45 protein-coding genes and 2 pseudogenes are annotated in these 42,254 nt (G+C 27.4%); 37 read left to right on the forward strand and 10 right to left on the reverse strand.

The genetic code is table 11. The features are described from left to right. Positions 1-138 precede the first annotated feature (138 nt). From EGD97_RS10260 to EGD97_RS10340, 16 genes are all read left to right on the forward strand, one after another. Positions 139-531, forward strand: a complete 393-nt coding sequence (locus tag EGD97_RS10260) for a hypothetical protein (protein ID WP_078682542.1) — start codon at positions 139-141, stop codon at positions 529-531. 350 nt (positions 532-881) lie between these two features. After that, positions 882-1,007, forward strand: coding sequence for a hypothetical protein (locus tag EGD97_RS12700; protein WP_265936972.1), 126 nt, complete (start codon positions 882-884; stop codon positions 1,005-1,007). A 148-nt stretch (positions 1,008-1,155) separates the two neighbouring features. Continuing rightward, on the forward strand, positions 1,156-1,434 hold the full coding sequence (locus EGD97_RS10265) for a hypothetical protein (protein ID WP_078682543.1): 279 nt from the start codon (positions 1,156-1,158) through the stop codon (positions 1,432-1,434). Between the two features lie 37 nt (positions 1,435-1,471). Further along, positions 1,472-2,143, forward strand: a complete 672-nt coding sequence (locus EGD97_RS10270; RefSeq protein ID WP_127837277.1) for a hypothetical protein — start codon at positions 1,472-1,474, stop codon at positions 2,141-2,143. A 380-nt stretch (positions 2,144-2,523) separates the two neighbouring features. Continuing rightward, positions 2,524-2,913 (forward strand): hypothetical protein, encoded by a 390-nt coding sequence (locus tag EGD97_RS10275; protein WP_127837278.1) that lies wholly within the window; start codon positions 2,524-2,526, stop codon positions 2,911-2,913. 29 nt (positions 2,914-2,942) lie between these two features. Beyond that, a complete protein-coding gene (locus EGD97_RS10280) occupies positions 2,943-3,236 on the forward strand; it encodes a hypothetical protein (RefSeq protein ID WP_127837279.1) in 294 nt (97 codons plus the stop codon). A 1,177-nt stretch (positions 3,237-4,413) separates the two neighbouring features. Further along, complete coding sequence (locus tag EGD97_RS10295) at positions 4,414-5,202, forward strand: hypothetical protein (protein ID WP_127837280.1); 789 nt, start codon at positions 4,414-4,416, stop codon at positions 5,200-5,202. Then, positions 5,186-5,677, forward strand: a complete 492-nt coding sequence (locus EGD97_RS10300; RefSeq protein ID WP_127837281.1) for a hypothetical protein — start codon at positions 5,186-5,188, stop codon at positions 5,675-5,677. Before EGD97_RS10295 ends, EGD97_RS10300 begins: the two co-directional genes overlap by 17 nt. Before the next feature lie 281 nt (positions 5,678-5,958). Next, a complete protein-coding gene (locus EGD97_RS10305; RefSeq protein ID WP_078682548.1) occupies positions 5,959-6,321 on the forward strand; it encodes a VOC family protein in 363 nt (120 codons plus the stop codon). Between the two features lie 170 nt (positions 6,322-6,491). Then, complete coding sequence (locus EGD97_RS10310) at positions 6,492-6,926, forward strand: DUF2975 domain-containing protein (RefSeq protein WP_164850203.1); 435 nt, start codon at positions 6,492-6,494, stop codon at positions 6,924-6,926. 253 nt (positions 6,927-7,179) lie between these two features. Then, positions 7,180-7,614 (forward strand): MarR family winged helix-turn-helix transcriptional regulator, encoded by a 435-nt coding sequence (locus EGD97_RS10315; RefSeq protein ID WP_078682550.1) that lies wholly within the window; start codon positions 7,180-7,182, stop codon positions 7,612-7,614. A gap of 172 nt (positions 7,615-7,786) precedes the next feature. Continuing rightward, a complete protein-coding gene (locus tag EGD97_RS10320; protein WP_078682551.1) occupies positions 7,787-8,323 on the forward strand; it encodes a glutathione peroxidase in 537 nt (178 codons plus the stop codon). Between the two features lie 385 nt (positions 8,324-8,708). Continuing rightward, complete coding sequence (locus EGD97_RS10325; RefSeq protein WP_078682552.1) at positions 8,709-9,311, forward strand: FMN-dependent NADH-azoreductase; 603 nt, start codon at positions 8,709-8,711, stop codon at positions 9,309-9,311. A gap of 425 nt (positions 9,312-9,736) precedes the next feature. Continuing rightward, positions 9,737-10,069 (forward strand): PadR family transcriptional regulator, encoded by a 333-nt coding sequence (locus EGD97_RS10330; protein WP_078682553.1) that lies wholly within the window; start codon positions 9,737-9,739, stop codon positions 10,067-10,069. Beyond that, positions 10,062-10,733 carry a DUF1129 domain-containing protein gene (locus EGD97_RS10335; RefSeq protein ID WP_078682554.1) on the forward strand — a complete coding sequence of 224 codons (672 nt, stop codon included), beginning with the start codon at positions 10,062-10,064 and terminating at the stop codon, positions 10,731-10,733. Before EGD97_RS10330 ends, EGD97_RS10335 begins: the two co-directional genes overlap by 8 nt. A gap of 233 nt (positions 10,734-10,966) precedes the next feature. Then, entirely contained in the window at positions 10,967-11,617 is a 651-nt protein-coding gene (locus EGD97_RS10340) for a hypothetical protein (RefSeq protein ID WP_180376982.1), read from the forward strand. A gap of 516 nt (positions 11,618-12,133) precedes the next feature. On the opposite strand, the pseudogene EGD97_RS12810 reads toward EGD97_RS10340, so the two are convergent. The 5 genes and pseudogenes from EGD97_RS12810 to EGD97_RS12705 all read right to left on the reverse strand — a co-directional run. Next, positions 12,134-12,202, reverse strand: a pseudogene (locus EGD97_RS12810) (DUF6512 family protein); the annotation flags it as partial. Between the two features lie 64 nt (positions 12,203-12,266). Beyond that, a protein-coding gene (locus EGD97_RS10345) for an IS3 family transposase (protein WP_127837282.1) occupies positions 12,267-13,441 on the reverse strand; the annotation gives its coding sequence in 2 pieces (ribosomal slippage) (positions 12,267-13,174 and positions 13,174-13,441; 1,176 coding nt in all). A gap of 10 nt (positions 13,442-13,451) precedes the next feature. After that, positions 13,452-13,991 carry a DUF6512 family protein gene (locus EGD97_RS10350; protein ID WP_127837283.1) on the reverse strand — a complete coding sequence of 180 codons (540 nt, stop codon included), beginning with the start codon at positions 13,989-13,991 and terminating at the stop codon, positions 13,452-13,454. 235 nt (positions 13,992-14,226) lie between these two features. Beyond that, a complete protein-coding gene (locus tag EGD97_RS10355) occupies positions 14,227-14,871 on the reverse strand; it encodes a YczE/YyaS/YitT family protein (protein ID WP_078682556.1) in 645 nt (214 codons plus the stop codon). A gap of 134 nt (positions 14,872-15,005) precedes the next feature. Next, complete coding sequence (locus tag EGD97_RS12705; protein WP_143327688.1) at positions 15,006-15,107, reverse strand: iron-containing alcohol dehydrogenase; 102 nt, start codon at positions 15,105-15,107, stop codon at positions 15,006-15,008. 198 nt (positions 15,108-15,305) lie between these two features. On the opposite strand from EGD97_RS12705, the gene EGD97_RS10360 reads away from it, so the two are divergent. From EGD97_RS10360 to EGD97_RS10370, 3 genes and pseudogenes are all read left to right on the forward strand, one after another. After that, the gene (locus EGD97_RS10360) at positions 15,306-15,467 is read left to right on the forward strand and encodes a helix-turn-helix domain-containing protein (RefSeq protein WP_228202012.1); all 162 of its coding nucleotides are present in this window, start codon (positions 15,306-15,308) and stop codon (positions 15,465-15,467) included. 24 nt (positions 15,468-15,491) lie between these two features. Then, positions 15,492-16,191: pseudogene (gene deoC / locus EGD97_RS10365) on the forward strand (deoxyribose-phosphate aldolase). Positions 16,192-16,294: 103 nt separating this feature from the next. Then, the gene (locus tag EGD97_RS10370; protein ID WP_127837293.1) at positions 16,295-16,852 is read left to right on the forward strand and encodes a GNAT family N-acetyltransferase; all 558 of its coding nucleotides are present in this window, start codon (positions 16,295-16,297) and stop codon (positions 16,850-16,852) included. A 121-nt stretch (positions 16,853-16,973) separates the two neighbouring features. On the opposite strand, the gene EGD97_RS10375 is transcribed toward EGD97_RS10370, so the two are convergent. After that, the gene (locus EGD97_RS10375) at positions 16,974-18,410 is read right to left on the reverse strand and encodes an MFS transporter (protein ID WP_127837284.1); all 1,437 of its coding nucleotides are present in this window, start codon (positions 18,408-18,410) and stop codon (positions 16,974-16,976) included. Between the two features lie 172 nt (positions 18,411-18,582). Here EGD97_RS10375 and EGD97_RS10380 point away from each other — a divergent pair, with 172 nt between their 5' ends. Further along, on the forward strand, positions 18,583-19,971 hold the full coding sequence (locus EGD97_RS10380) for an MATE family efflux transporter (RefSeq protein ID WP_078682580.1): 1,389 nt from the start codon (positions 18,583-18,585) through the stop codon (positions 19,969-19,971). 222 nt (positions 19,972-20,193) lie between these two features. On the opposite strand, the gene EGD97_RS10385 is transcribed toward EGD97_RS10380, so the two are convergent. The 3 genes from EGD97_RS10385 to motA form a co-directional block, all read right to left on the reverse strand. Next, positions 20,194-20,700, reverse strand: coding sequence for a flavin reductase (locus EGD97_RS10385; protein ID WP_078682584.1), 507 nt, complete (start codon positions 20,698-20,700; stop codon positions 20,194-20,196). Between the two features lie 92 nt (positions 20,701-20,792). Continuing rightward, entirely contained in the window at positions 20,793-21,536 is a 744-nt protein-coding gene (locus tag EGD97_RS10390; RefSeq protein WP_078682585.1) for an OmpA/MotB family protein, read from the reverse strand. 12 nt (positions 21,537-21,548) lie between these two features. Further along, on the reverse strand, positions 21,549-22,340 hold the full coding sequence (motA, locus tag EGD97_RS10395) for a flagellar motor stator protein MotA (RefSeq protein ID WP_078682586.1): 792 nt from the start codon (positions 22,338-22,340) through the stop codon (positions 21,549-21,551). 339 nt (positions 22,341-22,679) lie between these two features. On the opposite strand from motA, the gene EGD97_RS10400 reads away from it, so the two are divergent. From EGD97_RS10400 to EGD97_RS10425, 6 genes are all read left to right on the forward strand, one after another. Continuing rightward, complete coding sequence (locus EGD97_RS10400; protein WP_127837285.1) at positions 22,680-23,513, forward strand: AIM24 family protein; 834 nt, start codon at positions 22,680-22,682, stop codon at positions 23,511-23,513. Positions 23,514-23,693: 180 nt separating this feature from the next. Continuing rightward, positions 23,694-24,389, forward strand: a complete 696-nt coding sequence (locus EGD97_RS10405) for a M48 family metallopeptidase (RefSeq protein ID WP_127837286.1) — start codon at positions 23,694-23,696, stop codon at positions 24,387-24,389. A 374-nt stretch (positions 24,390-24,763) separates the two neighbouring features. Continuing rightward, positions 24,764-26,002 (forward strand): ABC transporter substrate-binding protein, encoded by a 1,239-nt coding sequence (locus tag EGD97_RS10410; RefSeq protein ID WP_180376987.1) that lies wholly within the window; start codon positions 24,764-24,766, stop codon positions 26,000-26,002. 44 nt (positions 26,003-26,046) lie between these two features. Continuing rightward, positions 26,047-26,751, forward strand: coding sequence for a GTP-binding protein (locus EGD97_RS10415; protein WP_078682590.1), 705 nt, complete (start codon positions 26,047-26,049; stop codon positions 26,749-26,751). Next, positions 26,741-27,763, forward strand: coding sequence for an ATP-binding cassette domain-containing protein (locus EGD97_RS10420; RefSeq protein ID WP_078682591.1), 1,023 nt, complete (start codon positions 26,741-26,743; stop codon positions 27,761-27,763). Before EGD97_RS10415 ends, EGD97_RS10420 begins: the two co-directional genes overlap by 11 nt. 31 nt (positions 27,764-27,794) lie before the next feature. Continuing rightward, a complete protein-coding gene (locus EGD97_RS10425; protein ID WP_078682592.1) occupies positions 27,795-28,040 on the forward strand; it encodes a hypothetical protein in 246 nt (81 codons plus the stop codon). Positions 28,041-28,267: 227 nt separating this feature from the next. Here EGD97_RS10425 and EGD97_RS10430 read toward each other — a convergent pair whose 3' ends face one another. Continuing rightward, the gene (locus tag EGD97_RS10430; RefSeq protein ID WP_127837287.1) at positions 28,268-29,314 is read right to left on the reverse strand and encodes a LacI family DNA-binding transcriptional regulator; all 1,047 of its coding nucleotides are present in this window, start codon (positions 29,312-29,314) and stop codon (positions 28,268-28,270) included. A 445-nt stretch (positions 29,315-29,759) separates the two neighbouring features. On the opposite strand from EGD97_RS10430, the gene EGD97_RS10435 reads away from it, so the two are divergent. The 11 genes from EGD97_RS10435 to EGD97_RS10485 form a co-directional block, all read left to right on the forward strand. Next, complete coding sequence (locus EGD97_RS10435; RefSeq protein WP_127837288.1) at positions 29,760-31,064, forward strand: sugar ABC transporter substrate-binding protein; 1,305 nt, start codon at positions 29,760-29,762, stop codon at positions 31,062-31,064. A gap of 63 nt (positions 31,065-31,127) precedes the next feature. Next, a complete protein-coding gene (locus EGD97_RS10440; protein ID WP_228202013.1) occupies positions 31,128-32,030 on the forward strand; it encodes a carbohydrate ABC transporter permease in 903 nt (300 codons plus the stop codon). Position 32,031: 1 nt separating this feature from the next. Beyond that, positions 32,032-32,874 carry a carbohydrate ABC transporter permease gene (locus EGD97_RS10445; protein ID WP_127837289.1) on the forward strand — a complete coding sequence of 281 codons (843 nt, stop codon included), beginning with the start codon at positions 32,032-32,034 and terminating at the stop codon, positions 32,872-32,874. Between the two features lie 13 nt (positions 32,875-32,887). After that, entirely contained in the window at positions 32,888-34,345 is a 1,458-nt protein-coding gene (locus EGD97_RS10450) for a glycoside hydrolase family 32 protein (RefSeq protein ID WP_127837290.1), read from the forward strand. Positions 34,346-34,690: 345 nt separating this feature from the next. After that, a complete protein-coding gene (locus EGD97_RS10455) occupies positions 34,691-35,611 on the forward strand; it encodes an ArsR/SmtB family transcription factor (protein WP_078682597.1) in 921 nt (306 codons plus the stop codon). Positions 35,612-36,039: 428 nt separating this feature from the next. After that, positions 36,040-37,317, forward strand: coding sequence for an ABC transporter substrate-binding protein (locus EGD97_RS10460; RefSeq protein WP_078682598.1), 1,278 nt, complete (start codon positions 36,040-36,042; stop codon positions 37,315-37,317). Positions 37,318-37,408: 91 nt separating this feature from the next. Further along, positions 37,409-38,305: a carbohydrate ABC transporter permease gene (locus EGD97_RS10465; RefSeq protein ID WP_078682599.1), complete on the forward strand. Its 897-nt coding sequence runs from the start codon at positions 37,409-37,411 to the stop codon at positions 38,303-38,305. 5 nt (positions 38,306-38,310) lie between these two features. Then, complete coding sequence (locus tag EGD97_RS10470; RefSeq protein ID WP_078682600.1) at positions 38,311-39,141, forward strand: carbohydrate ABC transporter permease; 831 nt, start codon at positions 38,311-38,313, stop codon at positions 39,139-39,141. A 15-nt stretch (positions 39,142-39,156) separates the two neighbouring features. Next, positions 39,157-40,908: a glycoside hydrolase family 2 protein gene (locus tag EGD97_RS10475; protein WP_078682601.1), complete on the forward strand. Its 1,752-nt coding sequence runs from the start codon at positions 39,157-39,159 to the stop codon at positions 40,906-40,908. 12 nt (positions 40,909-40,920) lie between these two features. Continuing rightward, entirely contained in the window at positions 40,921-41,844 is a 924-nt protein-coding gene (locus EGD97_RS10480; RefSeq protein ID WP_127837291.1) for a glycoside hydrolase family 43 protein, read from the forward strand. 313 nt (positions 41,845-42,157) lie between these two features. Then, positions 42,158-42,254: transaldolase family protein (locus EGD97_RS10485; protein ID WP_323052679.1), on the forward strand; the 97-nt coding region annotated here is incomplete at its 3' end.

Raw genomic sequence — 42,254 nt, forward strand, 5'->3', positions numbered from 1 at the left:
TGAAAAGATAACTTATATGAAATATTTTATGGAACAAATAGGAATTAAGTTTAATTAACCAGCAATTAAAGGCAACTGCAGATGTCTTTAATATATACATTTATGTAAAAAAATGATAAAATTAGAGGAGAATAAAAAATGAGTGCATTTGTATTAAACAGAAAGTATGAACTTCAATTACCAGAGAGCTTTGTGGACATTGACAGAGAAGAGATGGAGTATGTTGATGGGGGCGGAGCAAATTATGGATGGTATGGAGATATTACATTCAGAATAGCTAGAAGTGTAATAAATGCAGTAGTTGGAGTTGGAGCTACAGCAGCTGCTACAGCTGCTTTGGCATCTGCTGGAATTACTGGTGGATTATCAACGGTTGTAGTGCCAGGTTTAGCAGGTATTTTAGGAGCAGTTGCATCAAATGGGTTACTTAAACAAGACTATTATTATGTAAATATGAGATTTTATTTAGCAGATTATTGGACGTTAAGAGCAATTTCTGGATTTGATAATCAAATAACTCTAGCGATGTAAAAAAATATGAAAATGAAGATATTTTATAAAAGTGTTTTACTATTCTTTATAGGAATAGGTATATGTTTTATTTTAAGTAGATTTTTAAGTAGTAATATAGCATTAATTTCAACAATAATTATTATTAGTGTTACAGGAAGTAAATTTATAAAAAGAACTTAATGATTATCTCACAGAAAGATTATCTACGTTCCTAATATCTGCAAGTTCTTAGGGGAAGTTCTAAAAATTACTAAGAGTTATTTGAGTAAAATAATACTTAGATAGCTCTTTTTCTATTTGTACATCCAGTAAAGATGGACAATGCTTACTGGTGGAAGTAAAGTCTGGGTAATTGCCAAGAATCCACCATGCGTAGAGCTTTACAAGCAGCAGCAGTTTTTGTCTGGAGCCCAAAAGGTATAGCAATGATTACTGCCATAGCATTTAGTACTGTTGCAATAGCAGGGCCGATTATTGCAGTTAGAAGAAGGTAATCAACAGGTTAAATTTGTAAAAATATAGAATGCTATTTTAGAAGCAAGATGTGTAATTATAGTAACGTTCTAAAATAGTATTCAAATTAATAAATTCCTAAATACGAAAATGCTATCTTAAGTAAGATGGTGGAGGGGGGAATTCAATATGATATATAATTTACTATTTTTAATAGTAGGATTTTGTATATTAGAATATATTTTACAGAACAAAAAAAATGCAGAAAAAGTAATGAACATTTGTAATATAAAAAGTAAAAGAGATGCAAAGTTTTTTTTTGTGGTTGGAGTAACTATAACTGTTTTACTAGTTAAAATTTGCCTTGAATTAACTAAAGAAAGTAATATAGTTGGATTATTAGGAATATTTGTTGGAATTAGCATTAGTGCTGTAACTAAAAGAATTATAGATATAATAAAAGACTAGATAACTGGATATAAAATTCGGGGAAGAGTGATAAGCCATGTATATTTTGTTTTTTGCTTTAACTGTAATAACAATGTTAATATTACAGTTATATGGTAGTAAGAAGAAATATATAATTAATAATTATGAAGTAGTTATCAATTATATAAAAGAAATGTGCTATGAATATAAAATTGATGTACCTAAGATTGAAAAAGGAAATAATTTTTCTTTTAATCCTATAAAAAATATTGTCTATATTAAAAAAGAAGTTAGCAATAACTTAGAATACTTTACTGCAGCACTACATGAAGCTGGTCATTATATAGTATACAATAATAATAGTTATTTTTTAAATAAAATAACGAAGGCAACTTTACCTATACTTATGGCTAATAGAATAGTAGTGATCCCAGCATATGTCACAGCAATGTTATTAACGGCGTTAGAAATTTTTGATCCTACGACTAGAGTAAGTATAATACTTTTTAAAAAAATCTTTATGTGTGTATTCATAATAGCGTCAATAATAAGATTAACCGTAGGCATATACAATGAAGTTAAGGCTGATTATTACGTATTAAAGTTTTTAGGTAAAAGACATAACGAAGTAAATATAATAAATGTAAAGACATTAATGTCTTTAGCACTGGTAAGTCAATTATTGAACTCGTTAACTTGGATATTTATGATTATATATATATATAAAGTACTTTTTGGAGTTATTTAGCGTAGTTTTAATAAAGAAGTTTAATTAACTTCTGAATCTCCATTCGCACAGACTACTAGGGGAGATTAGTAAATTAATAAGTTTAATTTTCATACTTTCAGGAATCTTATTATACCAAGGCATAAGATTCTCTAAACTTTTGCTATCGTATATATCTCTCTTTTATATTATAATACAAATCTTTCCTTTACTAATGAAAGAAAACAGCTTGAAATAAAAAACCAAATTAGAAACACAAAAACAAGTTATTTCTAAATCTACTGATGAGTACAAGCTCTATGCACAAAGGCGGCATCCTTTGATGCTTTTAATATATACATTTAAAAAATTTATTTAAAATCTTATATGTAAAAAATGATAAAATTAGAAGAGAATAAAAAATGAGTGAATTTGTATTAAACAGAAAGTATGAACTTCAATTACCAGACAGTTTTGTGGACATTGACAGAGATGAAATGGAGTATGTTGATGGGGGATGGTCATTTACTAGAAAATTCTCAACGAAAGCTGGAATTAATGCATTATATAAAGCTGGAGCTGGGTATAGTGTAGCAACATTAATATTAGCTTTTGGGGTAGTTATAACAGGTGCTACAGGAATAGGAGCAGTAGCATTTGGGTTAGTGGGTGCATATAGTGGAGCATTAGCATGGAAATGTTTGGATAGCGCTACGGAAGCTACATATTATTATAATAGATATGGAAGTTATTATCTAACTGTTGCAGGAATTGGACCTTTGGTTACAGGAGTAAGAGTTGATCAACTTTAAATTAGAATTAGTTAGAAGGAGATTAGTAAATGAAAGAAGAAATTTTATTTAAACTTATTATTGGACCATTGTTTATAGGTATAATTGCTATTTTGTTAATTATATTAAGTTTGAAGAAAAGAAAACAAGGTAATCAATGGAATAAAACAATAAATAAAGTTGATTATGGTAGAGTTTATTGTCAAATAGTATTTTCTACTTTTGTAGCAATGATTATTTTATGTGACAATATTTATGAATTTTTATTATTTCAAGGGTCTTTAATATTTGCAGCAGTGTTAATTAGTAAAGACATCAATGGCAAGAGAGAGATAAAAGAGTAAAATAATCATAATTTATTACAAAAAACATTTTAAATTAGCTTATAAAATAAATAAAAAAGCTTTTAATCATAATTGATAAGATTATGATTAAAAGCTTTTAGCTATGGGTAGAAAAAACAAAACCTTCGATGTAAAATTAGTAGTAGGTTTGCTAACTACAACTAAAGATACAAAGACTAGCTAGTTAAAGTCAATACTTTGGTATTTTCAAGAAACATCTTTTGATGAGCTTGAGGTGAACGAAGCTCGTATTATTTTTGTTCTCTTAGTATTGCAAAAATATAGTTTATAGAGATTTTAGCTGATGCAGAGCTGGTAGAGGATTTTGATGTGGATATGTTTTTTAGGATAGTAGAGAAAATGACAGTATTTGATGGAGAAAAGATAATAGTTAGTTTGCTTGATGGGACGGAGATTGAGGTTGTAATTTAATAAAGGAATTTGAGAGGGTGGAGCAATTTTATACAGATGTTTCATTTTAAATAAAGACATGGTATTAAATAACTTCTTGTCATTTTGTGTCGTAAAATTTTACCAAAGAAATTATTGACAATTTTTTAACGGGGGGTAAAATTACAAAATTATATAGACAAGTTGTCTATATAATTTTGTAATTTGATGGTTACAGGTTAGAATATATTGATAATTATAAAAAGATTTACATAATGTTTTTTATTTTAATTCTTGTGTACAAGTTATGTGTAAAATATATTGATTGTGCAAAAATGTGTTACATTGTAAGTATAATACTAAAAAGGTAAAAATATACATTAAAATCTTTAAGGTCAGTAAATTAGGTAAAATTTTCACATTTCATGACAATAAAGGTTCTGAAAAGAGCATAGCGTGAAAACGCATTAGGATTGTATTTTAGAAGGCACCGTATCTGGTAATGTAGATATATCAAGATTATCAAGGATTTTTGTATAAAAATTGATAAGCTTTTGAGAAGTAAAAAGTTAAATCATGTTAAAGATTTCTTGATTTTGGTACATAGACATTTCTTTCTTTTGTTTTTATATTATTTGTGTTGATATAGTATAATTGGACAAAAATGTGAGGATATCCTATTAAATATATTTGAGTGATAAAAAAATAGCCATGACGAGCTAGTAATATCAAGACATTAGAGTTATACTCAAGGCTATACTAATTTTATTATGGAAGGTAATGTGAAATGATTAAAATCAAAAAATTAGTTGCAGCAATAACATGTATTACAATGCTGTGCTTTGTTACAAACGTTCAGGCTAAAGCTGAGAGTATCCTAGAAAAAACTGTATTCGTAGATGGGATTGAATACTCAATATATGTTGAAGATAGCACTAATAATGTAATTGTTGAAACTGTCGGTTTAGAAAAAAATTCTGAAATGATAATTACACCAGAGGGAGATGCTAGAGCTACTATATTTGATGAAAATTCTGAAGTTAAAGAGTATGACTTGGAAATTAATGAATTGACTGAAGAAGATGTTGAGGTAGTAGTTAAAGATAACGGTAATGTTGTTGAAGAATTTACATCTTCTGAAGATTTGCAAGCTGATAAATATGTTGGACAATCTGTTATAGTTGTAGGAGGTACAATAGTAGTTGGTTCATTATTAACTGCGTTGCTTTATGCATCTCTTGCATTAGTTATTGCTGGCGTGACTTGTTATGCAATTGATGCTATAATTCATGTCGTAAGAAATACTAATTTTTATTATAAAGCGTATAGAAGATTAAATACTGTATTTGTTAACCCTATATCTATTCCTTATTCACAAGCTGTTAATAGAATTAAAGCTGGGGCTGATGTATATACTTATTTTAGTACACCAGCAAGGAATATTGTAGTAGCTACTGGTTTAGGTGTAACTCCATCTGAAAACCATAGGAAGTGGTATAGTATAGGAACATTTTTTGATCACTATCATACAGAAAACAGAAATGGGGCGCATTCTTTCTATGGACTACCAAAATAGAACTCTAATATGTGAAAGTTTTAAACAACTAAATTATCAAACAAAACATTTGGATAGAATACTTTTAAAAGCTATCAATAAAGCAGATACTGTATATGCATTTAGAAGCTACACTCATATTTTAGAAAAAAACAATTTAATTAAATGGTTAGATTCAATTGAATTAGATAAGTATAGTGAATTGAGCATTAACTTCGTTTCACGTAATAGGGTGAATAAAATAACTGCAGAGGGTAAAGAGAAGATTTATTGCTTAAATCTTGATGAACAAAATAAAAGTAAATTTCTAGAGTTATTTAAAGTATCTATCCGGGATTTTAAAAATATCCTTAGTTCACAATCGTTAAAAAATCCATTATATATTGATGATCCTTTATATGATCAATATGATTTTGTTTTTGTTTATCAAGATAATGTCGTATTATGGACTGATATCCATCCATTTTTATTCTTTTTAAATGAGAGGATGATTTAATGAAAAGCAAATCAGTAATTCTAGGAATGATTATTTTATTAGTTGGATAGGTTACAATTAATTAGACAATAAATATTTGATCATGATATAATATAAAAAATAGGAAAATTTATCATGGTAGAAAACAATAAAAATATATAAAAACAGGATATTTACATACTAAAAATAGTCTATGACATTAATTTAAGCCATTTGAGATACTTTATATATTGGAATAATGATTATGCTATTAGTCTACAGCATGACTTTAAAATATTTGATAATGAAAAGGAGATTATATTATGCATTTTAGACAATTAACTTTGATGGTTGAAAAACTTGAAGAATCTATTGAATTTTACCAAACTATTATTGAATTGACTATTTCTCGTCGTATAAAAATGGAAAATGGAGGAGAAGTAGTATTTTTAACAAACGGAGAAGGAGAAACAGAAATTGAATTAGTTTGCATGCCGCAAATGCAAAAGTTTGAAGGAAAAGGTTTATCAATTTGTTTTGAAACAGAAGATTTAGATAAGAAGCATGAAATAATACAGTCAAAAGGACTAAACCCTTCTGAAATAAGAACACCGGATGCTAAAAGCCGTTATTTTTGGGTATATGATCCTAATGGAATATCTATACAGCTGAGACAAAAACTTTAATATAATATACGGATTGCAAAGAGCGTTACAAAGAAGATATTGATACATATGGTTGCAATATGATCCGATTGAAAGGTATGAGCAATTGGATAAATCTATTTTAAATGCTGCACAAAAGTATTTTATATAAAAATTTAAATATGAATTATTTGAAAGGAAGCGTAATTAATATGAATAAAATTTCATCAATAATTTTGCGTATAATAATAATTCTTTCCTCTATTGTAGGGGTAATAGTGAGTATATTCGCCTTGCCTACCTTTGGAACAGCTATAGCAAAGAACTTTCCTGAATACGCTTTTTTACAATATCCTATAATCTTTGGCTTATACTTGGCAGCTATTTGTTTTTTCTTTGCATTGTTCCAATTTTGGCTTTTGTTGAATGGCATTGATCAGGGTGGCATACTTTTGGCAAAAAGGCTTAAAGCAATAAGATTTAGTGCAATCATGTTCAGTATATTGTATGTTTTTTGTGCTATGCCGATTATTTTTTTGGCGGCAGATGCAGATGACGCTCCAGGATTAATCTTTTTTGGAATGTATTTAGATTTGTTTCCCATAGGTATAGCAGCGATTGCAGATATTTTAGAAAAAAAGTGCTAGATAGGCTACAATAAATATTTATTAATTAATCTTTTTAATAGAGATATAGAAGGATATGTAAATATCATACTAGGGCTACAAATCTTCTGTACGAAGCTTTTTAGATCTAACATAAATTTAACTAAGATAAATGTAATTCTGTTAACTATATTAAAAATAAATCTTGACAATCATAAATATATGTACTAAACTAAATTTAACATTTAATTTAATTCAATTAAATTTGTATAAATCATTGATGGAGAATGTGTATATGGGTAAATATGATAAAATTAAACTAGAAAATCAACTTTGCTTTTCATTATATGCTTTATCCAGGGAAGTAATAAAATTATATAAACCAATATTAGATAAATATAATCTCACATATACGCAATATATAACTATGTTGGTTTTATGGGAAGAAGAAAAAATAATATTTAAGGAATTAGGTAAAAGACTGCATTTAGACTCAGGAACTCTTACACCTGTGGTTAAAAAATTGGAAGCTATGGGTTTAGTTATAAAATATAGAAATGTAGAAGATGATAGAGTAGTTACTGTTGAATTAACTGAAAAGGGAAAACTGCTAAAAGAGGATATTCTTGAAGTTCCAGAAAAAATGTATTGTAAATTAAAGGGCAATGATAAAAAAATTATTGATTTAAAAAAGCAGCTTGATGAATTAATGCAGTTAATAGAAGAATAAAGTTAAATTATATATAAAATTTAGCTTTATTTTTTAAAATAATTAATTTAACAAAATTAAATTTTAATAAATTAAAGGAGATGAAATATGAAAATTTAATAGATAAATTATACAAAGAGTATAAAAAGTTAATATGATATATAAAAATATTTATAAAAAAGGAGATATTAATATGATATATGATTATAAAGTTAAGGATATAGATGGAAATGAAGTTTCATTGAGCAAATATAAAGGTAAAGTGCTTTTAATAGTTAATACTGCTACAGGATGTGGATTTACACCTCAATATGAGGGACTTCAAAAACTTTATGCTAAATATAAAGATCAAGGATTTGAAATATTAGATTTTCCAAGCAATCAATTCTTTGAGCAGGCTCCTGGTGATAATAAAGAAATTTCACAATTTTGCAAAATAAACTTTGGAACAACTTTCCAGACATTTGCTAAAATTGATGTAAATGGAGAAAATGCATCTGATTTATTTAAATTTCTAAAGGCACAAGCACCAAAGGCAGAGGAAGATGCAGCATCAGAAGGATTATATAAAAAATTAGAAGGATATGGCTTTAGTACGTCTGGTGATGATATTAAATGGAATTTTACAAAATTTCTTGTAGATAGAAATGGAAAAGTTATTGCTAGGTTTGCACCAACATATGAACCAGAAAAACTAGATGAAATTATTAAAGAATTACTTCAAAAATAATTATATATGGAAAATACTTTGGGTTTATCAATTAAAATTATGGTTATAATTAATAGTAAATACTGTAGATTTTAACTATTATATTTTTATTGAAAAGATCTATTTTTTAAAAGGTGTTTATGAAATAAGGATAGCTTAAAATAAATTAAACATTAAATATTTGTTTTATTAAATAATAAATAAAAAGATATAATTTATAAAATCATATCTCTATTTTATGTATGGTATGGAAGTCTATTATCATGATAGCATAGAAAAATAATTTTATATAGTTATAAAATGGGAGTATTTGTTAATAATAAGTTGAGTATTAAAAATGAGAATAGTTTATAGAACAAAGCTAATATTATAAAGTGAATAAATACGAACTGAGGAGGATTAAAGTATGAGTAAAGTATTATATATAAAAGCAAATGTAAAACCTGAAGGAGAATCAAGAACATTTAAGATTTCAAATAGCTTCATAGAGGAATATAAGAAAAATAATCCCAATGATGAGATTATTACCTTAGATTTATACAAGGAAAATATAGATTTTTTAAAAATAGAAGATTTAGGAGCAGTATTTGGTCCTAAATCTGAAGAAAGCAAGAAACATCCTATTTTAAAATATGCTTATCAATTTGCTGAGGCTGATAAATATATAGTTGCAGCGCCAATGTGGAATTTAGGCAGTCCTGCAATATTAAAGGCTTATATAGATTATGTTGCTGTTACAGGAATAACATTTAAATATACTGAAAATGGACCGGTTGGTCTTTGTACAGGAAAGAAAGCTGTTCATATTGTCTCAAGGGGTGGAGAATATTCAGGAGAAGGAGAAGCATTTGAAATGGGAGATAGGTATTTAAAAACTATTTTTGGTTTCTTTGGTATAACTGACATTACTACAATAGCAGCAGATAAGTTAGATGTTATTGGTGAAAATGTAGAAGAAATTATTGAAAATGCAATTAAGAAAGCTCAAACACTCGCAAGAGAGTTTTAATAATTAACATCCCTACCTGTGCTTTATTAGTAACTGGCTGTGTTATCAAAGTAAATAAAAACTAAAAGTATATTAGCTCAGCATATACAAATAACAATTAGATAAAAAGCTATTAATTAAAAGGTACAAAAATTAAGTGAGTACAATGAAGTGGTTTTAAGCTTATTTTAGAGCAGGAAATCATAGAATGTACTGGATGGATTGTTTTATAATGAATAAATTTAAAGCTGATTTCTACAAATAGGAATCAGCTATTTATTTTTTGTCCAAAGTATCATTATAAAATACCATCTTATTAATAGATGGTCACAAAATCAATTTATTTCAAGAATAATATTTAAGGAAAATATGGTTGACAAAAACACTATATTGTAATACAATATAGTAAACATTGCATTGCAATATACTAGAGAGGAGATTTTATTATGATTCCTTCACAAATGTTGAAAGGTGTTTTAGAAGGGTGTATTCTAGAAATAATTCGAAAACGAGAGACGTATGCATATGAAATTTCAAAACAGTTAGAGAAATATGGATTTGGTATGATATCTGAAGGAACGATATATCCTATTATTTTGCGATTGCAGAAAAATGAGCTTATAAAAGCTACTTTACAAGATTCTAATAGTGGGCCAAAACGTAAATATTATAACTTAACCGAAAAAGGTATTTCTATGCTAAATCAGTTTAAAGATAATTGGCAAGAACTAGATTATGCGGTTAATCAATTATTAATGGGGAGTGAAGATAATGAATAAACAAGTAAAGGAATTATTTAAAAAAAATAACAGTAGGGAAAAGGAAATTTTTGATAATAATAAAGAAATTTATACAAATATGATTGTTTATTTACGGGGTTCTGATTTAACAGAATATAATCAAGAAGTTGTAAGAGAAGATATTATTGAACTAATTATAGATGGTCAGCAACGAGGTGATGATATTCAAAAAGTTATGGGAGGTAGATACAAGGAAATTTGTGACGAAATTATCGAAGCTATGCCTAAAAAGACTAAAAAAGATAAAATCATTGAATTTGTAGATATTTTTCTTAATGCATTATGGATTTTAGGTGCTATAGCTTTAATTAAAACCTTAGCAAGTAGTCTTATTTTAAAAGAAACTGAGTTTAAATTTATTTTAACAGTCGGTGATATTGTAAATATATTTGTTATTATTTTAGTAGCAAATGCGATTGTATTGTTTATTACTAAAAAAGCATTTGATACAAATGATGCAAATAAACATAACAAAATTATTTCTTTTTTGAGAATATGGTTTATTGCTACAGTTATTTTTACTGTAATAATAATGAGTAGTATATATCTTAGAACCACTTTACTGAGTATTCCTATATGGTTAGCAGCAATAATAGTTTTATTCCTTTTTATTATTGAAAAAATGATAAATGTAAGAATTTGACTATTATAAAAATCAGTATTTTCTACAAAATATAGTTATTAGAGAAAGATAATGATACTAATAAAATAAATATTGGAATTATTTATAAGTGATATTATTTTTAATAATAGGCTAACATATACAGATATAATGAATGATTTGGGGATTAGAAAATCTTACTGATAAATCAGAAAATAATCAAAAAAACTTGTAGTATAATATATTACAATAGATGTATAGGGGGATGAGAATAGATGATAAATATTATAAAAATTAATGGTATTTCCAATTGCTATCCAGAAGAAATTGAAGGAACAAATGAATGGTATTGTTGTAGCGAAAGTAAAGTATCATTTTGTGATTTATATGAAGCAGAGGAAATGGTTAATAAAGGTAAGGTTTTTCCAGGGATAAATTGTCACTTAATTCATTTTCCTGATGGAAAAGTATATTCACCATTTAAAATGCAAGAAAATGTATATATAGAGAAACCCATATGGAATAATGGAGAATTAGATTTTTTAGTTGTTAATTTTAATACAAGATTGCTTAATATTCTAAAATATATACCAGAAAAGCAAAAATTAGAAATGCTTACTGAATTATCATTATCAGAAGTAAAAGATTGTTACAATTTAAAGCTTGAAATAATGCCACTTACACTTGGAAGAAGTGGGAATGATGGTTTTTATGAAATTATTTGGCCAGAAAAAAAGAATATTGCAATTGGAGATACAGAGACAGTATTATTTCGAGATGGAGATAAATTATATTTATCTGAATGGTATGAAGATCCGGAGTATAATGAAAATGTAATAGTTAGAGATATTCGAACTGGAGAAATAATAGAAAAATACGAAGGATATTTATGTAGATTACCTAATAATGTGTACTGGAAAATTTAATATAATTTACAGATTATTTAGTTTAGTAAGATGCTATATGTGAGAGTTACATATGGGATAGTAAATTAAGCATGACTATTTACCATAAAATGGATAGATCATCTTTAGTAATACAGCAAAAAATATTAAAGAGTTAATCAACCAAGAGATTAGACATAAGCAATATGGAATGTAGTGCAAAAAAAAAAAAAATAGGTTTTAAAGTTGAAGATGTGGATAAAACAAAGTTTAGGAGAAGAAGGTTTATATTTTAAACTAGATCCATTTCATAAAGTCAGGGTGTATTAAGGTCAGTACAATATAAGAAAGAAGTTAATAAGCTAATAAAAATGTTAAATTACAAAATAAAAGTATATGAAAATAAATTTTAAAATGTATTATAATGGATAATTTTTTGCAAAAGAAAAGTGCCCACTACAACTTGACACAATCTTAATGGGTAATGGACACTCAGTTATAATGATTTAATTTAATCATTTTTACCGACTATTTTTTACTAAAAAATATATCATGTTTTCATATTCCATACTGACCTGTTATACTATCTCTAAAAAGTGGTATATGTGGTGGATTGCGCTTTCCCCAATAAAATAGACAACTAAAACTCGTATTTTCTAACTTTTTCGTAGATTATCGTTATATTTCATTTTTATGCAGCTTTTGCTCTTTCTTTGGCATTGTTATAATATTCTTCTGGAGTTAGATAATCATTGGATGCATGAATTCTTTGTCTGTTGTAAAATATTTCTATATACTCAAACACAGCTGAACGAGCTTCCTCACGAGTTTTGAAATGTTTTTCATAGAGCCATTCACATTTCATTTTACCCCAAAAAGATTCTATAGGAGCATTGTCCCAACAGTTTCCCTTACGGGACATACTGCAAACAAAACCATACTTTTTTATTAAATTTTGGTAATCGATTGAGCAATACTGAGAGCCTCTATCCGAGTGCAAAATTACACCTGATGGTCTTCCAGCTCGTTGATACGCATCATTTAGAGCGTTAATAACTAGTTCTTTTGTCATTCTTTCGCTCATGGATAAACCTATGATTTTTTGTCCACATAAATCCATAATTGCAGCAACATACAGCCAGCCCTCATCTGTCCACAGGTATGTTATATCGCTTACCATCTTTTCATTTGGCTTATCCACAGTGAAGTCTCTATTTAGAATATTTTCAGCTACAGGAAGCTTATGATTAGAATTAGTTGTTGCTTTAAACTTTTTTGAAACCTTTGATTTTATCCCATTTTCACTCATTATACGCTCTATACGCTTATGATTTACCGGAGGGTTCTTTCCATCATTCAAAGCCTTCCTAATTTTAATAGAACCATAGACTTTACCACTCTTGTTGTGGATAATTTTGATTTTCTCTAATAGTATTTTATTTTCCTTAGATCTAGTACTCTCAGGTCTTTTATCCCATGCATAGTAACTGCTTCTTGAAACACAGAGAACCTCGCATAGCTTCGCTATTCGGAATTGACGGCGATTAGCCTTGATAAATTCAAACCTTTTTACTTTAGGTTCTTCGCGAAGTAGGCTGCCGCTTTTTTTAATATTTCATTTTCCTCTTTAAGTTCTCTAATTTCCTTTTCAAGTTTTTTTAACTTTTCATCTTCAGGCTTAAGGTGTCCACTACCAGGAAAAGATGTTTCAGGTGCTTGTTTATACTGCTTAATCCATCCATGCAATGTGGTTGGTTTTACTCCTAAATCTGATGCTATTTTAAGAACTGATTCTCCTGAACTTTCAACTCTTTTTACTGCTTCAATTTTAAATTCCTTACTGTATTGTTTTTTCAAATTAATCATTCCCTTCACTTTAAGTATACACGAGTTTCTCGTGTCTATCAAAGTGGGTAAGGGTTAGATAAAGTGTAAATATCATAAAAACTAATATTAAAAATATAAAAATACATATAGTAATATATATATTTATTTCTTTTGAATATTTATAAAAATGGAATGCTAATAATTGTCCAAATAATACTGCTAAAAATAATATACTAATATCAACTGCTAATATTTCTATTCCAAATGCTTCAGTATAAAAATAATACAGTAAAGGAATTGTTATTAATGCTGTTAATACAGCTACTAAAGCACTAGTAAACCATTTATTTTTATCAATATTATATTTTTTACATTTTATAAAATAATAAAAGCTCCACCAACAAATTATAGGCAAAAGTACCAGTTTTAAATGTTCCCAAACGCTTTCATTAACTGCAGCAATAAGACCAACTATTATATTTTTACCACTTAAATCATATAAAAAGTGCATAAATGTTCCAATTAAAAAAATAGCAGGAACACCTTTTATAATCCATTTTTCATATGGTGTCATTGTTTTATATCTCATAAGTCCCTCCAATATAATAATTTATGTAACATATTTTATATTATATGTAAAATCAACTTAATTATTAATATTTTTGTAAGTTTTAAATTGCAATATTAAATTTAACACCATCATAAAAATCACTCATAATTAAGTTAAAGAATTATGAGTTATTTTGAAATTTAACATATCTAAATTTTTTCTATTCTTTCAATATACATTGTTTTAGGAATTACTAATATTTATCTATTATTTTTTAAGCATAATCAGTTAAATTATATTTTTTGAATATTGGTTTCAATAGTTTCATAAATATGCCCATTATAGGTCCAAAAATAAGCATACCTATTAATGTCCCTTCTCTAATTGCTAAAGGAACATCAAATATGAGCGCTAAAATAATAGAAATAATGATGCATAAAATGTCTACTACTTGTCTAAAAACATGGAATTTAAATCCTAATTTATTAGATATAGCCATACAAGCACCTTCCAATGCAAAGGTTACCACATCTAATAACATAATTACAGCTACTGTAAATGCATTAATAACATAACCTAATATCAAGATTGTCACCCTTACAAAATAGTTTGATAAATCAATTCCACCTAATATATCATAGAAAAAGAGATTTATTGTGCATCCAATAATAAAACAAAGAACAATTTGTAAAGCATGCTTAATTTTAAAATCTTTTTTTAATATTATCAACTCAATAAAAATACATATAAAATTAAATATCATTCCTACTGTACCAACTTGAATTCCATTAATTGAACTTCCTGTTAGAGCTAATGCATCCCAAGCACCTACACCAATAGCTGCTTTAAGTGTTAAAGAAGCTCCAAATGATACTGTTATAATCATTAAACAACATACTAAAATTCTTTTTATTTTCATTTTATCCCCCTTAAATTTAACATCATCTATATTTATACTATATAAACTACAATAATTAAAAGAAAATTTAATCAATAGTATTGATGCCTTTTTTTATTTGTATAAAGCTAATTTGATATAATATATTATTTTTACTATTTATAAGCACATTTAAAATATTTTTTAATACCAATATGTACTAATTGATTTTCATTAAAATAAATTTTTAATGGGATGTCATAAATAAAATTGTTCATTTTTTATCCTCCATTATTTAATATTTTTCATATTTCATAGTTTAGGGTTGATATCTCTTATATATAAAATATATATATATTATGCTGTAAAAAAATAAAATTACAAATGCTTATATTGTATCATACTCTATGCTTTTTGTTTATAGATTATCTTGATATAATAAAAATAATGGAGGCGTTACTATATATATTTATATTTTGAAATATTTTCTTGAAGCTGCACATGAAGAAAGCATAACAAAAGCAGCTAAAGTTTTGCATACTACTCAGCTGAATTTTTCAAGGCAGCTTATAGAACTTTACTCATTTGATAAAGTGATTTGTAGTAGATTGAGAAATTCTGCAATCTACCACAGTTAGTTAAAATGTAAGGAGGAATTTAGAATGAAATTAACAGTAACAGAATTAGCAAAGATGATTGATCAAACTTTATTAAAGCCGTATATATCAAACGATGATTTAAGAAAACATTGCAAGCAGGCAGCAGAATATAATTTTAAAACAGTAGCAATCAACAATGCAACGGTCCCATTTTGCAAAAAAATTTTAGAGGGAACTGGAATACTTTGTGATGCTGCAGTCAGTTTCCCTCTAGGGCAGTGCACTATAGAAACAAAAATATTTGAGACTAAGGATGTAATTGATAAAGGTGCTGATGAAGTAGATTATGTGATAAATATTGTTGAAGTAAAAAATAAAAATTGGACATATATTGAAGAAGAGATGAGTAAAATCGTAGAAGTATGTAGCGAAAGAGGTGTAGTTTCCAAAGTTATTTTTGAAAATTGTTATTTAACTGAAGAAGAAAAAAGAAAACTTTGTGAGATTGCTTTAAAAGTAAAACCTACATTTATTAAAACATCAACAGGATTTGGAACTGGTGGTGCAACCATAGAGGATGTAAAATTAATGAAAGAATGTGTTGGAGATACAATTAAAATTAAAGCAGCAGGTGGAATCAGAACAATAGAAGATGCTTTGGCAATGATAGATGATAGATGCTGGCGCAAGTAGAATTGGAACAAGTCAAGGAGTTCAGATTATTGAACAATATAAAGAAAAATTGAAGAACAATAGTATTTAATGTTATATTTTAAATAAATAAGAAGTGGAATTAATATTTTTAATGAACTAAAGTACAGTAATGTAAAGTATGGATTTTATTAACAAGATAGGGTGTGTGTAGAATGAATCATTTAGGCACAAAGGAGTTAGAAACTAATAGACTGAAATTACGTAGGTTTGAATTGTCTGATGCAGAAGCAATATTTAAAAACTGGACCAGTGATTCTGAAGTAACGAAATATTTAACGTGGCCTTCACATAAAGATGTAAGTGTATCAGAATCTATATTAAAGGAATGGGTTGCACAATATGAGCATGATACCTTCTATCAATGGGCGATTGTATTAAAATCAAATGGAAATGAACCAATTGGAAGTATAAGTGTTGTTAAGATAGATGAACGTATCAATATGGTTCATATTGGTTATTGCATTGGCGAAAAATGGTGGAATCAAGGAATAACTTCGGAAGCACTTGCTGCTTTAATTCGTTTCTTTTTTAAAGAAGTTAAAGTAAATCGCATTGAATCTAGGCATGATACAAGAAATCCTAATTCAGGAAAGGTCATGAAAAAATGTGGATTAATTTATGAAGGGACTATAAAACAAGGAGATTGGAATAACCAAGGTATCTGTGATTATTCAATGTATGGGCTTGTTGCAGAAGATTACAAAGAATAATAATGCAAAAGGATTAATAATATATCTAAATATATATCCTTATTGGATAAATTTATTATAAATTAGGCTTGTCAACAGGGAACTTTAAAACCCTGTTTTTTCTTGCCTAGTTATTCATATTTTAAGAATTTTTGTTGTGTTCTCTGTCTTTTGAACCATATAATCTATAAGCAGTTAAAATAGCTCCACATGCACAAATTATTGCTGCAGATGCATAAACCCACTTCATTCCATACATAAAAACATCTTCTCGCCCGTTTATAAAGCTGGAAACATGATATCCCATTTTTCTACTCATCATACTATATAAAAGAGTTGTTGAAAGAGATACTCCTACTGTCATACCAAGGTTTCTTACTAATCCATTTATGCTTCCTGCTATACCAAGCTTATTTTTAGGTACTGTCGACATTACTAATGAATTGTTTGGAGATTGAAACATTCCATTGCCTAAAGTAGTTACTCCAATAAATACTACTAGCAATACAATGCTTGAATATTGATTTAATGTAACCATTAAAGATAATCCTATACTTGTTAAAGAAAGGCCAAAAAAGGTTAATATTTCTGATCCTATTTTATCTGATAGATATCCACTCAATGGTGCTACTATAGCAAGTATTACTGGTGAAAACATCATTACCAATCCAGTATATGATGGTGAAAGTTTAATTACATCCTGTAGATAAAAAGGTAATATTATATTTGATGTGCTTATAGCTATAAAAGATAAAAATGCACAAAATACGCTTAAAGAAAATAATTTATTTTGGAAAAGTTCCAAATGCAATAATGGTTCTTTAATATTTTTTTCTAAGATAATAAATAGTATAAAAGTTATAATTGATAAAATGAAACCTAAAATAATTAATATGTTATTATAGCCTACTTCTTGTCCTTGAACAATAGAGCCAAATAATGAAATAACTGAAAGAGCAAACAATATTGCTCCCTTTATATCTAAGGATTCATTTGAATTTTTTGAAGATTTAGGTAAATTTTTTATTGCTAGAATGAAAGCTAATATTCCTATTGGAACATTAATTAAAAATATATACTCCCAGCTGAATTTATCAGCTATAAATCCTCCTAATGATGGCCCAACCATAGCTCCTAAAGCTACAAAAGTTCCATTTAATCCTAAAGCTCTTCCTCTTTCATTCGCAGGGAATACATGGGTAATTATTCCTTGATTTGTTGCCATTGTTGCTGCAGCTCCAATTGCTTGAATAACTCTAGATATTGCAAGCATTATTAAAGAATGAGATAATCCACAAAGCATAGATCCTAAGGTAAATACAACTATACCAAATTTAAATATACGTGTTTTTCCTTTTATATCTCCTAATCTTCCAAAAACTAATATTGTTCCTACAATAGTTATTAAATAGCTGGTTACTACCCATCCTATCTGAGCCATGCTTACAGACAAATCTTTAGACATTACAGGCAAAGCAACATTTACTATGTTACTGTCTAAAACTGACATGAAAGTCAAAAGCATAACTGTGGCTAGAATTGTCCACCTATTTTTATATGTGTCTTTTTTCTTCTGCATATCTACGTCTCCTTATTTTTTGTAATAAAATTATTATAAATTATATGATAAAATTTTTCAATTGATTTTTATTTAACCAAATAATTATAAATTTGACAAGCTATTGTATTTAATATAAACTAAACTTGGGTTATATTTAAACCGTTTAATTTTATAAATAAGGAGGGGTTATATGGCAAAATTTAAAGAAATGTTTGCGCCCAGAGATATGACAGAAGGAAAACCTTGGAAACGAATTGTTGAATTTGCTATACCAATGCTTATTGGAAATATAGCACAACAATTTTATAATACTGCTGACTCTATTATTGTAGGAAAATACGTGGGTGATAACGCACTTGCTGCTGTTGGAAGTGCATCTCCTATATTAAATCTTTTACTTGTACTATTTGTTGGAATATCTACAGGTGCAGGTATTATGGTAGCTCAATATTTTGGAGCTAAGGATAGAAAAAAGCTTTCTCATACCATTGGAATATGTATATCTCTTACTGCTATTGCATCAATTATTATCATGATTATAGGTCCTATTGTTACGAGACCTCTTCTTTCATTTCTAAATACACCAAGTACCATTATTAATTGGTGTGCAGATTATCTTATCATTTATTTTATTGGTATTGCAGGATTTGCTTATTACAATATTTTATCTGGTGTTTTGCGAGGGCTTGGAGACTCTATATCAGCACTTGTATTTTTACTTATATCCACAGTATTAAATGTAGGACTTGATATTTGGTTCGTTGCAGGTTTTAACATGGGAGTTGCTGGTGTCGCACTTGCAACTGTTATAGCACAAGGAGTATCTGCAGTTCTTTGTATTATTAAATTAGTAAAAATGAGTAATACATTTGATTTAAGCTTAAAGATGTTAAAATTAGATAAAAAATATACTATTAGACTTATAAAACTTGGACTTCCATCAGGACTTACACAGGCTATATTTTCTCTTGCAATGATTGTTGTACAATCTCTTACCAATAGTTTTGGAGAGATGGTTATAGCAGCCAGTGTAATTGTTATGCGTGTAGATGGATTTGCTATGATGCCAAACTTTACTTTTGGATCAGCAATGACTACTTATGCAGGACAAAATATAGGAGCAAAAAAAATAGACAGAGTATATAAGGGAACTAAGGATGGTACTATAATAGCTGTTGGAGTTTCTACATTCATAACAATTTTAATTTTAATTTTCGGGAAATATCTTATGCGTGTTTTTACTGATACAGCGGAATTAGTTGATTTAAGTATGCATATGATGCGAATTCTTGCACTAGGATATATTGCAGTTGCTGTAACACAGAGTTTATCTGGAGTTATGCGTGGTGCAGGCGATACAATGACACCTATGTGGATTTCACTTATTACTACAGTAGTTCTTCGTGTACCTACAGCTTATGGTATAGCTTATCTAACAAGAAGTGAATCTTATCCTACTGGAAGACCAGAGTCTACATTTATTTCACTTTTAGTTTCTTGGATATTGGGAGCAGTCATAACTACAATTTTTTATAAAAAAGGCGCTTGGAGAAAGAAAGGTTTTGCTGGAAAAGAATAAAAATATAATAGAAATCCAGGAGAAATGGAAGTTTGGATAAGAGTTAAGTAATAAAAGATATTCAAAATTTTTAAATATAAGCGTTAGAAAATTTCACATTAATTTTTTAACTTAAAAATAAGCTTTTGATAAATAAGTCCAGTATCAGATATCTTTTGTCTGACACTGGACTTATTGAATTTGTTTTATTAATGATTATATGTACTATTAATTGTGTTAAAATTAATTTTCATTTATTAGTACTTTGATAATTTCGCCAACGAAACATTCATGGTAATCTTTTTCTGGATACCAATGTTTATCTATGTTTTTATCAATAAACCCATTTGGGTCAAGTTTTTGTTTAAATAATTTGTGGCAAATTAGTACTAGTTTTGCTTCTGAAAAATATGGAGCTTGGGCATCAAAAATAGGTGTAAGACCTGTTTCTTTTTCTTTATTTACGTCACGTCCAGAATGAGCACCACAGTAAGATAATGCAGATTTATATTTTTGATCAAAGAAATTTAGAGCGTAGTAATCCTTGTTTTCAACAAATTCTAATGTATATCTTTGAGGACGTATAACAATTGTAGAAACATTTTTATTCCACATCACTCCAAATCCGCCCCAGCTTGCTGTCATCATATTATATTTTTGCTTATCACCTGCAGAAATTAACATCCATTCTTTTCCTATTTCAGTAAATGGATTAATTTTCAATTGTGTTAAATCAATCTCTTTTAGCATTATAAAACCTCCTATCTAATTACTTTTAATATTTATATATTTATTCTTATCAAGAAAAGTGCCTTATATTTAAATTGTTTAAAATATTTTTATTATTTTGTATTCTTAGAAGGAGCTGTATATTTTCTAACTACAAGTATATCTACTCTTCTATTTTTAGCCCTTCCAGCTTCAGTTGAATTATCATATTTAGGATTATATTGCCCATATGCTTGAATAGAAAATTTATCAGGAGGTATATGACCAAAATCTACCATAAAATTCATAACATTTAATGCACGCATGTAGCTTAAATCCCAATTTGAATGAAATTTGCTATTTTTAATTGGTACATTATCAGTATGTCCAATAACTCTTATTTCATTGTCTAAACTTTTAAGCATAGCTGATATTTGAAGAAGTGTAGGATTAAATTGCTCTAATATATCAGCTTCTCCAGAATTAAAAATAACGCTGTCTTGTATATTTATACTTAAACCTTCACCGTTAAGGGTAACTGATATTTTATCTTCATATCCGCTTTTCTTTAATTCGCTTTCTAAAGTATTTTTGATACCAGCCATTTTATCTTCTTCAACTAAGCTATTCATTTCACTTGCAGAAATAGAATCTGGTATATTAATAACACTTCCGTTATCACCTTGCAAAATACCAGAACCACCATCGAAAATAATATTAAATTGCTTACTTATATTTTTAAACTTTTCGCTGTCTACCTTACTCATAGCGAACATAACAATAAAAAGTGCTAATAAAAGTGTTAACATATCAGAATAAGGAAGCAGCCAGTTTTCGTCTATGTGTTCTTCATCATGTTGTCCTTTTCTTCCTTTCATTGTTAATCTCCTTTACTTTTTATTATTAGTATCTGTTTCTTCAAATTTAAGTCTGTCCTTAGGACTTAACATACTTAAAAGTTTTGCTTGTATAGATTTTGGGTTTTTCCCTTCTTGAATTGCCAAAATACCTTCTAGAATTAATTCCATAATAGCCACTTCTTCAAGTGACTTTCTTTTTAATCTAGATGAAAATGGATGCCAAACAATGTATCCAAAGAAAATACCATATAAAGTTGCAATAAAGGCAGAAGCTATTGATTCACCAAGCTTTTCAGTATCACTTAAATTTCCTAAAGCACCTATAAGACCTATAGCTGCACCCATAACTCCAAGTGTAGGGGAAGCTCCACCTGCTGTTGAAAAAATAGAAGCTCCAGTTTTATGCCTCTCTTGCATTGCTTCAATTTCATCAGTTAGAACTTGTCTAATATATTCTGGATCATTACCATCTACTATCATTTCCAATCCTTTTTTCATGAATTTATTGTCTAACTTTTGAGCTCGTTCTTCCAAAGATAGTAATCCATTTTTTCGAGTAGATTGTGCAATATCAACAATTTCATTAATTAATGTTACAGGATCTTCTTTGTTTTTGTCTTTAAACAAAATTCCAAATAATTTTGGAATTTTAAGAAATTCACTTTTAGGAAAAGAATTCATTACTGCAGCCATTGTACCTACAAGGATTACTACTACAGCTTCACCATTAATTAGTATAGCTGCACCTACACCCTTTATAAGTAACCCTGTAATAACAGCAACTAATCCTAGAATAATACCTATTACCAAGAATATATCCATGTTCTCACCTCTTTGTAATATTATGTAGATTTTGCCTTTTATTAAATTATATAAATATGTAATTTTTAGTATAATTAATATTATCATAATAATTATTTAATTAAAACTACAATTATATATCTTTATTTCTAAAATATATAATATATTTCATTATTTTTACTATAATTTTGCTCTAATACAATTTTATAAAATAATTTTTTCATAAATTTTAATTTTAGTTAACATAAAATGCAAATAAATAGCATTTAATTATATAAATGCTAAAATTATGAATTATAGAAAATAGTTCATAAATATGATAGAATGAATCATTAATAACAAATTAATAGGGGGAATTGTATGAAGGCAAATATTAACTTTCAAAACAATTTTAAAAAAATATCAGAAATGGAAGGGGAAAATGTCAGTTTTGAAATATTAGAATATGAAGCTTTAAATGGAAGTAAAGATGTGGAAAGTGCTGTAATGCTTTCTTTTATGAATGATGCAAACATAAAATTAAAGCAAGCTAAAATTACCTTAAAAGGAGGAAGTGTAAAATTAGAAGCAGGGGCTTTAAGTTTTTTAAAGGGAAACATTGATATAGATAGCAATATGGGGGGAATTTTAGGACTTGGGAAAAAGTTTTTAGCTAGCAAGGTAAGTGGAGAAACAGTTTTTAAGCCTAGATATAAAGGAAATGGAGAAATATTTTTAGAACCAAGTTTTGGTCATTATGCTTTAATATTTTTAGAAAATGAAGAGATAGTAGTAGATGATGGATTGTTTTATGCTTGTGAAGATTCTGTAGAAGTTGGTGCTTATATGCAAAAAAATTTATCTGCAGCTTTTGGAAATGAAGGATTATTTCAAACAAAGCTTACAGGGAAAGGTATTGTTCTTTTAGAGATTCCAGTTCCTGAAAGTGAAATTATTAAATATACATTAAATAATGAAACATTAAAAGTAGATGGAAACTTTGCTTTGTTAAGAAGTAAGGGTGTTGATTTTACGGTTGAAAAATCATCTAAGTCTTTATTGTCTTCAGCAACAAGCGGAGAAGGTTTCTTGAATGTGTTTAGAGGCAGTGGAGAAGTTTGGGTTGCTCCAACACAGTATGTATATAACAAGTTAAAATTTTCAGGATTATCAAGAATGACCAATCCCGGTGGAAGTTCTAATACTAAGGTTTAAATTATTTAATTTTATATAATTTATAAATAAAAAGCACTCTTTCTTGATAAAAATTTGGATATATAAAAGTCCTAATATTTCAAGAAGAAGTGTTTTTTTATGTTGAATATTTATAAAAAATTTATTATGGTGATTATTTAATTTGAAAATAGAAATATAAAGTTCAAGAGGAATATTATTATGCATAAAATAATTGTTTCAGACATTGAAATTGATGTGATAAAAAAGAATATTAAAAATTTATACCTATCAGTACATCCACAGGATGGGAAAGTAAAAATTTCAGCTCCCAAAAAGATTAGTGATGATGCTATTAGAACTTTTGCAATTTCTAAGTTACCTTGGATAAATAAACAACTTTCTAAATTGGAGAAACAAGAAAAACAATTTAAAATGGAATTTATATCAGGAGAAAATCATTATTATCAAGGAAGAAAATATTTATTAAATGTTATACATACTAATAAAAAGCAGAAAGTTGAAATACGTAATCAAAAATATATTGATTTATATGTTCGCGAAAATGCTACTTTAGAGCAAAGAAAAAAAGTATTAATGGAATGGTATAGAAGACAACTTAAAGCTAAAATTCCAAATACAATAGAAAAATGGGAAAAGATTATAGGTGTAAAAGTTGATTCTTTTGGTATTAAACTAATGAAAACTAAATGGGGTACGTGTAATATTTATGATAAAAGAATATGGATTAATTTAGAGCTTGCAAAGAAAAGCGAAAGATGTTTAGAATATGTTGTAGTACATGAAATGGTTCATTTACTGGAAAGATATCACAATAAAATATTTTATATGTATATGGATAAATTTATACCTAATTGGAGAGAAATTAAAAAGGAACTTAATGACTTAATAAATTAAGAATAATGTAGTAAATAGTATTAAAGATAACGCTTTATATAATATATCAAATATTGATATTTTTAACTGATCTCTTTATTTTAAAGAATTTTTATGGGAAATATTACATATATGCTAATTCGGCGTATAATGAATATTATATTTGGGATTTTGATAACATAATTAATTGAAATACACTTGGATATACTTATAAGGTACAAGCAGATAATTGGATAATAATAATTGACGGTTAATTATTTAATCGTCTTTTTATTTTTATAAAAAATAATTATTTTTGAATTGTAACTTAGGTTACTGAAAAAATATATAAAAGGAATTAAAATAATATCATGAATTAAAGGGAAATTATAGATTATTAGGAGGCATTAATTATTATGAATAAATATTTTGATATAAAAGATTCACTGTATGAAATTACTAAAAAATATCCAGAAACATTAGATTTATTCATTTCTATTGGTTTTGAGAACATGAAGGATGAAAAAAAGAGAGAAGTTATAGGAAAGTCAATTTCTTTAGAAATGGCATTACTTACTAAAAAGATAAATGTAAATACATTTACCGAGAGATTAGTAGAAATAATTGAAGAAAAAAAGAATGCTGTGGATCAAGCATTAATTCAGAAAGCAAAAAAAGTTAAAAGTGATGTTAAAATTGATGGGATACTACCTTGTCCTGTAAGAGTTCCTTTAATGGATGCATTTAGCAAATGGATGGATGATATTGGTAGCAAATTAAACATTACTGTTGATTATGAACTTAAGGCAGCTTCTAGTGGAGTTGATTGGTTAAAAGAATCTATAAAAAAAGCTGAGTCAGAAGAAGATTTATCAGATTTATTTATATCTGCTGGTTTTGATTTGTTCTTTGACAACAATTTAATGGGTAAATTTAAATCTAAAGGTATTTTTGAAGATATAACAGGATTTGAAAAACTAAATAAAGATTTTGATAATGAATATATAAATCTTAAAGATCCAAATGGTCAATATTCTATGATTGGTGTAGCACCTGCAGTTTTTCTTATAAACATAGATGAGTTAAATGGTAGAGAAATGCCAAAAAGCTGGGAAGATATATTAAAGCCTGAATTTGAAAATTCAGTTAGTTTACCTATTAGAGATTTTGATTTATTTAATTCTATTCTTTTAAATATATATAAAAAATATGGAGAAGATGGAATTAAAAGATTAGGAAGAAGTCTATTGAAAAGTATGCATCCATCTCAAATGGTAAAATCTCATATAAAAAAATCAACTAAACCAGTAGTTAGCATAATGCCTTATTTTTTCACATGGATGACAAAAAATGCTGGACCTATGAAAGCTGTATGGCCTGATGATGGAGCTATTATAAGTCCTATATTTATGCTAAGTAAAAAATCTAAAAAAGATAAAATAAAACCATTTGTTGATTTTTTTGCTTCAAAAGAAGTAGGGGAAATATTAGCATATAATGGCAAAATGCCGAGTGTTAATCCTTATGTAGACAATATGATACCGAAAGATTATAAATATATGTGGATAGGATGGGATTATTTAAATAATAATGATATAGGTAAAATAATTAAAGAATGTGAAAAAATATTTAATGAATCTATTTTACACTTATAAAATTATACTTTTTATAGTAATAGAGATAAAAAGGAGGTAAAATTATGAATTTAGTAACTATTTCAGGTCCTCCATCTTCTGGAAAGACCTCAATTATATTAAAAACAATAGAAGCTTTGAAAAAAAGAAACATTTCTGTTGGGGTAGTTAAATTTGATTGCCTTTATACAGATGATGATATTTTATATGAAAAATCAGGCATACCTGTAAAAAAAGGACTATCTGGTTCTCTATGCCCTGATCATTATTTTGTAAGTAATATAGAAGAAGTAGTTCAGTGGGGTAAAAAATTAAATTTAGATTTTTTAATTACTGAAAGTGCAGGATTATGTAATAGGTGTTCACCTTATATTCGAGGTATAAAATCTGTTTGTGTTATTGATAATTTAAGTGGAATCAATACTCCTAAGAAAATAGGGCCTATGTTAAAATCTGCAGATATTGTTGTAATAACCAAAGGAGATATAGTATCTCAAGCAGAGAGAGAAGTATTTGCATCTAAAGTAAATTCTGTAAATCCTAAAGCTGTTATAATGAACATTAATGGATTAACTGGTCAAGGAGCTTATGAATTAAGTACACTTCTTTATGATGAAAATGTTAATATAGATACTGTTCAAGGAAGAGAACTTAAATTTCCTATGCCTTCAGCTTTGTGTTCTTACTGTCTTGGTGAAACAAGAATAGGAGAAGATTATCAGATGGGTAATGTAAGAAAAATAGAATTAGGTGATGAAAATGATAAATAATAAAATATTAGAAAGAACTTCATTAAAGGAATTACAACAAAAATATCCATTTATAATAAATTATTTTGCTGATAATAAATTAAACATTGAAGGTTTTGAAAATAATACATTTAAAGAATATATAAATCACTTTTCTCAAGAAGACATTGAGACTTGGGCTATTGATACAGAAAAGCTTATTGAAGGTCTTGTTGAATATATTAATCAAATGATAGAGTTTTTAGGAATAAAAGAAGAAAAGAGCATAGAATCTTTAACTATTATAGCTGGTAGAGATAAAAGCGGGAACAAAGAGGGCTTTGAAAAAATAAAAATAAATAAAAGTGAAATTATTTCTATTGTTGGTCCTACAGGAGCAGGTAAAAGCAGGCTTCTTGCAGATATTGAATGGGTTGCTCAAAATGATACGCCTACTGGAAGAACAATATTAATTAACGATGAAATACCAGATAAAAAATTAAGATTTTCTTCAAATAATAGGCTTGTAGCTCAGCTTTCACAAAATATGAATTTTGTGATGGACTTAACTGTTAGAGAATTTTTAGAGCTTCATGCCAAAAGTAGAATGATAGAAAATGAAGAAGAAGTAATAAAAAAAATAATAGAGGCTGCTAATAATTTATCAGGAGAAAAATTTGATTTAAATACACCTGTAACAAATTTAAGCGGTGGACAATCAAGAGCATTAATGATATCAGATACAGCTATTTTAAGTTCATCACCAATAGTATTAATAGATGAAATTGAAAATGCAGGTATAGATAGGAAAAAAGCATTAAATTTATTAGTAAGCAAAGAAAAAATTGTTTTAATGGCTACACACGATCCTACTTTAGCATTAATGGCAGATAAAAGAATTGTAATAAAAAATGGTGGTATAAGTAAAATTATAGAAACAAGTGAAGAAGAGAAGGCAATACTTTTAAAACTTGAAAAAATAGATAATGTAATTCAGAATATGAGAAATAATCTTAGAAATGGAGAAAAAATTATAAATACAGATATTTTATAAATAATTTAAAATAAAATCAGGAGGGAATTTTATGGAACATAAAGGTTGTGTAGAAATTTTTGATGATGGTAAAAAAGTAGTAGATAAAATAAGAGAAATGGGTTATGCAACCCAATCTATGCCTGCGCCTTTAAATATAAAATGTGAAGAATGTGGAGAAACTTTTGAAATGAATTATTTTGAAGATAAATGTCCCAAATGTGGTATGGTTTATGGAGTAACTCCCTGTCATGCATTTGATGCAAAAAATGTTATGCCAGCAGGAATTGATTATTAAAAATAATCATATAGACATCAAACAAAAGAATAAATATACTCTAAAAAATAATAATAAGAGTATGAAATATATTTTATCTTAAATAAAAAGCCGTACATAAAAAAGAAATTTATCTTAAATTATGTATGGCTTTTAAATTTATAAATTTATATAAATATTTTAGAATAGTAATTTTATGTGAAAAAGATAATTTTGTATGATAAATTTAAACTTTAATAATTTTTATACTAATTAAATTTTATATTAGTTGATTTTCTATATATTGGTTTAGTTTTTACATGAGTTATTTGATAAGGTTTTGATGGATTTTTTAATCTTGAAATTAACATTTCAGCAGCAATAATTCCCATATCAGTACTAAATATATGAACTGTTGTTAAACTTGGCTCAACAATACTTGCTTCTGGAGAGTCATCAAAACCACAAATTGCGATTTCATCAGGTATAGTAATATTTTTATTTTTTAAAGCTTTCATAGTACTTATTGCAATGAAGTCATTAGCACATATAAATGCTGAAGGGAGATTTTTCATAGTATCTAATTTAGATTTTATCCAATTAAAATCATTATAAGGATATTGATCACTATCTAATATACAATAAGATAAATTAAGTTCTATATTATAATCAGATAATGCTTTATTAAAACCAACCCATCTTTCATTAAAACTTTTACAGTGATTATAGTCTCCAATGAAGCCTATTTTATTGTATCCATTCTCAATTAATTTTTTGGTTACTGAATATGTACTATGCATATTTTCCATCAATAATATGTCTGCATTTAATTCATTGTAAGATACATCTGCTGTACAATCTATAAAAATTGTAGGTATTCCTAAACTACTAATTAATTGAGAATATTTTTTATCAAATTGCTCTATACAAACAATTCCATCTACGCTTTTTAATTCGAAATTATTAGGAAGTGCAAGTGCATTAATTTCAGTATCTCTTAATATATGAATGGATAAATTATAACCTTCAGCACTGATTTTTTTTTCTAGTTCACTTAATAACATAGATCCAAAATGGGATCCGGTGGGCAAATGGTTAGTAAAAAGAGCAATATTACCACCTTTTTTTTGTGCAGTTAAATTTTCAGTATTCATAAATGCAAAATGTTTATATTTTAATTTAATAGCTTCTTCTATAACTTTTTTCCTTGTTTCTTCAGCTATATTTTTATTTCCATTTAAAGCCTTTGAAACAGTATTCCTAGATAATTTTAATGAATCTGCTATATCTTGTATTGTAACTTTTGGTTTACTCATTTAAAGCTTCCCTCCCTTATGCTTAGATGCAAATACAAAGCTTTCCTTATGTTAATGTACAATAATTTGAAACGAAATTCAATAAAAAAAACAAAAATATATTTTTTAAAGTTGTGATAAGCTTTGATAAAACCATATATTTAACCAAATAAGTCAATATTATATGTGCAAATGTAAACATAAAATATATCATAAAGTTATAAATATGCAAAAAACAAGTTGACATTTGAAGCATTACTTGATAAAATTAAATCAAGATAAGCCTAAATAAAAACTTACATGTGTGCAAATGTAAACCTTAAGAAGGGAGATGTTTATTAGTTTTTTGTTAAATGTAAACAATATTTTTATGTGAAAAGAGGTGAAGATAAAAAAGAATTTTTCATTTTTACTGAAAACGATTTTTAAATTTTATCTATATTTCTATTATGATAGGGGGATAAACATGAAAAAAAAGTCATTAATTGCTTTAATATCAACTGTAAGTATTATAGCAACAACAGTATTAGCTGGATGTGGTAATAGCGATAATCAACAAAATGCTGGAAATAATAAGGTAAGCAATATAATTGTTTGGACACATGTATCTAATGATACACCTGATGCAAAAGTATATCAGCAGAGGATAGATGAATTTAATAAAAAGTTTGACGGAAAGTATAAAGCAACAATTCAGTATATTCCTAGAAGTAATTCTGGTGGTGGATATAATGATAAAGTTAATGCTGCAATAGCTTCAAATTCATTACCAGATGTATTAACTAGTGATGGACCTGATACAGCAGCATGGGCTGAAGCAAAAGTACTTGCACCTATTGATGATTATGTTTCACAGGAAGAAAAATCAAGTTATGTTGATTCAATAATTCAACAAGGAACTTATCAAGGTAAATTGTATACTTTATCACCAGCTGAAACTTCGGTTGGATTGTTTTATAATAAAGATTTATTTACAAAAGCGGGAATAACACCTGCAACAATTGAAAAACCATGGATATGGACTGAATTTGAAGATAACGCTAAAAAGCTTCAAGCTATAGGAGTTAAATATCCATTTAATATGAATGCTTGGGAGAAGACAGAATGGGCACCATATGCGTTCCTTCCATTCTTTTGGTCAAATGGTGGAGATGTTATTGATAAAGATGGAAAGTTTGATGGAAATTTTAACTCAGATAAAAATGTAGAAACTGGCAAATTCCTTGCAAAATTAGCTTCAGAAAAATTATTACCAGTAACTCAAATAGATCAAAGTAAAGAATTTAGGGCTAAAAATTTAGCTATGTACTTAAGCGGACCATGGGAAGTAGGCAGCCTAAGAACTGAAGGAAGTAAACCTGATTTTGAGTGGGGAGTAATGCCAATGCCAGTATCAGATAATTGGAATAATACTAGATATACAGCTTCAGGTTCATGGGGATTCGGAATGACAACATCTTCCAAAGATAAAACTGCTGCATCTGAACTTGTTAAATGGATGACTAACGTAGATTCATCAAAATTATTCTCTAAGACAACAGGTAATTTACCATCTCATAAATCCCTTGCTGATTTATATAAAGATGATTCAATAATGAATATGTTAGTTCAACAAAACGTTAATACAGCCCATCCAAGACCAGTTACACCTAATTATCCAATATTTAGAGAAGGATTTTTAAGAGCTATAGAAGGAATATTCAACGGAAAAGATGTAAAACAATCACTAGATGATGGAGTTAAATTTATTAATAGTAATATAAAGAAATAAATATCATAATACCAGAGGTGAGATATCTCACCTTTGAGTTTTATTATAGGAGGTTAGAGTTAATTGAGGCTAAATAAAAAAATAATGACATATTTCAAACAATATAATAAAAAAGAAGTTACAAAAGCTTTTTTATTTCTCTTGCCAGCATTAGTACTTGGGACTTTATTTATAATTCTTCCTATTGCATTATCTATAATTTATGGTTTTACAGATTATTATCTTTTAACTCCAAATGAAACTAAATTTGTAGGGTTAAAGAATTTTAGCACTATGCTTAAGGATCCTATGGTAATTAAAGCATTTATAAATACAGCTTATTTTGTTATTATGGTAATACCTGTACAATTAGGGACTGCATTAATTTTAGCTGTTTTGGTTAATAAAAAATTCAAGTTTAATACATTGTACAGAACGGCTTTTTATGCACCAAATATTATTTCATTGGTAGTTTTATCATTACTATGGAATATGTTACTCTCACCTAATGGAGGACTTATAAATACCTTACTTCAATCAATTGGATTACCTGCACAACCATTTCTATCAAGTCCAAAGCAGGCAATGCCAACTATAATGTTTATTTCATCTTGGCAGGGGGCGGGTTTCCAAATGATGATTTTCCTTGCTGGATTAAGCAATATACCAACAGATCAATATGAAGCAGCTGATATTGATGGAGCAAACAAGTGGAAACAATTTCTTTACATTACTTTACCTGGCCTAAGGCCTGTAGCTGTATTTGTATTAGTTACAACAATAATTTCTGCATTTAAGCTTATTGTACAACCTATGGTTATGACAGGTGGAGGACCATTAGATTCCACTCTTACTATTGTATATCATATATTTAATGTAGGTTATAAATTTAGATATGTTGGATATGCAAGTGCTATTGCATTAACATTTACAATAATTCTTCTTCCAATATCAATTCTTCAATCTAAGTTAGGAAAGGAGCAGTAAAATGACACATAAAAGAATAATAATTGAAACTATAAAATATATTATATTAACAGTATTTGCAATCTTATTTGTAGCTCCTTTAGTTTGGATGATTGTTAATTCAATGAAAACTGAAAATAATATATTTAAAGATATGACTTCTCTTGCTACTTTTTTACCAGCAAGAAATCCTTCTGAATGGTTTAGTGCATATTATAAATTATTTGATAGGTTTAATATTATAAGACCTGTAGTAAATAGTTTAGCATATGCTAGTATAACTGTTATTTCAAGTTTAATAGTAAATTCTATGGCAGGATATGCGTTATCTAGATATAATTTTCCTTTAAAAAATTTAATATTAACTGGTATTATTGCACTGCTTATTGTGCCTTTAGAGAATACTACAATACCTTTATTTACAATAATACATCGATTAAAGCTTACGAATACTTATGCAGGATTAATATTACCATCAATAACTAATATGTTTTTAATTTATTTATTTAAGCAATTTTTTGATACAATACCAAAAGAATATGAAGAAGCAGGACAGATAGATGGAGCTTCAACTGCAAAAATATTTGTTAAAGTTATTGTTCCGTTATCAAAACCAATATATGCTACTGCGGCGGTTATGACATTTATTTGGTCATGGAATGATTATGTTTGGCCTTTAATGGTTATGACAGATGACAAAAAATATCCTATTCAAGTAGCTATAAATGTTATATTTAATACTCAACCAGTATTTACGGACCAAATTATGGCAGCATTAACTATAGCTACAATACCAATGATTATAATTTATGCGACAATGCAAAAATATGTTACTCAAGGACTAGCAGGTGTAGGCATAAAATAGTGGAGGGAATTTAATGAGTGAATTATTAAAACGTGCTAACAAATATAAAGAGAGTAAAAAATGCGAAAATATAGATATATATAGACCTAATTTCCATTTTACACCTGTATGTGGATGGATAAACGATCCCAATGGATTTATATATTACAATGGACAATATCATTTGTTCTATCAACATTATCCTTATGATACAATTTGGGGTCCAATGCATTGGGGCCATGCAGTAAGCGCGGATTTAATAAAATGGTATCATCTTCCAATAGCTATGGCTCCTGATGAAATTTACGATAAAGATGGATGCTTTTCAGGGAGTGCCATAGAAAAAGAGGGGAAACTTTATTTGATTTATACGGGACATGTACACCCAAATAATTATAAAAATTTAGTAAATCAAACTCAGTGTATTGCTTTTTCAAATGATGGAGTAAATTTTGACAAATATTCTAATAATCCGGTGATAAAAAATGAACTATTTACTGATGATATGTCTATAAGTGATTTTAGAGATCCACGAGTTATAAAAATTGATAATAAATATTTTTGCATTGTTGGTTCTAAAACAACACAGGGAATAGGTCAGTTGCTGCTTTTTGAATCGGAAGATTTGATTGAATGGAAATTTAAATCAGTTATGTTAAAAGGTGATGAACGTTTTGGAAACATGTGGGAATGCCCAGATATGTTTCATTTGGACGATAAAGATGTAATTATTATTTCTCCAATTGCAATGAATTCTCAAGGAGAACGATATAAAAATGTAAGTAGTTCTATTTGGATGATTGGTACATTTAATTCTAGTGAAGGTAAATTTATTATGGAAAAATACGGAGAAATAGATCATGGGTTAGATTTTTATGCTCCTCAGTCTACTATTTCACCAGATGGGAAAAGAATTATGATTGCTTGGATGGAAATATGGGGACATACTATGCCAACACATGAAATGGGACTTAACTGGACAGGAGCAATGATACTTCCACGTGAATTATCAATTAAGAATAATGAATTAATTCAAAAACCAGTTAGCAGTATAGATAAATATTGTAAATTGGTTGAAGAAATTAAAGAATTAAGCGTAGATAATTTTAATAAAACTTTTAAGCTTAAAACTGCAATGCGAATAAAATGTAAAATAAATATTACAGAAAATACAAAAATTAATATACAAGTATATCCTACAGATTCAGAAAACATTTTTTTAACATATAAAGATAATCAATTTACTCTTTATAGAAAAAATTCTTGTTATTTAAAAGATGATTATCGTAAAACGGATGTTTTAAACTTAAATAATTTGTTTGAAATAGATATTATATTAGACAATTCAGCACTTGAAATATTTTTAGATGGTGGTAGACGTGTATTGAGTGCAAGAGTTTATCCACAAAATACAGAATCATTAATGGAAATAAGTATTATAGGGAGTGCAAAAATTCATAAACTTGAATGTTTTTCAATAAAAGTACAGTGAAATTTTATATGATTATTAGAAAACTAACTAAAAATTTATAATATTATAAATTACTTTTTATAAATTACTTTATTTAAGAAAATAAAAAATATATAAAACGATAAAAATAAAAGAAGTGTGAAGGTAATTATTAAAATTGCCTTCATACTTCTTTTAAAATTTAAAGTCATAAATAAATTTATAATAATGGTATATAAATATAAATTTTTATATATTATAAACTTATTATCAAATAATAAATATTTTTATATTTACATTAAATTAATATATGGTTATAATAAAATACTAATAAATATGTTTTAAAATAAAATAACTGTTATATAAATTTTTAAAGGAGAGGTGATTATGTCTAAAGAAATTGAGCTTAGTTTGGAAAAACCTGAAGAATTATATACTGTTGCTAAGGCTTTGGCATCAGAGATAAGAATAGAAATAATAAAACTTTTAAATTTTAATTCATTAAATGTAAATGAAATTTCTGAATGTTTAGGAATACCTGCTTCAACAGCTGCAGTTAATGTTAAAATTTTAGAAGAAGCAGGGCTTATCCATACAGAACTTCAGCCAGGAACTAGAGGCTCTATGAAACTATGTAGTAGAAAAAGAGATTTTATACAAATTATATTAAAGTCTTCTAAGCCTTCAAGTGATAAGTCTTATTATATAAATATGCCTATAGGAAGTTATGTAGACTGTAAAGCATATCCAACTTGTGGTATTGTAACAGATAAAGGGTATTTAGGTGTAGAAGATGATCCAAGAAGCTTTTATGATCCTTTAAGAATTAATGCACAGTTAATTTGGTTTCATAAAGGATATTTAGAATATAGATTTCCTAATACTGTTTTGGAAAAAGTTAAAGCTAAAATGATTGAGATATCAGTAGAAGTTTGTTCTGAAGCACCAAATTTTAGAAATGAGTGGCCTTCAGATATAACAATGTGGGTTAATGGAATTGAATGTGGTACTTGGACTAGCCCAGGTGATTTTGGAGGGAGAAGAGGAAAATTAAATCCAATATGGTGGTCAGATGGATCAACGCAATTTGGAATGTTAAAAACATGGAGAATAACAAAAGAAGGGGCTTTTATAGATGGTAAAAAAGTTTCTAATATAAATATAAATAAATTAGATTTAGAAAAAAATGATTTTATTTCTGTTAGAATTGGAATTAAGGATGATGCGAAAAATATTGGTGGAATGAATTTGTTTGGAGATAATTTTGGAGATTACCCTCAGCATATAGTTATGAGAATAGATTATTAAAATAATTTATTTATCATAAATAAAAAACTAATATTGAATTTTAACTATGTTTATCAAGGATAAAATTTTTGCTTTAATCCTTGATAAATTTATTTTATTAAGTAATTATTATATGAATATAGTTTAGGTTAAAATTATATTGATTGTTAAATTCAACATTAATAAAAATTTTTATAAAAATTAAAAAATATATTGACATATAGAAAACGTTTTTTTATAATTAAATTAAACAAAAAAAATGTAATAAAACATAAAATTTGTTTTAAAAATAAACAAATTTTATTTTCCCAAAATAAACAAAAAAATTGTTTTAAAACAAAAAGTATAATAATAATTTCTTTTAACTCAATTATTAAATAGTGATGTTAATTGCATTAAAAGTGCAATTGATATAAATAATTTATTAATAAAACGGGGGGAAATATAATATGAATTACAAAAAAATATTAAGTTTAGCTTTAACAGCTGCTATGACTGTTGGACTGGCAGCATGCAGTCCTAAAAAACCTGATACAAGTAAAAATAATACTACATCAGATGGAAGAATAAAAATAAGATTTATAAATGGATTTACTGGTGGCGACGGTGAATACATGAAAAAAATTACGGACGGGTTTAATAAATCGCAAAATAAATATTTTGTTGAAGAACTTCAGGAAAAAGATCATTATACGAAGTTTAAGGCAGATAATTTTGATTTAGTAGTTATGCATGTTAACAATTTAACTACTTATGTAAAAGATGGTTCTTTAAGAGAAATGAACGATATATATGATAAAGCTGGAATAAAAATAGGAGATTTTCATCCAATAGCAGAAAAGCTTGTAACAAGAGATGGTAAATTGTATGCAATTCCTTTAGATATACATCCGTTGACAATGTTTTATAATAAAAAACTTATAAGTAAAGCACCTGAAAATTATGAAGATTTAATAAAAATAAATCAAGAACTTCAATCTAAAGATAAAAATTTATATGCACTAGGAGTTCCTAATTCAGGATTAGTAGAGTTTTACATGCTCACTATAGCTGCTCAAGACGGAATAAAATTGGATAAAGATGGATATTTAAATTTTGCTCAACCTGAATATGCGAAATCATTAATGAAATTTCATGATATGATTTGGAAAGATAAAATTTCACCAGAAGGATTAGGATTAGATGGAGAATTTCAATCATTTATGAAAGAAAGTAAAGAAAATGCAGCAGTTCAAACAGCAATCGCATTAACAGGTCCTTGGTTTTATGGAGCAGCAAAAGAAAAATATGGTGATGATTTAGGAATAGGAACAATACCTGTATTAGGGCAAAAGAAAGCTGTTTATGGAAATGGACATACAATAGCAGTTTCTAAAACAGTAACAGATGATAAAAAAATTGAGGCAATTGCTGAATTCTTTAAATATATGTATAAACCAGAGAATTTAATAAATTGGGCAGATGCAGGACAGGCTCCACTTCACAAAGCAACTATGGAACTTGTTAATAAAAATAAAGATAAATATCAATTGGCATATTATAATCAACAACAATTTGATACTTTTGTTCAAGCTCCAGATGTATACCAATTTGGGGAACAAATTAGATATATGAATGAAACAGTATTTAATAAACTAGTTTCAACAAAAAATTTAACTGAAGATGAATTAATGATAGAACTAAAAAATGCTACAGAATTAGCAAAACAAGTAAGTGGTATTAAATAAATTTAATTATAATATACGTGAATTAATATAAATTAATTCACGTATATTATATATTTTTAGCTGTTAAATTTTTATAGAAGGAAGTGACAATATGAGAATTAGTAAATTTAAATCAATACTTTTCTTACTGCCATTTTTATTATGTTTTATAATATTTTGGTTGATACCCATAATATTTGGCATATGGATAAGTCTTAATAATTGGAATCTTTCAACAGGAATTCATAGATTTATAGGACTAAAAAATTATATAGATATTTTTACATCTGGTAATATGTATAATGCATTTTTTATGAAAGCTTTAAAAAATGTACTAATATTTGTTCTTATTAGTGTACCACCGCTTGTAATAGTTGCTTTATGTTTAGCTTTAATAGTAGACAATTTACCTAATAAATTAAAACCTGTATTTAGAACAATATTTTTTATATCTTATTCTGTTTCTGTAACTGCAGTAGCTTCAATATTTTTATGGTTATTTAATGGAAATGGAGGATTTATAAATAACATTCTTATAAATTTAGGGATAATATCTTCACCAATTAATTGGCTAAATAAACAGCCTTATGCTTGGATTGCTTTAGTTATTACAACAATATGGTGGACAATAGGTTATAATATGATGTTGTTTATAAATTCCTTAAATGATATAGATCAATCACTATATGAGGCAGCTTCTTTAGATGGAGCTAATTTTTGGTATAAATTTAAAAGCATTATATATCCATCTATTAAAAATGTATTAGTTTTTGTAATTTTAACAACAACTATTGCTTCTTTTAATCTATATGGTCAAGCAAAATTAATTACTGCAGGTGGGCCTTCACAAAGCACAACTACATTGATTATGAATATTGAAAAAACTGTATTTGGGTTAAATCAGCTAGGAGCTGGTTCGGCTATGGCTATATTGATGGGAATAATTATAATGTTAATATCTTTTTTGCAGATGATTATAACACGTGAAAAAGATGAAATTAGGAGGTAAGGATAATGAAGAGTAAAAAAATAAGTACTGTAATATTAGTTTTGATAGCAATAATATTAGCTACATTATTTATGTTACCATTAATATGGATGATTTTAACATCTTTTAAAACTCTTTCAGAGTCTATGGCTTCTGCAAACTTACTTCCTAAAATATGGACATTTGAAAATTATAAAAGTATTTTTTCTGCTACAACAGAAGCACCAATTATTCAATGGCTTATCAATACAGCTATTGTAACAGTAATAGGGACATTATTTACAATATTTATAGATATTTTAGCAGCGTATGCATTAGCGCGATTAAATGTACCTTTTAAAAGTTTCTTTTTAACAATTATTATTGCAGCTATGGCTGTACCTGGAATTGTTACATTATTTCCTTCTTACTATATTTTTAAAACATTTAAATTATTAAATTCTTATATACCATTAACACTTCCTTATACTGCAAATGTAATAGGAGTATATCTAATTTATAATTTTTTAATAGGTTTTCCCAAAGAATTAGAAGAAGCAGCATCTATAGATGGAGCTTCATATATAGATATTCTAATAAAAGTGGTTTATCCATCAATTAAACCTGTAGTAATGACATTAGGTGTTATTACTTTTCTTGGAATATATAATGATTATCTGTGGCCTTCATTGGTTGTAAGTAATAATGAAATGAAGACAATAACCACAGGTCTTGCAGGACTTATACAAGGAGCAAATTTTGTAAATCCAGCAAAAATGATGGCATCAACAGTAATTGCTGTATTGCCAGCAATAGCAATATTTTTAGTAGTTAATAAATATATAGTTAAAGGTATAACTAATACAGGAATAAAGTAGGAGTTGATTATAGCAATGTATAGAAAAGAATATCCAAGACCAAATTTTGTTAGAAAAGAATGGTTAAATCTTAATGGTGAATGGGATTTTAGATTTGAGAATGAAGATTGGCAAAAAATAAATGTTCCTTTTGCTTATCAATCTAAATTAAGCGGTATAAATGATAATAAGCCATGTAATATGGTTTGGTATAAAAGAAAATTTAAAATACCATATAATTGGAAAGATAAATCTATAATAATAAATTTTGGTGCAGTTGATTACCATTGTAAGGTTTATGTAAATGAAAAAATGGTTGGAGAACACATAGGAGGGCATACAAGTTTTTCATTTGATATAACTAAAAATTTAAATTGGAATGAAGAAGAATTAATTGTAGAAGTTTATGATCCATGGGATGATGAGACAATTCCAAGAGGGAAACAATATTGGATTGAAAATCCAAGCAGTATTTGGTATAAAAGAACAACAGGAATTTGGCAAACTGTTTGGATAGAACCAATAAATTTTATAAATTTAAAATATGTTAAATTTACGCCAGATATTGATAAAGGAGAAGTTTGTATAGAATTTGAAGTGCCTAGGATTGAAAAAGATTTAGAAGCAGAGATTACGATAAGTTTTAAAGGACAACTTGTAGTAAAAGATACTATAAATATAATAGAAAAATATAATAAAAGAAGTATAGATTTATTTAATAAGAAAATATTTAGGACATTTAATCATGGCTCTGGGTGGTGTTGGACACCTGAAAATCCAAATTTATTTGATGTAAAAATAAAACTTATAAAAGATGATGAAACTTTAGATGAAGTATATACTTATTTTGGAATGAGAAAAATTCATACAGAAAAAGGTATTGTATATTTAAACAATAGACCATATTATCAAAAACTTGTATTAGATCAAGGTTATTGGCCAGAAGGATTGTTAACTGCTCCTTATGATGAAGATTTTAAAAAAGATATAGAACTTGCAAAAAAAATGGGATTTAATGGGTGTAGAAAACATCAAAAAGTTGAAGATCCAAGATTTTTATATTGGGCAGATAAGCTAGGATTTATTGTTTGGGGTGAAATGCCAAGTAATGCAGAATATAGTTCAGTAGCAGTTGAAAGATTAATAAAAGAATGGATTGAGGTTATAAATAGAGATTATAATCATCCGTGTATAGTTGCATGGGTACCTTTAAATGAAAGTTGGGGTATTCCTAGAGTAGGAAGAGATGAGATGGAACAGCATCATTCACTTACAATGTATCATCTTACTCATTCTTTAGATAAAACAAGACTTGTAATATCAAATGATGGATGGGAGCTAACAAAAACAGATATTTGTGCTATTCACAATTATAATCATGGTTCAAAATATGAAAATGAAAAATATCAATATTATTTAAAGTCATTACAAAATAAAGAAAATATATTAGTTTCACAACCAGCAGGAAGAAGAATATATGCTAACGGTTTTAAAAATGAAGGAGAACCTATTATGCTTACTGAATTTGGAGGAATTGCTTTTGATAAAAAACATCCACAAGGCTGGGGATACACGTCTGTATCAAGCGAAGAAGAATTTTTAGAAGATTATGAAAGAATAATAGATGCAATATATAATTCTGATATTATATTTGGATTTTGTTATACACAACTTACTGATGTAGAGCAAGAAGTAAATGGGCTGTTAACTTATGATAGAAAACCAAAATGTAAATTGGAAGAAATAAAAAGAATTAATGAAAAATATAGACATAATATTGTATATTAAAAGGTGAAAAATATGAAAATTGGAGCAAGAAAAATAAAAAATATAAAAACAGAAGATATTCATATTAGAGATGCTTTTGTATATGCAGATCATGAGAGAAAAAAATATTTTCTTTTTGGAACTACTTTTGCTGATGGTATAGGAGATATAGATCCATATTTTGAGGTTTATATAGGAGAAGATTTAAAAAACTGGAGTGGTCCATATGTTGCTTTTAGCCCTCCAAAAGGGTTTTGGGGAGTTAGAAACTATTGGGCACCAGAAGTTCATAAATATAAAGATAAATACTACATGTTTGCATCTTTTAAAGGTGGAATTGGTGAAAATAGAGGAACAGGAATATTGATTGCAGATAAACCAGAAGGACCATATTATCCATACAGTAATGGTGCCGTTACATTAAAAAATGCAGAATGTTTAGATGGAACTTTATATGTTGACAGTAATAATCAGCCTTGGATTATATTTTCTCATGAATGGACAGAAACTTTTAATGGTAAAATTAAAGCTCTTAAATTGACTGAGGATTTAAAAGAAGCAAAAAATCAAGAAGCTTATGAAATTTTGGATGCTTCAAAGATGAAATGGATAAGACTATTTAATGATGATAGAATAGAAAAACAAGGTTATTTAACTGATGCGCCATATATATATAAGACTAAAAAAGGAACATTACTTTTGCTTTGGTCAAGTTATTCTATAAAAGGATATAGTGAAAATGGATTAGGAGGCTATACAGTTGCTATTGCTCGTTCAGAAAATGGGATGATTGAAAGTAAATGGACAAATGACGATAAATTATTACTTGATTGTAATGCAGGTCATCCTAGTTTATTTGTAGATTTTAAAGGAAATTTAAGGTTATGTGTTCATAGTCCTGATACTCCTCATGGCAAGGAAAGAGCTAAGTTTTTTTACATTAAAAGAAGAAAATGATACATTAAAAGTTATTGATTAAAATATATACTTATATTAGCATATAAAAAGTAACTTTAAATTTAAGCCTATGTTATATACTTAACATAGGCTTTTTTATGACTAAAAAATCATTTAAAAATTTAAAAACTTAAATTTTTAAATAACATTTTAAAATTAGTTGAAAAAGTTACACCATTATAGTAAAATAAAATTATTGATAAATGAAAACAATTTCGGTTAGAATGTGGAGGGATAAATTTAAAAAAATTAAAGTAAAAATAGAAAATAAAGAGCTAAATTTATTAAAAATATAAATTAGGAGATGTTTATAATGAAATTATTTATTGATACTGCTAATGTCAAGGAAATTAGAGAAGCTAATGAAATGGGTGTCATTTGTGGAGTAACTACAAATCCATCATTAATTG

The organism is Clostridium prolinivorans, from assembly GCF_004011155.1.
Lineage (GTDB): Bacteria > Bacillota > Clostridia > Clostridiales > Clostridiaceae > Clostridium_AT > Clostridium_AT prolinivorans.

Excerpts from the sequence above, each read along its gene's own strand:
- EGD97_RS10260 (WP_078682542.1), top strand. The coding sequence starts at position 139 with ATGAGTGCATTTGTATTAAACAGAAAGTATGAACTTCAATTACCAGAG.
- EGD97_RS12700 (WP_265936972.1), top strand. The coding sequence starts at position 882 with ATGCGTAGAGCTTTACAAGCAGCAGCAGTTTTTGTCTGGAGCCCAAAA.
- EGD97_RS10265 (WP_078682543.1), top strand. The coding sequence starts at position 1,156 with ATGATATATAATTTACTATTTTTAATAGTAGGATTTTGTATATTAGAA.
- EGD97_RS10270 (WP_127837277.1), top strand. The coding sequence starts at position 1,472 with ATGTATATTTTGTTTTTTGCTTTAACTGTAATAACAATGTTAATATTA.
- EGD97_RS10275 (WP_127837278.1), top strand. The coding sequence starts at position 2,524 with ATGAGTGAATTTGTATTAAACAGAAAGTATGAACTTCAATTACCAGAC.
- EGD97_RS10280 (WP_127837279.1), top strand. The coding sequence starts at position 2,943 with ATGAAAGAAGAAATTTTATTTAAACTTATTATTGGACCATTGTTTATA.
- EGD97_RS10295 (WP_127837280.1), top strand. The coding sequence starts at position 4,414 with ATGATTAAAATCAAAAAATTAGTTGCAGCAATAACATGTATTACAATG.
- EGD97_RS10300 (WP_127837281.1), top strand. The coding sequence starts at position 5,186 with ATGGACTACCAAAATAGAACTCTAATATGTGAAAGTTTTAAACAACTA.
- EGD97_RS10305 (WP_078682548.1), top strand. The coding sequence starts at position 5,959 with ATGCATTTTAGACAATTAACTTTGATGGTTGAAAAACTTGAAGAATCT.
- EGD97_RS10310 (WP_164850203.1), top strand. The coding sequence starts at position 6,492 with ATGAATAAAATTTCATCAATAATTTTGCGTATAATAATAATTCTTTCC.
- EGD97_RS10315 (WP_078682550.1), top strand. The coding sequence starts at position 7,180 with ATGGGTAAATATGATAAAATTAAACTAGAAAATCAACTTTGCTTTTCA.
- EGD97_RS10320 (WP_078682551.1), top strand. The coding sequence starts at position 7,787 with ATGATATATGATTATAAAGTTAAGGATATAGATGGAAATGAAGTTTCA.
- EGD97_RS10325 (WP_078682552.1), top strand. The coding sequence starts at position 8,709 with ATGAGTAAAGTATTATATATAAAAGCAAATGTAAAACCTGAAGGAGAA.
- EGD97_RS10330 (WP_078682553.1), top strand. The coding sequence starts at position 9,737 with ATGATTCCTTCACAAATGTTGAAAGGTGTTTTAGAAGGGTGTATTCTA.
- EGD97_RS10335 (WP_078682554.1), top strand. The coding sequence starts at position 10,062 with ATGAATAAACAAGTAAAGGAATTATTTAAAAAAAATAACAGTAGGGAA.
- EGD97_RS10340 (WP_180376982.1), top strand. The coding sequence starts at position 10,967 with ATGATAAATATTATAAAAATTAATGGTATTTCCAATTGCTATCCAGAA.
- EGD97_RS10350 (WP_127837283.1), bottom strand. The coding sequence starts at position 13,991 with ATGAGATATAAAACAATGACACCATATGAAAAATGGATTATAAAAGGT.
- EGD97_RS10355 (WP_078682556.1), bottom strand. The coding sequence starts at position 14,871 with ATGAAAATAAAAAGAATTTTAGTATGTTGTTTAATGATTATAACAGTA.
- EGD97_RS12705 (WP_143327688.1), bottom strand. The coding sequence starts at position 15,107 with ATGAACAATTTTATTTATGACATCCCATTAAAAATTTATTTTAATGAA.
- EGD97_RS10370 (WP_127837293.1), top strand. The coding sequence starts at position 16,295 with ATGAATCATTTAGGCACAAAGGAGTTAGAAACTAATAGACTGAAATTA.
- EGD97_RS10375 (WP_127837284.1), bottom strand. The coding sequence starts at position 18,410 with ATGCAGAAGAAAAAAGACACATATAAAAATAGGTGGACAATTCTAGCC.
- EGD97_RS10380 (WP_078682580.1), top strand. The coding sequence starts at position 18,583 with ATGGCAAAATTTAAAGAAATGTTTGCGCCCAGAGATATGACAGAAGGA.
- EGD97_RS10385 (WP_078682584.1), bottom strand. The coding sequence starts at position 20,700 with ATGCTAAAAGAGATTGATTTAACACAATTGAAAATTAATCCATTTACT.
- EGD97_RS10390 (WP_078682585.1), bottom strand. The coding sequence starts at position 21,536 with ATGAAAGGAAGAAAAGGACAACATGATGAAGAACACATAGACGAAAAC.
- motA (WP_078682586.1), bottom strand. The coding sequence starts at position 22,340 with ATGGATATATTCTTGGTAATAGGTATTATTCTAGGATTAGTTGCTGTT.
- EGD97_RS10400 (WP_127837285.1), top strand. The coding sequence starts at position 22,680 with ATGAAGGCAAATATTAACTTTCAAAACAATTTTAAAAAAATATCAGAA.
- EGD97_RS10405 (WP_127837286.1), top strand. The coding sequence starts at position 23,694 with ATGCATAAAATAATTGTTTCAGACATTGAAATTGATGTGATAAAAAAG.
- EGD97_RS10410 (WP_180376987.1), top strand. The coding sequence starts at position 24,764 with ATGAATAAATATTTTGATATAAAAGATTCACTGTATGAAATTACTAAA.
- EGD97_RS10415 (WP_078682590.1), top strand. The coding sequence starts at position 26,047 with ATGAATTTAGTAACTATTTCAGGTCCTCCATCTTCTGGAAAGACCTCA.
- EGD97_RS10420 (WP_078682591.1), top strand. The coding sequence starts at position 26,741 with ATGATAAATAATAAAATATTAGAAAGAACTTCATTAAAGGAATTACAA.
- EGD97_RS10425 (WP_078682592.1), top strand. The coding sequence starts at position 27,795 with ATGGAACATAAAGGTTGTGTAGAAATTTTTGATGATGGTAAAAAAGTA.
- EGD97_RS10430 (WP_127837287.1), bottom strand. The coding sequence starts at position 29,314 with ATGAGTAAACCAAAAGTTACAATACAAGATATAGCAGATTCATTAAAA.
- EGD97_RS10435 (WP_127837288.1), top strand. The coding sequence starts at position 29,760 with ATGAAAAAAAAGTCATTAATTGCTTTAATATCAACTGTAAGTATTATA.
- EGD97_RS10445 (WP_127837289.1), top strand. The coding sequence starts at position 32,032 with ATGACACATAAAAGAATAATAATTGAAACTATAAAATATATTATATTA.
- EGD97_RS10450 (WP_127837290.1), top strand. The coding sequence starts at position 32,888 with ATGAGTGAATTATTAAAACGTGCTAACAAATATAAAGAGAGTAAAAAA.
- EGD97_RS10455 (WP_078682597.1), top strand. The coding sequence starts at position 34,691 with ATGTCTAAAGAAATTGAGCTTAGTTTGGAAAAACCTGAAGAATTATAT.
- EGD97_RS10460 (WP_078682598.1), top strand. The coding sequence starts at position 36,040 with ATGAATTACAAAAAAATATTAAGTTTAGCTTTAACAGCTGCTATGACT.
- EGD97_RS10465 (WP_078682599.1), top strand. The coding sequence starts at position 37,409 with ATGAGAATTAGTAAATTTAAATCAATACTTTTCTTACTGCCATTTTTA.
- EGD97_RS10470 (WP_078682600.1), top strand. The coding sequence starts at position 38,311 with ATGAAGAGTAAAAAAATAAGTACTGTAATATTAGTTTTGATAGCAATA.
- EGD97_RS10475 (WP_078682601.1), top strand. The coding sequence starts at position 39,157 with ATGTATAGAAAAGAATATCCAAGACCAAATTTTGTTAGAAAAGAATGG.
- EGD97_RS10480 (WP_127837291.1), top strand. The coding sequence starts at position 40,921 with ATGAAAATTGGAGCAAGAAAAATAAAAAATATAAAAACAGAAGATATT.